50 protein-coding genes and 1 pseudogene (1 of these 51 running past the window's edge) are annotated in these 57,671 nt (G+C 43.0%); 23 read left to right on the top strand and 28 right to left on the bottom strand.

Features of this window, described 5'->3' with window-relative positions:
• Positions 1-221, bottom strand: the start of a protein-coding gene (locus BLU80_RS15460) for an alpha-amylase family glycosyl hydrolase (protein ID WP_091400254.1). 2,968 nt of this gene lie to the left of the window's left edge; 221 of the gene's 3,189 nt are visible here — the first part of the coding sequence; its start codon is at positions 219-221; its stop codon lies off the left edge, out of view.
• A gap of 445 nt (positions 222-666) precedes the next feature.
• A complete protein-coding gene (locus tag BLU80_RS15455) occupies positions 667-1,053 on the bottom strand; it encodes a hypothetical protein (RefSeq protein ID WP_091400269.1) in 387 nt (128 codons plus the stop codon).
• A 343-nt stretch (positions 1,054-1,396) separates the two neighbouring features.
• On the opposite strand from BLU80_RS15455, the gene BLU80_RS15450 reads away from it, so the two are divergent.
• The 5 genes from BLU80_RS15450 (at position 1,397) to BLU80_RS15430 (ending at position 11,198) form a co-directional block, all read left to right on the top strand.
• Positions 1,397-2,005, top strand: a complete 609-nt coding sequence (locus BLU80_RS15450; RefSeq protein WP_091400252.1) for an RNA polymerase sigma-70 factor — start codon at positions 1,397-1,399, stop codon at positions 2,003-2,005.
• An 88-nt stretch (positions 2,006-2,093) separates the two neighbouring features.
• On the top strand, positions 2,094-3,395 hold the full coding sequence (locus BLU80_RS15445) for a FecR family protein (RefSeq protein WP_091400249.1): 1,302 nt from the start codon (positions 2,094-2,096) through the stop codon (positions 3,393-3,395).
• A 142-nt stretch (positions 3,396-3,537) separates the two neighbouring features.
• Complete coding sequence (locus tag BLU80_RS15440; RefSeq protein WP_244518964.1) at positions 3,538-6,969, top strand: SusC/RagA family TonB-linked outer membrane protein; 3,432 nt, start codon at positions 3,538-3,540, stop codon at positions 6,967-6,969.
• Between the two features lie 42 nt (positions 6,970-7,011).
• Positions 7,012-8,571 (top strand): SusD/RagB family nutrient-binding outer membrane lipoprotein, encoded by a 1,560-nt coding sequence (locus tag BLU80_RS15435; protein ID WP_091400247.1) that lies wholly within the window; start codon positions 7,012-7,014, stop codon positions 8,569-8,571.
• A 113-nt stretch (positions 8,572-8,684) separates the two neighbouring features.
• Positions 8,685-11,198: a phosphocholine-specific phospholipase C gene (locus tag BLU80_RS15430; protein ID WP_091400245.1), complete on the top strand. Its 2,514-nt coding sequence runs from the start codon at positions 8,685-8,687 to the stop codon at positions 11,196-11,198.
• Between the two features lie 118 nt (positions 11,199-11,316).
• Here the strand turns inward: BLU80_RS15430 and miaE are convergent, their stop codons facing one another.
• A complete protein-coding gene (miaE, locus tag BLU80_RS15425; protein WP_091400243.1) occupies positions 11,317-11,898 on the bottom strand; it encodes a MiaE family protein in 582 nt (193 codons plus the stop codon).
• 322 nt (positions 11,899-12,220) lie between these two features.
• Between miaE and BLU80_RS15420 the strand changes: the two genes are divergently transcribed.
• The 4 genes from BLU80_RS15420 (at position 12,221) to purH (ending at position 15,779) form a co-directional block, all read left to right on the top strand.
• Positions 12,221-12,778, top strand: a complete 558-nt coding sequence (locus BLU80_RS15420) for a hypothetical protein (protein ID WP_091400241.1) — start codon at positions 12,221-12,223, stop codon at positions 12,776-12,778.
• 300 nt (positions 12,779-13,078) lie between these two features.
• Positions 13,079-13,459 (top strand): 30S ribosomal protein S12, encoded by a 381-nt coding sequence (rpsL, locus tag BLU80_RS15415; RefSeq protein WP_091400239.1) that lies wholly within the window; start codon positions 13,079-13,081, stop codon positions 13,457-13,459.
• Between the two features lie 28 nt (positions 13,460-13,487).
• Entirely contained in the window at positions 13,488-13,955 is a 468-nt protein-coding gene (gene rpsG, locus BLU80_RS15410) for a 30S ribosomal protein S7 (protein ID WP_091400237.1), read from the top strand.
• Positions 13,956-14,267: 312 nt separating this feature from the next.
• Positions 14,268-15,779, top strand: a complete 1,512-nt coding sequence (gene purH / locus BLU80_RS15405; protein ID WP_091400267.1) for a bifunctional phosphoribosylaminoimidazolecarboxamide formyltransferase/IMP cyclohydrolase — start codon at positions 14,268-14,270, stop codon at positions 15,777-15,779.
• Positions 15,780-15,922: 143 nt separating this feature from the next.
• On the opposite strand, the gene BLU80_RS15400 is transcribed toward purH, so the two are convergent.
• Positions 15,923-16,873, bottom strand: coding sequence for an NAD-dependent epimerase/dehydratase family protein (locus BLU80_RS15400; protein WP_091400234.1), 951 nt, complete (start codon positions 16,871-16,873; stop codon positions 15,923-15,925).
• Between the two features lie 89 nt (positions 16,874-16,962).
• On the opposite strand from BLU80_RS15400, the gene kdsA reads away from it, so the two are divergent.
• Entirely contained in the window at positions 16,963-17,790 is an 828-nt protein-coding gene (gene kdsA, locus BLU80_RS15395; protein WP_091400232.1) for a 3-deoxy-8-phosphooctulonate synthase, read from the top strand.
• 320 nt (positions 17,791-18,110) lie between these two features.
• The gene (locus tag BLU80_RS15390) at positions 18,111-18,299 is read left to right on the top strand and encodes a hypothetical protein (RefSeq protein WP_091400231.1); all 189 of its coding nucleotides are present in this window, start codon (positions 18,111-18,113) and stop codon (positions 18,297-18,299) included.
• Positions 18,300-18,421: 122 nt separating this feature from the next.
• Here BLU80_RS15390 and dnaK read toward each other — a convergent pair whose 3' ends face one another.
• The gene (gene dnaK, locus BLU80_RS15385; protein WP_262482935.1) at positions 18,422-20,392 is read right to left on the bottom strand and encodes a molecular chaperone DnaK; all 1,971 of its coding nucleotides are present in this window, start codon (positions 20,390-20,392) and stop codon (positions 18,422-18,424) included.
• 442 nt (positions 20,393-20,834) lie between these two features.
• Between dnaK and BLU80_RS15380 the strand changes: the two genes are divergently transcribed.
• Complete coding sequence (locus tag BLU80_RS15380) at positions 20,835-23,660, top strand: outer membrane beta-barrel protein (RefSeq protein ID WP_091400229.1); 2,826 nt, start codon at positions 20,835-20,837, stop codon at positions 23,658-23,660.
• 38 nt (positions 23,661-23,698) lie between these two features.
• A complete protein-coding gene (locus tag BLU80_RS15375) occupies positions 23,699-24,496 on the top strand; it encodes a GLPGLI family protein (RefSeq protein ID WP_091400227.1) in 798 nt (265 codons plus the stop codon).
• A 277-nt stretch (positions 24,497-24,773) separates the two neighbouring features.
• Here the strand turns inward: BLU80_RS15375 and BLU80_RS15370 are convergent, their stop codons facing one another.
• From BLU80_RS15370 to BLU80_RS15335, 8 genes are all read right to left on the bottom strand, one after another.
• A complete protein-coding gene (locus tag BLU80_RS15370) occupies positions 24,774-26,060 on the bottom strand; it encodes a glucose-1-phosphate adenylyltransferase (protein ID WP_091400225.1) in 1,287 nt (428 codons plus the stop codon).
• Between the two features lie 47 nt (positions 26,061-26,107).
• Positions 26,108-27,550, bottom strand: a complete 1,443-nt coding sequence (locus tag BLU80_RS15365; RefSeq protein WP_091400223.1) for a glycogen synthase — start codon at positions 27,548-27,550, stop codon at positions 26,108-26,110.
• 397 nt (positions 27,551-27,947) lie between these two features.
• Positions 27,948-29,087: a lipid-A-disaccharide synthase gene (lpxB, locus tag BLU80_RS15360; RefSeq protein ID WP_091400221.1), complete on the bottom strand. Its 1,140-nt coding sequence runs from the start codon at positions 29,085-29,087 to the stop codon at positions 27,948-27,950.
• A 50-nt stretch (positions 29,088-29,137) separates the two neighbouring features.
• On the bottom strand, positions 29,138-29,995 hold the full coding sequence (locus BLU80_RS15355) for an SAM hydrolase/SAM-dependent halogenase family protein (RefSeq protein WP_091400219.1): 858 nt from the start codon (positions 29,993-29,995) through the stop codon (positions 29,138-29,140).
• Between the two features lie 22 nt (positions 29,996-30,017).
• Complete coding sequence (locus BLU80_RS15350) at positions 30,018-30,824, bottom strand: SDR family oxidoreductase (protein ID WP_091400217.1); 807 nt, start codon at positions 30,822-30,824, stop codon at positions 30,018-30,020.
• A gap of 309 nt (positions 30,825-31,133) precedes the next feature.
• A complete protein-coding gene (locus BLU80_RS15345) occupies positions 31,134-31,910 on the bottom strand; it encodes an ABC transporter ATP-binding protein (RefSeq protein WP_091400215.1) in 777 nt (258 codons plus the stop codon).
• 165 nt (positions 31,911-32,075) lie between these two features.
• Entirely contained in the window at positions 32,076-33,284 is a 1,209-nt protein-coding gene (gene lysA, locus BLU80_RS15340; protein WP_091400213.1) for a diaminopimelate decarboxylase, read from the bottom strand.
• Between the two features lie 411 nt (positions 33,285-33,695).
• The gene (locus BLU80_RS15335; protein WP_091400211.1) at positions 33,696-34,286 is read right to left on the bottom strand and encodes a porin family protein; all 591 of its coding nucleotides are present in this window, start codon (positions 34,284-34,286) and stop codon (positions 33,696-33,698) included.
• A 309-nt stretch (positions 34,287-34,595) separates the two neighbouring features.
• On the opposite strand from BLU80_RS15335, the gene BLU80_RS15330 reads away from it, so the two are divergent.
• A complete protein-coding gene (locus tag BLU80_RS15330; RefSeq protein ID WP_091400265.1) occupies positions 34,596-35,105 on the top strand; it encodes a GNAT family N-acetyltransferase in 510 nt (169 codons plus the stop codon).
• Between the two features lie 151 nt (positions 35,106-35,256).
• Here the strand turns inward: BLU80_RS15330 and pepE are convergent, their stop codons facing one another.
• The 6 genes from pepE to dtd all read right to left on the bottom strand — a co-directional run bounded on the left by pepE (position 35,257) and on the right by dtd (position 40,414).
• The gene (pepE, locus tag BLU80_RS15325) at positions 35,257-36,021 is read right to left on the bottom strand and encodes a dipeptidase PepE (RefSeq protein ID WP_091400209.1); all 765 of its coding nucleotides are present in this window, start codon (positions 36,019-36,021) and stop codon (positions 35,257-35,259) included.
• Between the two features lie 163 nt (positions 36,022-36,184).
• The gene (locus BLU80_RS15320) at positions 36,185-36,721 is read right to left on the bottom strand and encodes a DUF4878 domain-containing protein (protein ID WP_091400207.1); all 537 of its coding nucleotides are present in this window, start codon (positions 36,719-36,721) and stop codon (positions 36,185-36,187) included.
• Positions 36,722-36,751: 30 nt separating this feature from the next.
• Positions 36,752-37,666 (bottom strand): PhoH family protein, encoded by a 915-nt coding sequence (locus BLU80_RS15315; RefSeq protein ID WP_244518962.1) that lies wholly within the window; start codon positions 37,664-37,666, stop codon positions 36,752-36,754.
• Positions 37,667-38,231: 565 nt separating this feature from the next.
• Positions 38,232-39,320 carry a YihY/virulence factor BrkB family protein gene (locus tag BLU80_RS15310; protein ID WP_091400202.1) on the bottom strand — a complete coding sequence of 363 codons (1,089 nt, stop codon included), beginning with the start codon at positions 39,318-39,320 and terminating at the stop codon, positions 38,232-38,234.
• Between the two features lie 56 nt (positions 39,321-39,376).
• A complete protein-coding gene (locus tag BLU80_RS15305; RefSeq protein WP_091400200.1) occupies positions 39,377-39,808 on the bottom strand; it encodes a nucleotide pyrophosphohydrolase in 432 nt (143 codons plus the stop codon).
• Positions 39,809-39,961: 153 nt separating this feature from the next.
• On the bottom strand, positions 39,962-40,414 hold the full coding sequence (dtd, locus tag BLU80_RS15300) for a D-aminoacyl-tRNA deacylase (protein ID WP_091400197.1): 453 nt from the start codon (positions 40,412-40,414) through the stop codon (positions 39,962-39,964).
• A 137-nt stretch (positions 40,415-40,551) separates the two neighbouring features.
• Here dtd and arfB point away from each other — a divergent pair.
• Both arfB and BLU80_RS15290 read left to right on the top strand, forming a co-directional pair.
• Positions 40,552-40,938: pseudogene (arfB, locus tag BLU80_RS15295) on the top strand (alternative ribosome rescue aminoacyl-tRNA hydrolase ArfB); the annotation flags it as partial.
• Between the two features lie 119 nt (positions 40,939-41,057).
• On the top strand, positions 41,058-42,593 hold the full coding sequence (locus tag BLU80_RS15290; RefSeq protein WP_091400193.1) for an oligosaccharide flippase family protein: 1,536 nt from the start codon (positions 41,058-41,060) through the stop codon (positions 42,591-42,593).
• Positions 42,594-42,640: 47 nt separating this feature from the next.
• Here BLU80_RS15290 and BLU80_RS15285 read toward each other — a convergent pair whose 3' ends face one another.
• The 5 genes from BLU80_RS15285 to BLU80_RS15265 are packed head-to-tail and all read right to left on the bottom strand — an operon-like array spanning position 42,641 to position 46,543.
• Entirely contained in the window at positions 42,641-43,273 is a 633-nt protein-coding gene (locus tag BLU80_RS15285; RefSeq protein WP_091400191.1) for a c-type cytochrome, read from the bottom strand.
• Between the two features lie 3 nt (positions 43,274-43,276).
• Positions 43,277-43,942: an SCO family protein gene (locus BLU80_RS15280; protein ID WP_091400189.1), complete on the bottom strand. Its 666-nt coding sequence runs from the start codon at positions 43,940-43,942 to the stop codon at positions 43,277-43,279.
• A 12-nt stretch (positions 43,943-43,954) separates the two neighbouring features.
• Entirely contained in the window at positions 43,955-45,799 is a 1,845-nt protein-coding gene (locus tag BLU80_RS15275) for a cbb3-type cytochrome c oxidase subunit I (protein ID WP_091400187.1), read from the bottom strand.
• A 54-nt stretch (positions 45,800-45,853) separates the two neighbouring features.
• Positions 45,854-46,291 carry a cytochrome c oxidase subunit II gene (locus BLU80_RS15270; RefSeq protein WP_091400185.1) on the bottom strand — a complete coding sequence of 146 codons (438 nt, stop codon included), beginning with the start codon at positions 46,289-46,291 and terminating at the stop codon, positions 45,854-45,856.
• 27 nt (positions 46,292-46,318) lie between these two features.
• Positions 46,319-46,543 carry a hypothetical protein gene (locus BLU80_RS15265; protein WP_091400183.1) on the bottom strand — a complete coding sequence of 75 codons (225 nt, stop codon included), beginning with the start codon at positions 46,541-46,543 and terminating at the stop codon, positions 46,319-46,321.
• 499 nt (positions 46,544-47,042) lie between these two features.
• Between BLU80_RS15265 and BLU80_RS15260 the strand changes: the two genes are divergently transcribed.
• On the top strand, positions 47,043-48,386 hold the full coding sequence (locus BLU80_RS15260; RefSeq protein WP_091400181.1) for a sugar porter family MFS transporter: 1,344 nt from the start codon (positions 47,043-47,045) through the stop codon (positions 48,384-48,386).
• 245 nt (positions 48,387-48,631) lie between these two features.
• Here the strand turns inward: BLU80_RS15260 and BLU80_RS15255 are convergent, their stop codons facing one another.
• From BLU80_RS15255 to BLU80_RS15240, 4 genes are all read right to left on the bottom strand, one after another.
• Positions 48,632-49,654, bottom strand: a complete 1,023-nt coding sequence (locus BLU80_RS15255) for an LLM class flavin-dependent oxidoreductase (RefSeq protein WP_091400179.1) — start codon at positions 49,652-49,654, stop codon at positions 48,632-48,634.
• 87 nt (positions 49,655-49,741) lie between these two features.
• Positions 49,742-50,197, bottom strand: a complete 456-nt coding sequence (locus BLU80_RS15250) for a DoxX family protein (protein WP_091400177.1) — start codon at positions 50,195-50,197, stop codon at positions 49,742-49,744.
• 273 nt (positions 50,198-50,470) lie between these two features.
• Positions 50,471-51,007, bottom strand: a complete 537-nt coding sequence (locus BLU80_RS15245; RefSeq protein ID WP_091400175.1) for a YceI family protein — start codon at positions 51,005-51,007, stop codon at positions 50,471-50,473.
• A gap of 97 nt (positions 51,008-51,104) precedes the next feature.
• Positions 51,105-51,557, bottom strand: a complete 453-nt coding sequence (locus tag BLU80_RS15240; protein WP_091400173.1) for a MarR family winged helix-turn-helix transcriptional regulator — start codon at positions 51,555-51,557, stop codon at positions 51,105-51,107.
• A gap of 283 nt (positions 51,558-51,840) precedes the next feature.
• On the opposite strand from BLU80_RS15240, the gene BLU80_RS15235 reads away from it, so the two are divergent.
• From BLU80_RS15235 to BLU80_RS15210, 6 genes are all read left to right on the top strand, one after another.
• Positions 51,841-52,272: a pyrimidine dimer DNA glycosylase/endonuclease V gene (locus BLU80_RS15235; protein WP_091400170.1), complete on the top strand. Its 432-nt coding sequence runs from the start codon at positions 51,841-51,843 to the stop codon at positions 52,270-52,272.
• Positions 52,273-52,428: 156 nt separating this feature from the next.
• Positions 52,429-53,733 (top strand): GntP family permease, encoded by a 1,305-nt coding sequence (locus BLU80_RS15230; RefSeq protein ID WP_091400169.1) that lies wholly within the window; start codon positions 52,429-52,431, stop codon positions 53,731-53,733.
• A 118-nt stretch (positions 53,734-53,851) separates the two neighbouring features.
• Positions 53,852-54,364: a RidA family protein gene (locus BLU80_RS15225; RefSeq protein WP_091400167.1), complete on the top strand. Its 513-nt coding sequence runs from the start codon at positions 53,852-53,854 to the stop codon at positions 54,362-54,364.
• 59 nt (positions 54,365-54,423) lie between these two features.
• The gene (locus BLU80_RS15220; RefSeq protein WP_170831263.1) at positions 54,424-55,626 is read left to right on the top strand and encodes a D-TA family PLP-dependent enzyme; all 1,203 of its coding nucleotides are present in this window, start codon (positions 54,424-54,426) and stop codon (positions 55,624-55,626) included.
• A 71-nt stretch (positions 55,627-55,697) separates the two neighbouring features.
• The gene (locus tag BLU80_RS15215) at positions 55,698-56,819 is read left to right on the top strand and encodes a dipeptidase (protein ID WP_091400163.1); all 1,122 of its coding nucleotides are present in this window, start codon (positions 55,698-55,700) and stop codon (positions 56,817-56,819) included.
• A 321-nt stretch (positions 56,820-57,140) separates the two neighbouring features.
• The coding region (locus BLU80_RS15210; RefSeq protein ID WP_170831262.1) for a sulfatase-like hydrolase/transferase at positions 57,141-57,671 on the top strand (531 nt) is incomplete at its 3' end.

Here is a 57,671-nt window from a genome sequence, read left to right as displayed (position 1 = left end):
CTTTTATTCGTGATTACCCCGATATGGACATAAAAAGGACCGGATGCTCCTTCCAGGCCCTGATTACCGAGGTTTGGATTTAGTTCAATACGTACTGTCCCTGTTGTATTTTCCTGAATAAACCTGGGGAAGGTTTGCAGAAGTTGTGTCTTGGCTGCGCAACAGGCAATTAAATAAAAGGCCATAAAACAGATGCAGCGGCGGATAAAAGACTTTCTCATTTTTTGTGTTTAACTAGATGGGTAATCTGTTTTTATTGTAATTGCCAAAATAGACAGGGAACGTTCTCGGAATTTGATTCTGATAAACGAGAACGTTCCCGAAAAAAACGGCTAAACAATGTTAATGAAAATTAAATTGATGACAAAGTTTTTGAAGATATTTTTTTTAAAAGCAATTCAATGCAAAGGAGCCAGGAAACCATATGAAATTGCAAATGAATGAATTAATATTCAATCACTAGTGGAGAAAAATAATTCGCCGTATAAGCTCAAATCGCTCTTCATTCCAATTAATCCGGAAAAAAGAGATTGCTTATACGGCGAATATTTAATCAGGCGTCTTTATTATTTAGGTTAGCTGGCTCATCAAATAAAGAATGAATTATTTATAGTTCTTTATTTTAAAGCTTTACGCCCGTTTGTCTTCATTTTAAATTTGCTTTTTTTATCTGGTACAATCTGCAGTCCATGTGCCATCATCATTAGATACCAGCATTTTTAATGAATGTGCTGAAATAGTGATACCAGTTACCCCACTACCCACACTCACATATGTATCATCATCTGATTTTTCAAATTTGACATTATTGATATCTGGAATGCCGCTGCCAAATTTGAAGCTGTAGGAAGAACCAACCTTGACGACGGTAAGTTTTCCATCTTCATCAGAGATGTTTTTGCCATCACTGCTGTAGGTGATGGTTCCGGTATACGTCCCGACAAAGAAATCTTTATCGGCAGGTGCGGTATCTTTACTACAGGAGAAGCTTACCACAGAAAAGGCTATAAAAACCATACATAATAACCCCAGAAATTTGAATTTGTTTTTCATATAAAGGTTGTTTTTGTTCAAGGGTAATAATTCAAGCATTATGCCAAAGGGGGAAAAATTTGTTAAATCGGATGAGCTATAACAATAACTAATGGATTGCAGGTTGATAACCAAAAGACAATATTGGATAAAAGTATATTCAATCGGCAGCCCTTAGTTTTGCATTCTTAATAAGAATGAGGTTGCTGGTAATTTAATAGAAAAAGTGATCAGGCAATTTTGGAAAAAATATTATAATGATATTCAATAATATAGCATTTAAGCAAACGGTTGCATTTTAAATGTCCTTAACAAAGTTCAATTGTTTTCCCTACTTTTACTTTAACATCTTTTCATATTTTTAATGGACCACCAGGAAGTTTATGTAAAGCAATTATGGAGTGACGCCGCTACAAAAAGTGACGCGAATGCCTTTGGTCAACTCTTTGAATTGTATTTTCCTAAACTGCTCATTTTTGCGCTGAAATATACCCGGGAGCGCTGTCAGGCTGAAGATGTTGTTCAACAGGTCTTTTTAAAATGCTGGGAAAAAAGAAATTCCCTGACCGCCGTTGACAATATAGAAGCTTATTTATACAAGTCCATCAAAAACGAGGTGACCGATTTACTTCGCAGACAGGTCCTGCACAGCAAATACCAGCAACAAACTGCAGCTCAGCAACAAAATCTGGAGCAGCCACGAGCCTTGCCTAACCATGAACTAAAACTGCGATTGGGCAGAGAAGAAATTTTATCTGCAGCCATAAACGATTTATCACCGCAGCAAAAAAGAGTTTATCAATTGAGTAAAGAGAGAGGCTGGTCCTATGCAAGGATTGCCCAAGAGATGGAAGTTTCTACCCATACTGTGAAATGGCATGCATCGGCTGCATTACAATCACTGAGTCATTTTCTGAAAAATCATGAAAATGACTTGTTTGTTCTGATCTTCGGTTTATTTCTGTTTTTCTGAAAATATATTAATTTTCACCTACCCGATTTATACTCCTGTTCGTCATAATTATATAGAGGTAAATATTCTCTGTTATTATTAAGGATATATGGAATCAGGAGTGACCAAATTATTTATTGAACTTGTCCAAAGACAGGGCAGGGGAGATACGCTTAGCCCGGCAGAATTAGCACTGCTGGAACTGGGACTTTCAGATCCTGATTGCCTGGATGCGCTGAATCGGCATATGGAAATGGAGCTTTACAGCGTTGAATCTGAGGATAAATCCGATCCGTCCATATCTTCCATTCAAAGTAAAGATGCGCTCGCTGCGCTTATGAAAAAAATAGAGCCCACATCCATTAGCTCAGCAAAAGATCCCCAAATGGATGTTCAAATAGATGCTCATCCCCATAAGCCTGAACAGATTATAGGGCGCAATGATCATAAAATCTTCTGGAGAAAATGGATGGCTGTGGCCGCAGTTTTACTTTTCGGGTGCGCAATCACAACAATCTGGTGGCAACTAAATAATAAACAGCCTGCTACCCAGCAATTAGCGACCAATAGTGAACAGTATGAACGTGTACAGCCCATTGTGCCCGGATCTTCAGGCGCAATTCTTACGTTAGGGAATGGTCGGAAAATCGCCTTGGGTAGCCACCATACCGGGCTGCTGCATATTGGAAGTCTGACCATTCAGCCGGGGAAAGATGCCGCTAAGCTCACCAATTTAGAAGTAGCCAAATCTGGGGAAGAAGTACTTTATAATACCCTTACCACGCCAAGAGGCAGACAGTACCAGATTGAATTGCCAGATGGAACAAAAGTCTGGTTAAATGCATCCAGCAGCCTGAAATTCCCGACAATTTTTAACCCGCAACACAGAACTGTTGAATTAAGCGGTGAAGCCTATTTTGAAGTAGTCCATAATTCCAGCCATCCTTTTCAGGTAAAGGTAAAAGATCAACTCATTGAAGATATAGGGACAAAGTTTAATGTGAAAGCCTATAGCGATGAACCAACTGTCAGAACAGCGTTGGTAGAAGGAATTATTGATGTAACTAATGGAATCAAAAAGCTTAGGATGAAGCCGGGACAGGGCTTAAAGGCCAGCGCAAATGCAATGTCCATTTATAATGCGGACCTAAATCAGGTGCTGGCCTGGAAGTCAGGATTTTTTGCTTTCCGGAAGGCAGGTGTGGATGAAATCATGCGCCAGCTCTCCAGGTGGTATGATGTGGATGTCGTATATAGCAGTTCCTTTCATAAGACCGAAGGCAATAATGCTTCCTTTACCGGAAGTATTGATCGCAATCTCGATTTGCAGGATGTGCTGGATGGGCTTCAATTCTCACAGGTACATTTTAAAATAGATAAGAATAAGAGAACCATTATAATCGAAAACTAAAAATTGAAAGCTATGGAAAAAACATGATTACTTCTATAGACTAAAAAGCCGACAGTGCTGCGAACACATGCCGGCCGTTAAGTCTAAAAATTAAATCTTCCGTGTGTAAACTGAAATTTTAACTTCAAACTTCAACAAAAGTATGGAAAAAAATACTGTCCGCCATCCGGCATTTCACAGGATGGTGGTACGTCCCCGCCAAATTTTTCTCGTCATGCGACTGACTATCATTATGTTATTATTTGCTCTGACGCAGGTTCAGGCAAAATCTTATGCGCAGGAAGTAACACTGGATGCATCCAGTATGAGCCTGAAAAGCGCATTACGTAAAATTGAATCTCAGACGGGATATAGTTTCTTTTATAAAGACGTTGATATTCAAGGGAAAACTATATCCGATCTGCATATTAACAAAGCGCCTTTAAAAGATGCGCTAAATAAAATATTACGGCAACAACAACTGGCTTTTGTCATCAAAAAGAAAACCATCTTTATAAGGACCATTACTGATAGTCCGGGAAAAGACCGGATGGAACCGGAGGCACAGATTATAGAGCAAACTACCATTAAGGGCCATGTGACAGACAGGGCAGGCGTCCCTTTGTCAGGTGTTGCTATTCAACTCAAAGGAACAACCAAGGGTGTTTTGACTAATGAGGCAGGAGACTTCTCCATTAATCTGCAAAATCCTGAAGAGGCAGTCCTTGTGGTGAGCTTTATCGGTTATATTACCCAGGAAGTAGCGGTAAAAGCAAACAGTGATTTGAAAATACAGTTAACGGAACAGCCTCATCAGATGAATGATATAGTGGTGACGGCCCTTGGGATAAAGAGCCAGGAAAAAGCGCTGGGGTATTCTGTCCAGAAGGTAGGCGGTGAACAGGTGGAAACCGTAAAGGGGGTGGACATTGGTACATCTTTAACGGGACATGTAGCTGGTCTGGTCGTGCGCAATTCTACTGAATTTAATCAGGCACCTAATATTCAGTTACGAGGAGAAAGCCCATTGCTGGTTATTGACGGAGTTCCTTATGGCAATGTTTCTTTAAGGGATATCCCGGCAGATGATATCCAGGAGATGAGTGTGTTAAAAGGATCCACCGCCGCGGCATTATATGGCGCCAGAGGTTCCAACGGGGCTATTATGATCAGTACCAAAAAAGGGACTAAAAATGGCGGTTTGTCTATCACTCTCAATAGCAATACGATGTTTAATCTGGGATATCTGGCCATTCCTGAGGTGCAGACTTCCTATGCCCATGGACAAAACGGTAAGATTTCCACCGATTATGTCTGGGGGCCTAAACTGGACATTGGAGATTCAGCCATTCAGTGGAATCCAAAGACCAAACAAGAGGAAATGATGCCGCTGATCTCCAGTGGTAAGCATAATCTACAGAATTTTATGCAGACAGGTATTATTACCAGCAACAATATCAGCGTAACTAAAAGTGGTGAAAATGGCTATTTCAGAGCTGGTTTAAACCATGTTTATAATAAAGGGCAGTTCCCCAATGAAAACCTGAACATCATTAATTATACTATGAGCGGTCAGATAAAAATGGGTGATAAGTTTGATCTGGAGGGACATATGGGCTATACCCGACAGACGGCGCCGCAGATCTGGGGTCATGGCTACAATGCGCAAGGGTATTTGTATCAGATTTTGATCTGGACAGGCCCTGATTATGATATTCGTGATTATAAAGACTACTGGGTAACGCCAAATGTGAAACAGAACTGGCTATATAATGCCTGGTATGATAACCCTTATTTAATTGCCAATGAAAAACTGGACGGCATTGAACAAAACAAACTCAATGCATCACTGGTTGCAAATTACCATTTTAGCAAGGATCTGAAACTGATGTTCCGCAACGGATATGATTATTACAGCAATGAAGAAACGGTGCGCAATCCAGCCGGTATCAATTCTACCCGAGGGGGATCGAGCGGAAGTACCTTTTCCTGGAGCTGGAATGGTAAAGGAATGTACGGCATGAATGAACTCTGGGGCTATAGCCTGAATAGTGATCTGATTTTAACTTATGATAAGAAAATCGGCGATTTTGGTTTAAATCTGTTAGCAGGAGGAAGTATTTATTATTATAAGGACAGAGAATTTGGTGCAAAAACAACCAACGGGTTACAAGTGCCAGGCTGGTATTCTTTGGCTAATGCCATTCCTTCTACCGCCGTTGGTGTAAACTCTATTTCCAATAATTACGGAACCTGGGCAAGGCAGGTGAATAGTCTGTATGCCAAGGCGTCCGCAAATTGGAAAAACGCGGCATTTATTGATGTGACTGGCCGTGAGGACTGGAGCTCAACACAACCTGCCTCAGAAAGATCCTATTTTTATCCTTCTGTTTCCACCAGTTTAATCCTGTCTGAATTTTTCCATTTGCCCAAAGTTGTCAATATGTGGAAATTAAGAGGTTCATGGGCGGTAGATAAGGATATGGCAGGGGTATATGCCACCAACCGACTTTATTCTATCGGGTCCTCCTGGGGGCTGACCAGTTCCAGTTATCCGAATTCCCTACTGCCTTCTGATCTGCTTCCTTCTTCTACCCGAACCTGGGAGTTCGGTACTGCTGCTTATTTACTGAACAGCAGATTACATTTTGATATCGCTTATTTTAGCAAGCTCTATTATGACAGGCAGACTTCCGTTGATATCTCAGAAGCCTCTGGCTTTGAAACTACACTGGTGAATACGGATGAAACAATAGCCCGTCGTGGACTGGAAATAACGATCGACGGTTCCATTATCAAAAGTAAAAATTTTGAATGGCATTCCACTTTAAACTATTCAAATCAACACCGTTATTATGTCCATTTGGACCCGGTTTATTCTTCCGATAACCTGTGGACCAAGAAAGGGGAGAGAGTAGATACTTATTTGATTTATGACTGGCTTCGGGATCCGCAGGGTAATATAATTCATGAATCCGGGTTCCCGGTCGAGAGTGATTATAAAACAAAAATCGGCTATGCTGATCCTGATTTTTCACTTGGCTGGATTAACGATTTTACCGTAGGGCGGTTCACATTCGGATTGAATATTGATGGCCGTATAGGTGGTGTGATGTATGATGATGTCTGGGATGATATGTTTGAGACAGGGGCCAGCCCCGAAACGGATACCAAGTGGCGTTATGACCAGGTAGTCAATGGGATGAATAACTACGTGGGCAATGGTATGAAAGTCGTATCCGGCGAGGCTACCTATGATAAATATGGCCGTATTACCAATGATACCAGAACTTACGCTAAAAATGACGTGGAAGTAGGCTATCAGGATTACGAGCAATCACTTTCCGGAGGGGGGAATCACGGCTATTTTGATGAGACCTTTATCAAGGTGAGAGAATTGTCAATCGGATATAATATTCCAACAAATAAATGGTTCGGTAAAAAATCGGGCATTAAGTCAGCTTCAGTATCACTGACTGCCCAAAATCTGTTTTTATTCACCGGGTTTAAATACTCAGATCCTGACAATGATGCTGAGGATCTGAACTCACCCTCACAGCGTATGGTAGGCATTAATATTCGTCTGGGATTTTAATCCGGTACGCTTTGATTTTTTAAACCGATAAAAACAAAAAGAATGAAAACAATATGTAAATCAATTTCAAAAACGATATATCTTTCATTGATTGCGGGTGTGGTATTTACCAGCTGTACCAAGAAATTTGATGAGATTAATACCAATCCCGATAAATCAACTAGCACTAGTGCCTCTGCCTTGGCTACCAGCATGATCACCTCTATTACTTCTTCTGATATCGGAGGTACCAAAACTTTTATGGGACCTTTTATGATGGGTAAGTCTATATTGTGGACGGAGCAACAGGAAGGTACACAGTATAATAAAATCAGCAGAACCGATTTTAGCCGCCTGGAAGTATTGAGAAATGTTCCTGTCATGTTGCAGTACGCTGCGGGATTAACCGATGGATCTCAACCTTCATATGAAGCGCTTGGTCATTTTCTGCGCGCATGGGAATTTTTCTATACGACGATGACCGTTGGTGATATTCCTTACGCAGACGCCATAAAAGGAGAATCAGACGGTGTAATCAAACCTAAATATGATTCTCAGAAAGAAGTGTTTGCCGGTATTTTAAATGAACTGGATAGCGCCAATACGCTTTTCGGGCAGGGGACGGATTTTGAAGGAGACTTTATTTACGACGGTGATGTGAGCAAATGGCAGAAACTAACCAATAGTTTTGAACTCTATGTTTTGATGCAGCTCTATAAACATACGGATGATAGTGATTTGAAAGTCAAAGAAAGATTTAAAACTATCGCCACCACCAGAAATCTGATGAGTTCTTATGAAGATAATTTTGCACTGACTTATCAGAATGCGGGTGGTCTGTGTTATCCCTGGTCCAATACTGCCGTACAAGTCAATTCTTTTGTAATCTATCCGGTCGTGGGTAGAAATCTGATTGATCCGTTAAAAGAAACAAAAGACCGGCGTCTGTTTTATTTTACAGAACCAGCTGCTGCTAAAATTGCAGCAGGGCTGACCGCAGACAATTATGATGCTTATATTGGCGTTGAAGCTTCCGATCCACTGAACAAAATAAAACTGGCCCATGATGAAAAGCTCTTCTGTGATGTCAATAAGCGCTATGTGGATTTATTCAATGCAGAGCCAGTGGGTGTCTTTAATTACTGGCAGTTGCAGTTTATACTGGCCGAAGCAGCGGTGAGAGGCTGGTTGCCGACCAGCGAGGCAGAATCTTATTATGAAAAAGGCATCCGGTCCAATATGGAATTTTTAGTAAGTCATACGGAAGACAGCTATACGCATGGTATGCCTATTACAGAAAGCTATATTTCGGGATTTTTGCCCTCGGTTCAGTTAAGCGGAGATACAGAACACAAGATTGAACAGATTATTACACAGCAGTATATTGCGGGATTTATGCAGGATGCCAACAATACTGCCTGGTTTGAGAATAGAAGAACCGGTTATCCGACATTTATTCTTAATTCTTCTACTAATCTGAATCAGCCCAACACCGGCTTTCCTAAAAGATGGCTATATCCTCAAAATGAACTGGATCATAATTCAGAGAATGTGGCGGCGGCTATAGAGAGCCAGTATGGCGGCAATGATAATGTCAACAGCCTGATGTGGATTTTAAAGTAATTAAAGGCATGACAGCTGTTAAATTTAATGCCTGATGGATAAAAATATGTATTTTGAGTGCCTTGCGCTTGCAAGGCACTGTTTTTTAAACTGTACAATTTTTTAATAAGTATATGGACACAAGAAGAGAATTTTTAAAAAAGGCAGGTATGCTAGGTGGCGGAGTCGGACTTTGGTCCGCGTTGCCGGCTTCCATCAAAAAAGCATTGGAAATTGACCCGCAGAAAGGCAGCACTTTTATGGATGCGGAACATGTTGTACTGCTTATGCAGGAGAACCGGTCTTTTGATCATCTGCTTGGTTCCCTGCAGGGCGTAAGAGGGTATAATGATCCGAGAGCCATCCGTTTGCCGGATGGTAATAAGGTTTGGCTGCAGACAGATGAAAAAGGCCGCACATTTACACCTTTCCGACTGGATATTAAAAAGACAAGATCAACCTGGACGGGTAATCTGCCACACACCTGGACTAACCAGACTGATGCCCGCAATAACGGTGGGTTCGACCGATGGCTGATTGCCAAAAGATCAGGCATTAAACAGTATAAAGAACTTCCCCTGACATTGGGACATTATACAAGAGAGGATATCCCTTTTTATTATGCCCTGGCAGATGCCTTTACGGTTTGTGATCAGCATTTCTGTTCTTCCCTGACCGGCACTACACCCAACCGCCTGTTTTTCTTCACCGGGAAATTAAGAGGCGGAAGAAATAACCAGGCCAATGTCAATAATGAAAACGTAGATTATGATCATGAGGTAGATTGGCAGACTTTCCCCGAAAGGCTGGAAGATGCCGGGGTTTCCTGGAAAGTCTATCAAAATGAAATCAGTCTGGATAATGGCCTCAACGGTACGGAAGAATTCTGGCTGGGTAATTTTACGGATAATCCGCTGGAATGGTTTAAACAGCATGGGATCCGGTATTCAGCGGGACATTATAATAAAGTAAAGCAGGATTTAAATGAGCTTCCCGCTGCAATAGAGAAAGCCCGTGCTGCGCTGGGCAGCTTAAGCGGGAATGAGCAAAAAAAAGCGGCTGGCAAATTAGCTGACATGGAAAGCAGGCTTAGTTATGCACGCAAAGCAATAGATACCTATAGCCCGGCGTCCTTTCAGAAACTCCCCCAAAAATTACAGAACCTCCATAACAAAGCATTTACGGTCAATAGCGGTGCGGATGACTATCGTAAGGTGGATACCATCCGTTATACGGATCATGAAACAGGCGCCAAAAAACAGATGAAAGCACCAAAGGGAGACGTATTTTATCAGTTCAGAAAAGATGTTCAGAGCGGGGAGTTGCCTGCTGTATCCTGGATTGTGGCTCCGCAGGCATTCTCCGATCATCCCAGTTCACCCTGGTACGGCGCCTGGTATGTCTCTGAGGCGATGGATATTTTAACCAGCAATCCGGAAATCTGGAAGAAAACGATTTTTATTCTGACCTATGATGAAAATGACGGATACTACGATCATGTACCTCCTTTTGTGGCCCCTAATCCTAAGGATAAAAGTTCCGGTCTGGCCTCTGAGGGCTTAGATATCCAAAATGAATATGTTACCATGGATCAGGATATTCAAAGAGTAGGAGCGGCTTATAAAGCGTATGCAAGGGAAAGTCCCGTAGGGCTGGGTTACCGGGTACCCTTGATTATTGCATCGCCCTGGTCAAGAGGGGGCTGGGTAAATTCACAAATCTGTGATCATACCTCGGTGTTACAACTGCTGGAATCATGGCTATCTCAAAAAAAAGGGAGCCCCGTCAGAGAGGAGAATATTGGCAGCTGGCGCAGAGCCATCTGTGGCAACCTGCATTCCGTGTTCAGACCTTTCAATGGCAGGGGGGCTGATCTGCCTTTTATTCAAAGAGATGATTTTCTGGGGACTATTATGGATGCCAAAGAAAAAGAATTGCCGGATGGGTTTCATTTAATGGGTCGGGAGGATATTACAAGTCTGAATCAAAATCCGGCAGAATCGCCATATCAACCCAAGCAGGAAGCCGGCATACGTAATAGCTGTGTGCTGCCTTATGAGCTGTATGCTGATTTGTCTGTTGATTCTAAAAATGGCAACCTTGAAATAAAAATGACAGCGGCCAACCGCATTTTTAAACAGCAGGCGGCAGGAGCGCCTTTTGCCATTTATAGTTTAGGAGCACCTACTGATTTTAAAGTTCGGAATTATTCTGTAAAGGTGGCAGATACACTCAAGGATCAATGGGCACTGGATGGCTGGCAGGGCGACTTATTTGAGCTGCAGTTACACGGTCCCAACGGCTTTTTGAGGGTCTGGAAAGGGAAAAAAGCGAGCGCCGGTCAGCTGGCAACAGTCAGCTTGCATTATTTAAAAGAAAAGACACTGGACCTCTGGGTGCATAATCCCGGAAAGTCAACCCTTACTCTAAAAGTACAGGATAATAGTTATGGAAATGTGCACAAAAGCCTGACAATATTACCCGGAGATACCGGCAGGATAAAATGGCCGACCCGAAAAAGCTTTGGCTGGTATGATTTCTCTATTTTGGATCAGGATCATGATCTCTCTATTCAATATGCAGGCAGGGTAGAGGATGGTACGCCTGGTAAAACTGACCCTTTAATGGGTAGCGTTAAAATCGGATAGCTATACAATATTTAAAAGCAGGGTCCATTGAATAGGATATTTGTACCCTGCTTTTTTTATTGAGTTGTTCTTTATAAGCAAATGGTAGTCAAATGAATGGATTGTATTTGTTTTCGCCTTATCCATGAATTTGCTCCTTGGTGCCATAGGACTGAATCAGTACGGATTCAAATTCCAGCCACTCCTGCCATCTTTTATCGACATCCACGTCTTTTGCATATTTACGGGCAAAATTTAAAAATAGGGTATAATGGCCGGCTTCAGATACCATCAGGTCATAATAAAATTTAGCCAGTGCAGGATCCTTAATATTGGTAGAGAGCAGTTTGAATCTTTCGCAGCTCCTGGCTTCAATCATGGCAGAAAATAACAGCCTTTCTATAAAAGCACTGTTGCGGCTGCCATCTTTTTTGCAGAATTTCATGAGCTGTCCGACATAATCATCTTTTCTTTCCCTACCCAGGGTATATCCCCTTTTCCATATCAGCTCGGTAACCATCTGAAAATGCTGCATTTCCTCCAGGGCTACTTCAGTCAGGGCCTTGACCAGGTCCGGATATTCTGAGTTATTGGCAATTAAGGAAATCGCATTGGTGGCTGCTTTTTGTTCGCACCAGGCGTGGTCTGAAAGAATTTCACAGAGATTGTCTTCCGCAATATTGGCCCATCTTGGGTCCGTCGTCAATTTAAGTCCTAACATGTTAAAAATAAATTATATGAGTGCTGCTGCGGCCCGCCTAGCTCCGATTAAGCGCACAATTGGATGGCCCTATTGATTATTCTATACCGCAAAGTAAATAATTTTACCGGATACTAACTGCCACTTTTAGACCGGGTTTATATAGTCTGGTAACCGAGTAGGGTATGGCATCTATTCCCTCTAAACCTATGATTTATTCATTAACCGAAAATTTGGCCTTATATTAATCCCGTATCGGTAGCTTTTAATCAAATGTTGTCTTAATTTGTAGTATTAGCAGATGTGGCCGAATTATCTATAAGATCCTTAAATTGCATTACCCATGGTTAAGTTAAGTACCAGCGCGTTTAAAACCGGCAATTTACAAATAGCCGGCTTAAGCTTTCGGCTTTTATTTTTTATAGCTGTAGTGGCAGGGGGGCTTTCCGCCTGCTCTGGTGGTAACGAAGGAAATAATACTGCCAGAACAGCTAAGGAGACCGCGGACAATCATAATGGTTCGCTGTCCGGCACGCATACGCCTGAACCGGGCCAGAAAGATTGTTATAATTTTATGGTCAATAATGACACGGTCATAATAACGATCAAGTGGCAGGATACCACGAGGTTTACCGGTTCAATGCTTTACCAGCTTCATGAAAAAGACAGAAATATCGGTAGCCTGGAAGGAAGCAGGGTAGGTGATTTGCTACTTGCTGATTATCAGTTTAGTAGTGAAGGTATGCAAAGCAAAAGGCAGGTGGCTTTTAAAAGAATCCAGGATTATCTGGTAGAAGGTTATGGTCCAGTCACCGCAGACTCGGCAGGCTTTATTTTCAGCGATCCCCGTCATTTAAATTTTGACCTGAACAGAAAAATTCAAGCGGTCCGTTGCCTGTAATGGTAAAGTGCCACCATCTAATATTCCTATTCCTTAAAGGCGCATTGGAGTAGGTCGGAATAAATATGTAAATATTTGATTATTAGTATTTTGATACAACTGGTTGCTTTATTTTACCGAATTTTTACTCCTAATACATATTATAAGGTCGCTTTTATGTACTTTTGCACCCAGACATAAAAATACAGATATACACAGGTGTGGATATTTACAACAGAATTTTATTTCGATAAAATTTTGAATTGTTTAAATAATATACCTACCTTTGCAATCCGTAAAAAAAAATATTAAGTATTTAGAATGCCTACAATACAACAATTAGTAAGAAAAGGCCGCGAGACGATCAAAGCCAAGAGTAAATCCAGAGCATTGGACGCCTGTCCTCAACGTCGTGGTGTTTGTACCCGTGTATATACTACTACACCTAAAAAACCGAACTCTGCACTGCGTAAAGTAGCTAAAGTTCGTTTGACCAATAAAATTGAGGTAATCGCCTATATTCCGGGTGAAGGTCATAATCTGCAGGAGCACTCCATCGTTCTGATTCGTGGTGGAAGGGTAAAAGACTTACCTGGTGTACGTTATCATATCGTACGTGGTAGCCTGGATACTGCCGGTGTAAAAGGCCGTAAACAGAGCCGTTCTAAATACGGTGCGAAAAAGGAAAAGGTTAAAAAATAATTGAATAACAGCAGATTTTAGATAAATAATGAGAAAAGCACAAGCCAAAAAGCTCCCATTAGCGCCAGACGCCCGTTTTAACGACAAAATGGTTACCCGTTTTGTAAACAATTTAATGTGGGACGGTAAAAAGAGTACGGCTATCAAAATATTTTACGATGCTGTAGACAAAGTTTCCAAATCAACCAACGAAGATGGTTATGAAATTTGGAAAAAAGCTTTGGCTAACGTTACGCCTTCAGTTGAAGTACGTAGCCGCAGAATCGGAGGTTCTACTTTCCAGATTCCTATTGAGGTTCGTCCTGACCGTAAAATCTCTCTGAGCATCAAATGGTTGATTCGTTATAGCCGCGAAAGAAATGGTAAAACCATGGCAGATAAACTGGCTAACGAAATCATCTCCGCCAGCAAAGGTGAAGGAGCTGCTTTCAAAAAGAAAGAAGATACACACCGTATGGCTGATGCGAACAAAGCATTCTCTCACTTCAGAATCTAATGAACGGACAGTATAAACTGTTAATTAGATATGATAACTGAAAGTAAACAGATAAAGCTTTACATTCATAGTGATACTAAGTTTTAGAGTTAAAAGAATAGATAAGACCCTCCCATGGAGGGTCTTATTATTTTCCGGTCAGTGAATCTTCAAAGGCGGCCCCGGCATACAAAAATCGTTAGTTTTGCACCGATGCTTTTATTGCTGTGGAAAATTGGCCCTTGGAATCCACCTGATAGAGTGTAAATTTGTGCCCTAATCGTTCTCATGGCAGTCAAATCCCAATTAAAAAACTGCCGCAAATCAAATCATATGCAAAAAAAAATTCAGTCTGCACTGATTTCCGTTTTCTACAAAGACGGACTGGCTCCGCTTGTAAAAGAGCTTCATGAACAAAACGTAACTATTTATTCCACAGGAGGAACACAGAAGTTTATTGAAGAGCAAGGCATTCCCTGTGTGCCGGTGGAAAATCTGACGACTTTTCCCTCCATTTTGGGTGGCCGGGTTAAAACTTTGCATCCCTGTGTATTTGGAGGTATATTGGGTAGAAGGGATAATGAACAGGATCTTCAGGAAATGAAAGAATACAAGATTCCGGAAATTGATCTGGTTATCGTAGATCTGTATCCTTTTGAAGAAACTTTAAAGCAAACCAGCGAAGAGAAATTAATCATTGAAAAAATAGATATCGGCGGTCCATCCATGATTCGTGCTGCCGGTAAAAATCATAAAGATCTGGTCGTCATTTCTGATAAGGATGATTATGCCGGTCTGGTGGAGTTATTAAAAACGCAAAACGGTGCTACTACTCTGGAGCAACGCAGGGCTTACGCAGCTAAAGCTTTTGAGGTGGCCATGAACTATGATATTGCTATTAATAACTATTTTAACGGAACGGTGCTGCAGCCACTGAAAAACAAACAGGTGATGCGTTATGGCGAAAACCCGCATCAGCAAGGCAGTTTCTATGGGGACCTGAATGAAGTGTTCGTTCAGTTAAACGGCAAAGCCCTTTCCTATAATAACCTGGTGGATGTAGACGGAGCGGTTCAGCTGGCACTGGAATTTAAAGAAGAAAAACAGGCTGTATTTGCCATCTTCAAGCATACCAACGTCTGTGGCATTGCCATCCGTCCAACCCTGAAGGAAGCCTGGGATGCTGCCTTGGCAGGAGATCCTGAAAGTGCTTTTGGTGGCGTAATTATTACCAATAAAACAGTAGACAAGGCAACAGCTGATGCCATCAGTGAAATCTTCTTTGAAGTGCTGATTGCACCTGCCTATGACCAGGATGCGCTGGAGGTCTTAAAAGCCAAAAAGAACAGGATTATTCTGGAAATCAAAGCAGACGCACCGCTGGCGAAAACATCTTTTAAATCCATATTAAACGGCACCCTTGTACAGGATATTGATAAGGGTAACTATGAAAAATGGGAAGAAGCAGGTGCAAGAGCCTGCACACAGGAAGAAAAAGAAAATCTTGAATTTGCCAACCTGGTTTGTAAACACCTGAAAAGTAATGCCATTGCCCTGATTAAAAATAAACAATTAGTGGGTAAAGGCTGTGGCCAGACCAGCAGGGTAGATGCACTGCGTCATAGCATTGAGAAAGCCAAGCAATTTAACTTTGACCTGCATGGTGCCGTACTGGCTTCCGATGCGTTTTTCCCTTTTGACGACTGCGTTAAACTGGCTCATGCGCAGGGTATTGAAGCCTTTATTCAGCCGGGTGGTTCCATCCGTGATAAAGACAGCATCGCCTATTGCAAAGAAAATAACCTGGCTATGGTGATTACCGGTCAGCGTCATTTTAAACACTAGCCTGACAGCATCAGCCATCAATCTGCTGATTGCCGTCCCAGGTGGTCTTAAACAATAAACCCCGGTTAACCTTCTTTTTTAAGAGGTGACCGGGGTTTATTGTTTTTACCATGCCTGCAGGAATTGTAAAAGGACTATGCTGTTTAGCCCTTCAGGTTTGTCAACATATCAGCCGTCATTTTGGCCAGATCGAATTCCGGTTGCCAGTTCCAGTCCTGTCTTGCCTCGCTGTCATCAATAGAAGCAGGCCAGGTATCGGCAATCGCCTGCCTGAAATCCGGCTGATACTGAATGGTAAAGTCCGGGATGTGTTTTTTGATTTCTGCTGCAATCTCTTCCGGAGAAAAACTTATCGCACTCAGATTATAAGAGCGGTGTGTTTTTATGTTTTCCAAAGGAGCATCCATTAGTTCCAAGGTCGCCCGGATGGCATCTTCCATATACATCATAGGCAGGTAAGTGTCCTCTTTTAAAAAACAGTTGTAACTGCCAGCCTTTAGTGCACTGTGAAAGATATCAATGGCATAATCCGTTGTGCCGCCACCGGGAGGCGTTTTATAGCTGATAATACCCGGATAGCGAAGACTGCGTACATCGACTCCATATTTCTCAAAATAATAATTACACCAGGATTCTCCCGCGTATTTACTGATACCATAAACAGTAGAGGGTTCTACAATAGTTGTCTGGGGGCAGTCTTTTTTAGGTGAACTGGGACCGAAAACGGCAATACTGCTGGGCCAGTAGACTCTTTTTAGTTTTTCTTCCCTGGCAATTTCCAGCACGTTTAAAAGAGCGGTCATATTAATATTCCAGGCCATTAAAGGCTGTTTTTCCCCCACAGCAGACAGTACAGCGGCCAGGTGATATATTTGGGTGATTCCATGCTCTTTTACAATTTCTTGCATGGCTTCTTTATTTAAAGCGTCCAGTGTGGTAAATGGACCTGTCCCTTCAATCAAAGGGCTTTGTTCTCTTAAATCAGATGCCAGTACCTGTTCATTGCCATATTTCTTTCTCAATGCCAGGGTAAGTTCGCCACCAATCTGTCCACCGGCTCCGATAACCAGTATCTTTTCGGTATCTATATCCATAATAAAAGGTAATTTATTTTCGAACCACAAAGAAAACAAAACTTTGACGTAAGTTCGCATATCAGAACAAAATAAAACAAACGTTTGATATGGCAAATGCATCATTTATGGAAAAACTGGTCCAGGGCCAGTCTTACAATCCGGATAATTTCTTCTTAATTGCTGGTCCATGCGTAGTAGAAGGCAAGGATTTACTCGATGAGGTCGCAACAAAAGTCTCTGAGGTCTGTAAAAGACTGGAGATTCCTTATATTTTTAAATCGAGCTACAGAAAAGCCAACCGTACCAGTGCCAGTTCTTTTACGGGTATTGGCGATCAGGAGGCACTTCAGTTATTGAAGGGCATCTCAGAAAAATATAATTTGCCTACCGTCTCTGATATTCACACCGCTCAGGAGGCGGCCATGGCAGCATCCTATGTGGATATGTTGCAGATCCCGGCCTTTCTTTGCCGTCAGACAGATCTTTTAATCGCGGCTGCCGAGACCGGCAAAGTGGTGAACGTTAAGAAGGGGCAGTTTTTAAGCGGCGCCTCCATGAAATTTGCCGTGGAGAAAATAAAGGGAGCCGGTAATGATCAGGTTTTATTAACGGAAAGAGGAACCACCTTTGGCTATCAGGACCTGGTGGTGGATTACCGGAATATCCCGGAAATGCAGGCATCCGGAGCGCCTGTGGTGATGGATTGTACCCATAGCCTGCAACAACCTAATCAGACCACCGGCGTCACCGGAGGAAATCCACAGATGATTGAAACGATAGCTAAGGCGGCGATCGCCGCAGGTGCGGATGGTCTGTTTATTGAAACGCATCCTAATCCGGCAGTAGCTAAAAGCGACGGTGCTAATATGCTGCAGCTCGATTTACTGGAACCCTTACTGGAAAAACTGGTAAGAATAAGAAAGGCCGTTATGTAAGTATACGAACCGCTTTCCATAAAATTCAAAATCGACACTGGTTGAATAAGTAGATGCAGCCTCCGGAGGAAAGTTAATCCCGAAGCTGCATTTTGTTTTTGATGACAAAAACAAGGACGCTATGATAACGTAGGTCATCAGCTTAGTTAGAGACGGCAGGTATGCTGCGGTATTTTGGGTTAAAGCGTCCTATTTACCAAAATAGTAAATTCCTGAATGCAGGTCGTTTTGTTTTCAAGGGAGTTGTCTAATTTGGAGTAAACAAAGTCCAACCGGAAAGTACTTCCTTCCCACATTTAAGACCCGGAAAATACATTTTATTGCTACCGGTCGGCAGGTCTGCCGTATCATCTCATAATTTATATGTTGGCAGCGCTTATGATAATTATGGAGGTCAGACTGATTATTATACACAGCAAAAATCCTACGCGGATTTTAATGAAGGTCCGGTAAAGGAAGTGGAGATAAAGCCCGGCAATCCACTTTTAGAAATCAAATGGAAAAAATAAAATTACATGTCTCTTAAAGCAAAAAACGCAGCCCGAATTTTCTTCAGACTGCGTTTTTATTATTTTTCTATCCTGAGCCAGGATAAATGTATTTGCCGAACCGCCTGTTGACCAGGCTGCTCTTATTTTACCTCTTCAAATTCAGCGTCGGTTACATCATCACCGCCGCCTTGTTGCTGACCCTGTCCGCCATCAGCCTGAGCACCTTCAGCACCGGCAGCTGCACCAGCTTCCTGCTGAGATTTGTAGATGTCTTCACTGGCTGCTGTCCAGGCAGTATTTAAAGTTTCCATTGCACTCTTGATAGCTGCAATGTCCTGGGTTTTATGTGCTTCTTTCAGACCGTTCAACGCAGATTCAATCGGCGCTTTTTTATCAGCTGGAACCTTGTCGCCAAATTCCTTTAATTGTTTTTCTGTCTGGAAGATCAGACTGTCTGCCTGATTGATGGTATCTACTTTTTCACGTTCAGCTTTATCGGCCGCTTCGTTGGCCTTTGCTTCGTTTTTCATTTTTTCGATCTCATCCTTACTCAGACCGCTACCGGCTTCGATACGGATTTTCTGTTCTTTGCCTGTACCTTTATCTTTGGCACTTACATGCAGGATACCGTTGGCGTCGATGTCAAAAGTCACTTCAATCTGCGGAACACCTCTTGGAGCGGGTGGAATACCATCCAGGTTAAATACCCCCAGGCTCTTATTGTCTTTAGCCATGGAGCGTTCACCTTGCAGAATATGAATCTGAACACCCGGCTGATTATCGCTGGCTGTAGAGAATGTTTCTGTCTTTTTAGAAGGAATCGTTGTATTGGCAGGAATCATCGGCGTCATCACGCTACCCATGGTTTCAATACCCAGGGTCAGCGGGGTAACATCCAGTAGTAATACATCTTTAACCTCACCGGTTAAAACAGCACCCTGGATAGCAGCGCCTACGGCTACCACTTCATCCGGATTCACTCCTTTATTAGGTTTTTTGCCAAAGAATTTTTCAACTATTTCCTGAACTTTAGGGATACGGGTAGAACCACCAACCAGGATAACTTCATCCACGTCAGCAGCCGTATAGCCGGCATCCTTCAAGGCAGCCTGACAAGGTTTCAGGCATCTTTCAAACAAAGAGTCACTTAACTGTTCAAATTTGGCACGGGTCAGTTTTTTAACCAGGTGTTTAGGCACACCGTCAACAGCCGTGATATAAGGCAGATTGATTTCAGTTTCAGAAGAAGAAGATAACTCTACTTTCGCTTTTTCAGCCGCTTCTTTTAAACGCTGTAAAGCCATAGGATCTTTTCTAAGGTCGATAGCTTCATCGTTTTTAAACTCATCGGCCAGCCAGTCCATGATTACTTTATCAAAGTCATCTCCACCCAGGTGCGTATCACCATTCGTAGATTTTACTTCAAATACACCGTCACCCAGATCCAGGATAGAGATATCAAATGTACCACCACCCAGGTCAAATACGGCGATTTTATGTTCTTTACCACCTTTGTCCAGGCCATAAGCCAAGGCAGCGGCAGTAGGTTCGTTTACAATACGGCGAACGTTCAGACCGGCGATTTCACCGGCTTCTTTAGTAGCCTGGCGCTGAGCGTCATTAAAGTAAGCTGGAACGGTGATTACCGCTTCACTGACTTCCTGACCCAGATAATCTTCGGCCGTTTTTTTCATTTTCTGCAAAATCATGGCAGAGATTTCCTGCGGTGTATATTGACGTCCTTCAATATCTACTCTTACCGTATTGTTATCTCCTTTTACCACCTGATAGCTGAAATGAGAAATTTCATTGGAGACTTCGTCAAACTTACGTCCCATAAAACGCTTCACACTCATGATGGTATTCTGCGGATTAGTGATAGCCTGACGTTTAGCAGGGTCTCCTACTTTTCTTTCTCCGTTTTTTAAAAATGCCACAACGGAAGGAGTCGTACGACGACCTTCCTCATTGGCAATCACAACAGGCTCGTTCCCTTCCATAACGGCAACGCAACTGTTGGTAGTTCCAAGGTCAATTCCTATTATTTTACCCATATTATGATGATTTTTATTTTTTATTTTTAAGTTCAGTATCCTTATTTCAAGCACCATGCCACCTGCCATATTATGCAAAAATGGCAGATATTGAACCTGTCAAAGAGAAATTATGACATTAATTTCTAATATGGCAGTCGCATTGTCATAAAAATAAAAAATTCTTCTCATCCGGATATATAACCGTTTATACTGATTTTGAGGCTTTATGAGTATAGTTAACATTTTATTTGGCTACTATAAACATATATTTGCAACTAAGGAACTAAATTAGCGACTAATAATTTAGTTTATTGTTGGTATATGCTTTTTTGCGGTAGCATAGCTGTTGTGATACTGTTTTAAAATTAATTCGGTTTATACAGACACTTTCGGGTAACCATACTCGTTTCTTGGTGATTATGTATTAAGTAGCCTGTGTATTACCGGATTGGTTTTACGATGGATTATCCGGTTGGTTTTATTGTTGGACTCCTTATCTAAACGCTAAATTAAGTACATGAGAAAAAGACTTCTGCTCTTTATGACGGGCTGCATACTTTTGGGTCTGCATAGTTTTGCCCAGTCGCCACGTAATCTTTCGGGAAAAGTGATAGACACCTCCTCGCATCAGGCACTGAAAAATGCGACTGTATTGCTGTTAAATGCCAAAGATTCCATTATGGATCAGTTTACCAGAACGGATCAGCAGGGCGCTTATCAATTAAAAAATGTAGATACCGGTAATTACGTGCTACTAGTGACTTATCCGGAATTTGCCGATTATGTAGAAAAATTACACATTACAAATGACAGTAAGACCACGCTTTCGGATATAACTTTAGTGGAGAAGGCACATTTGCTGGAAGATGTAATTGTACGTCAGAAGATTGCGGCGATCCGTTTTAAAGGAGATACAACAGAGTTTAATGCGGATAGTTTTCGAACCCAGCCCAACGCTAATGTGGAGGATTTATTAAAGAAACTGCCTGGTATTCAGGTGGATAAAGACGGAAAGATTACTGCTCAGGGCCAAACGGTAGAAAAGGTACTGGTGGACGGAGAAGAGTTTTTTGGCGATGATCCGACACTGGTGACCAAGAATCTGAGAGCAGACATGATTGATAAAGTCCAGTTATTTGATAAGACCAGTGAACAGGCCGCCCTGACTGGCATTGATGACGGACAAAAGCAGAAGACCATCAATTTAAAACTGAAGGAAGATAAAAAGAATGGTTATTTTGGTAAGTTATCGGCCGGAGTAGGTACGGATCAGTTTTATACCGGTCAGGGGATGTTCAATTACTTTAAAGGTAAAAAGAAATTAGCGGCCTATGGAACCTTTGCCAATACCGGTAAAATGGGACTGGGCTTCCAGGATCAGATGAAATACGGCCTGACGGGCAATAACATTGAGATGATGGATGGCGGCGGTATTATGATTTCCGGAAGTGGGGGAGATGATGCCCTTTCCAGCTGGAATGGTAATTATAATGGCCACGGGATTCCGGTCATTAATTCCGGTGGTGTGCATTATGACACCAAGTGGAATGACGATAAAGATTTTTTGAACCTCAACTATAAGGTCGGTGGCATGAGCGTCAAGGGAACGGACGCGACAGATCTGCAAAGTAATTTGCCGACCGGGGTACTGCTGACACATACCAATGATGATTTCAGAAAAAGTCTGTTTCGACAGAAACTGGATGCAGCTTATGATCTGAAAATAGATTCCATGGCCACTTTAAAACTGAATGCCGGTGGCAGTCTCTCTAATAACTCAACGGATGATTATTACAGTACCTCCTCTGACCGGGGAGTGGACAGAGATACCATGGTCAATCGCGGGAACCGTACCATCCATAATAATGGCAAAGACAAGGCCTTTAATTTTAACGCTTTTTATGCCCAGAAGTTTCACAAAAAAGGCCGTGCGCTGACCGTCAACCTGAATGAGTATAATAAAAACAGCGATGTGGACGGCTACCTGTATTCCAAATACGATTATTATACGGATAATGCACTGAGTGATTCTACTTTAACGGATCAGTTTAAAACCAGCACTTCCAAGACCAATACTTTGGATGTAAAGGCAACCTATACGGAGCCGCTCTCGACCAAGTCGTCTGTGGTGGTGAATTATGGGATCAATAAAGCAACTTCTAATTCTGACCTGAAAAGTTATAACAAAGGAGCCGAAGGTTATACGCAGCTGGATAAAACCTATAGCAATCATTACAAGTTCGATCAGTTCGCTCATGTGGCGGGAGCAGCCTACAGCTTAAAGGATAATAAGGTTCAGGTGAGCGCAGGAACTAATATCTCAGCCGTAGATTATACGCAGACCGATGAATATACAGGAGATGAACTTAACCGGGATTTTATTAACTGGAATCCATCCGCCAGTTTTATGTATAAATTCTCTACGACCAGAAATCTTCGGGTCGGTTATTATGGCAATACAACGCAGCCAACCATCAGTCAGTTACAGCCCGTTCAAAATAATACCGATATCCAGAATGTTTATATCGGGAACCCGGATTTAAAACCTTCCTTCAGAAGCTCTATCAATGGTAGTTATAGTGATTCCAAGGTCTTAAATCAACGATATTTAGGGCTCTATGGCAATTATTCAGTGGTTGCCAATCCCATTGTGTCGAATGTGACCACCGATCTGGATTCAGGTAAAAGCGTGTATCAGTACCAGAATCTGCATAAAAATACAAGTAACTATTACCTGGATCTGTATTATAGCCGCAAAATGAAAAAAATGTGGGACATGAGTATGGGTATAGATTTAGGGTTGAACGGTAATAAATATATCAATTATACCAATAATGAGTTGAATACGACTACCAGTAATAATTACAGTGTAGGTCTATATCTGGCCAAATACAAGGAAAAAGTGCTGGACTGTTCTTTCAGGGCAACCCTTAACTATAATTCCAATAATTCTACCTTGCAAAATCAGATCAATAATAATTACTGGTCCTATACCCTGCATCCGGATCTGGACTTTTTTCTGCCGGCCAAGTTTCAGGTGCATACCGACCTGACATATGATTATCAACAGGCAACGCAGAGTTTTGATGCCCGTAAACAGACGATTTGGAACGCCTGGTTAGGTAAAAAGTTTTTAAAAGGGGACAACCTGCTCTTAAAATTGGAAGCCTATGATATCCTGGATCAGAATAAAGGATTTTCCAGAAGTGCCTATAATAACAATATCTCCCAGACTTATTTTACCACTATTCACCGGTATTTTATGATATCCCTGACCTGGGATTTTAATAAGATGGGTGGTACAAAAAAAGGCGCCGGTAGTGAAACTACAGCCGTCAGGTAAATGTCCTTAATCACATTCAGATGTTTAAAGCTAAAAAGATGAAAACAATATTTTTATATATCAGCATGGCTCTCGCTTTGACGGTTTTTATAAAACCCGAGGCGCATAGCCAGAACGCCCTGTTTTTAAATCAGGGAAACATAACTTTTGAGAAGACCACCAATGTGCTGGCCATTATGAAAGATAATATGGGAGACGACAATGTGTGGGGGGCCAAGATGGTGGAAGCCTATGAAAAGAGTAACAATCCACACAGTGCTACCCAGCAGTTTAACCTGGCTTTTAATGGCAATAAAACATTATATACCCCCATTGAAACAGATGCGCCTAAGAATCCTATGATGGATTTTATGCTGTCTGCGGGCGGTAATAACCAGGTTTATACCAATTTGGACAGTTCTACATCTGTCGCCTTTAAAAATATTTATGATGAGAGTTTTCTGGTAACTGACACTCTAAGGAATATCCGCTGGAAAATTACCGATGAGACCAGGACCATTGCCGGTTTTCAATGCAGAAGAGCCAATGCCATCGTCATGGATTCCATCTATGTTGTTGCCTTTTATACGGACCTGATTCCTTCCAGCGGGGGACCGGAATCCTTTACCGGACTGCCGGGGATGATTTTGGGACTTGCTTTGCCGCATAAGCATATGACCTGGTTTGCCACCAAAGTATCGGTTAGCCCTCCGGTAAGCAGTGCCAGTCTGGTACCGCCTGCCGGTAAACGTAAAACACAAGTCATCACTCGAAAAGCCTTATATGAAAAGATGCAGGGCCGTTTGGGAGACTGGGGAAAAAATGGACAGCTTATTATACAAAACGGCATGTTATAGCTAGTCTGATCATAGGCCTTCCGGCCTGAGCAGAACCCCGCATTACATCCGGCAGTTATGATTTTACGATTAAAAACTGCTGATCACTGAATTTAGGGCCGTAACCAGCCTGACTTGCAAAAAAGAGGGGGACGCTGCATTCCCTCTCCCTTATATTTGAACCGCTCTAATGGCGCTTAAAAGTAAAGCCCTCGTTAACCTTAAAGGTGAATGAGGGCTTTTGTATCTAAAATGAAGAGGTCCGTTGTTGCTGTCTTTTCTGATCAGAGCAGATGCTTTATTTAAGGACAAAATTATCAGAGATATAACTTCCTTTTTTAATGACAACAATACCATCTTTTACCGTGAATAGCTCATGGTCCTGATCCGGTAAATCAGGGCCTCCGATAATGGTGACATTATTGCCGATATGAACGTTTTTGTCAACGATGGCATTTTCAATGTGACAGTTCTCGCCAATACCTGTTGGCGGCAGGCCGGACTCTTTTTGCGCATTGATCTGGGCCAGTGTATCATAATAGTCATTACCCATGATATAGCATTTTTTTAGTACGGTGCCAAACCCGACTCTTGAACGAATACCTACAATACACTGTTCAATGCTTTTGCATAAAATAATACTGCCTTCGGCAATAACCGAAGATTTTACGCAGCCGGAGTTCAGTTTTGCTGCCGGCAGCATACGGGGTCTGGTGTAGATCGCCATAGCGGCGTCATATAAATTAATAGAAGGAATGTCTTCTGTCAGATCCAGATTGGCTTCAAAGAAGGAATGGATATTTCCAATGTCAGTCCAATAACCTTCATATTGATAGCTTCTTACCCGGTAATTGCCGATGGCGGCGGGTATGATTTCTTTTCCAAAATCCTTGGCAGAGGGATGTACGTTCAGCAGTAAGCGTCCGATGATACTTTTATTGAAGATATAGATACCCATGGAGGCCATATAGTCCCTGCCCTGGGCATGCATCTGTTCACCGGTATCACTCACCCAGTTAGGCAACAGGTCAGCGGTAGGCTTTTCAATAAAAGAGGTAATGGTGCCGTCCGGTGCCGTTTTCATAATCCCGAACCCGCTGCTGTCCTTGGCGTTGACCGGGATGGTCGCGATAGAAATTTCTGCATGGTTTTCAATATGCTTTTCTATCATATCTTTAAAATCTATCTGGTAGAGCTGGTCACCGCTGAGTACCAGGATATATTCATATTCCTGATTTTGGAGGTGACGCAGGGACTGACGAACGGCGTCTGCTGTTCCCTGGAACCATTCGGAGCTCTCCGGAGTCTGTTCAGCCGCCAGGATATCAACGAATCCCTTACTAAAGGCACTAAAGTGATAGGTGTTTTTAATGTGCTTATTGAGAGAGGCCGAGTTGAACTGAGTCAGAACAAACATTTTATAGATATCGGAGTTCATACAGTTGCTAATGGGGATATCCACCAGGCGATATTTACCGGCAATGGGCACAGCGGGTTTAGAGCGCGTGGCTGTCAAAGGATACAACCGGGTGCCCGCACCGCCACCAAGAATCACAGCTACGACTTTATTTGAATCAAAGCTCATATTTGGTATGTTTTAGGGAGTTAAAAATTATAATTAAATTGATATTTTTATGTTTTTGGGACGGCTGGCTGACCGCGGCTGATTAAGGACTGATACAGGTCTATATACTGGGAAACGGTTTTTTCCCAGCTATGATCAATCGACATCATTTTTTTACGCAGTGCCTCCAACTTCTTGGGTTGCTGGTAAAGTTCCATGGCCCGGTTAAGCGTCATTAAAATGTCGCCTACACTGGCCTGGTTAAACCGAAGGCCGTTGCCATTATCACCGATATCAGTTATCGTGTCTTTTAGCCCGCCCACAGAGCGGACCATCGGCACGGTGCCGTATCTCAATGCATACATCTGGTTCAGCCCGCAGGGTTCCACCCGGCTGGGCATTAACAGGAAGTCTGCACCCGCATAGAGCTCATGGCTTAGTTTTTCACTATAACCTTTATAAAAATCATAGACGCCGGGGAAATAACCCTTTAAGCCGGTAAGGCCGGCTTCGATCTCCGGCTCACCGCTGCCCAGTACAATTACGTTGGCCTTACCGTTTTGTTCTCTGAGAAAGGCTGCCAGGCTGTCTGGCAGTAAGTCTGCTGCTTTTTCGCCGACCAGCCGGCCAATAAAGGTAAAGAGCGGCTTATCCGGGTTCAGTCCGAAGTTGGCAGCTACAGCTTTTTTTGCAGCGAATTTGCCTGCCGTGACGGTTTTGACATTAAAGTGGTTGTCAATCAAAACATCCGTTTCCGGGTTCCAGAGGTCTGCATCAATGCCATTTAATATTCCGCTGCATTTACCTTTTTCATATTCAAATAAGGCTTCCAGCCCGTTAGACTGATAGCGCAGCTCCGTCAGGTAACTGGGACTGACAGTTGTCACTGCCCAAGCATTTTTAATGGCACTGGCCAGCGGATTAATCGTCTTATTCCATTCCAGCAGCCCTGATTTCCATTCATCAAAGGCGGGCAGCCACTGGCTATGGCTCCAGTCCAGCCAACCCTGGTATTCTGCGTTATGAACGGTAAGTACCGTGGGTACGTTTTCAAGTTTTCTGAATCCGTAACCATATTTAAAGAAAAAAGGTAATAACCCCGTATGATAATCATGGCAATGCACAATGTCAGGAGGTGATTTCCAGCTTTGTAACCAGGTAGCGGCTGCCGTCTGAAAGGCAATAAATCGTTGGGGGTCGTCGGAATAACCATAGACCTTGGGCCTGTCCAGCAGCCCGTTGATGTCTAATAAATATAAATCAAAGCCAAGAGACTGCTGTTTTTCTCTGATTACCGTAAAATTAAACTGATAATCCCCCAGTCGGGCCTTGTCCTTATGTACAACGTCCCACTGATGTTTATCCAGAAAAGGGGTTTTATACATGGGCATTATGAGCATGGCCTCATGGCCCAGGTTTTTCTGGTACTTTGGTAAGGCACCTGCCACATCTCCTAATCCACCGACTTTGGCTACCGGATAGCACTCTGCCGTTACATGCAATATCTTCATACAAACGCTACTTACTTAATATTCCATCACTAGTCATCAAAAGTCCGCGGCAGCTGTTTTTTCAGCTGTGATAGTCATCAGCCAAGGGCAGGGATATCATCCTTGGAGACTTATTTCCCTTTATCTGTCAGGCTATTGATGTATATTTTGGATATTTTGATTTTAATATACTTCTCAGCCTAAATATACGGTATAATTGTGGATATTATAGCCAAAATATAAAGGACAATTATTAATTAATTTAAGGTCAAATCCAGCAGGGATGTTCAGAGAATGACACTGGGGTAAGGTGAGATGTACAGGTCAATTGAACCGGCCGCTAAAGAAAGCGGTTCTATGGTTTTTCTGGAGGTCATTACGGGGGTGCTAGCCTTCGTAGAAAACCAGGACAGCGTTATCAGGGTTTATGGCTGGTAAATTGCCTAATTGCCCGGGCGGCATTTAAAGAGGCGTCTCCACCGGCGGACAGAATATCTTCCAGGTCTTTATAGTCTTTTTGCAGCTGAACCGACGCTGCGGGGTCTTCCAGCAGGCTTTTGAGCGCTGTTTTGAGGTTTTGTTCATTTAAATCATCCTGAATCAGCTCCCGCACAATCAGTCGGTCCATAATCAGATTTACCAGGGAAATAAATTTAACCTTAATCAACCGGCGGGCAATCTGATAACTGATGGCACTTCCTTTATAGCAGACTACTTCCGGAACCTTGAAAAGGGCGGTTTCAAGCGTGGCCGTGCCTGAGGTTACCAGGGCGGCCTTAGCCCGCATCAGTAACGCATAAGTCTTGCCGGTAACAGCCATTACATTGGGGTAGGGGCTCAAAAAAGGTTCGTAATAGCCGGGATCCAGTGAAGGAGCCTGAGCGACCACAAACTGATAATCCGCAAAATGCTGCGCCATCTTTAGCATAATGGGGAGTTTCTTTGCGATTTCCTGCTTTCTGCTGCCCGGTAGAACAGCGATGATTTTCTTACCTTCCAGGGCTGACTCCAGGTTTTCGGGCAGTGAATGGCTGGCAGGGTTATTTTTAAAGGCCTTTATGGCCCCCACCAGCGGATGGCCTACATAATCTACCTCCCAGTTGAATTTATTTTTAAAATATGGTTTTTCAAAAGGCAGAATGACCAGCATCTTGTCAATGCTTTTTTTCATGGCAGGCACCCGGCTTTCCTTCCAGGCCCAGACCTGTGGGGAGATATAATAAATGACTTTAATGCCCTGAGTTTTGGCCCATTTAGCCATCCTTAAATTAAACCCGGGGTAATCGATTAAAATGAGCGCGTCGGGTTGATAGGATAGAATATCCGCCTTGCAATCATCCAGATTTTTAAAAATGGTTCTAAGATGCATGACCACTTCCACAAATCCCATAAAGGCCAGATCCCGGTAATGCTTCACCAGGGTTGCACCTGCGGCCTGCATTTTATCCCCGCCCCAGCAGCGAACCTCTAAGGCTTCGTCCAGCGAATGCATGGCACGGATCAGATTGCTGCCATGAAGGTCTCCGCTGGCTTCTCCTGCGATCATATAATATTTCAAGTAAATGGAATTTTGGGAGATGAGTAAATGGATGTATCTAAAAAAGCCTTTTAAGTGAAAAAGATCCGGATCGTCTGATAAAACCAGTTGCGCTTCTGACCGCCCTGTGTACTATTCAATAATTGCTGAACATGCTGGTTTTCCTCTTTAAAGCCCTGCAGACCGAACAGGCCGGCCATATTACCGCCCCGGATGGACAGCTCCAGCAGCCCGGCCGAGTTAAAGTTGGCCAAATATTCATCTTTGCTGGCACTGCTGTAATTCTCGGATATTCTAGTGATCTGGTTACTGGCATAATTACGGCCAAAGGTAATGGCGAAAGAGCGTCCTTTCCTGCAGGCCTCAAATTCTTCTTTGGAGATATTCACCACGACGTTTTCAAATTTATCGATAAAGATAATCTGGCCATCAATCCAGTCATCACCGAATGTGGGACGTATCGGATATCGCTCAATAAAATCCGTGCATTTTTCTGCTAATTGAATAGGATAGCGTCCTCTGGACAGCTGCGCCGCAGCCTTCGCATACTGGCTTAACAGCGTCATTGTCGTGCGTTCAGTGGGTCCGGACAGCTCGTATTTATAAACTTCCAAAGGCGTCTGATGGGTGATCATCGTTAAAATACCATTATCCGGACAGATAATATACTGTTTATTAAAACGGGCAATCAGAAAATGCCCGTCCTCATATTCAAAAAGACTGGTGACAATAATATGGATCGTCTCTTCCGGATAGAAGTGAAATGCATTATTACAGATATAGGCTACTTCTGCAAAATTAGAAGAGGACAGCTGGTGGGTGATATCTACAATAGAGCCTGTTGCGCCACTTGTCAGTAGCTGCCCTTTAAAAGCGCCGATAATAAAATCGCTGGTGCCGATATCTGTCGATAAGGTTATAATCGCCATCTTAATTCAGATCCTGTCAACTTTATTTGATCAGGCTGCCGTCTTTAAAATAAAATTTATGAATCAATTTGTCTGCCAAAGATGGGAATAGCCGGTTGAGCCAAACGGCTTCCTTACCCTGAGCGGTTAAAATAAGGGTTCGCTTCCTGTCTTCGATCGCTTTAAAGATATGAGCCGCACATTCAGAAGAGCTCATCATTTTCTCTTCCTTCATCAGGGATTCTGCTTCCGGCTTGGCGTCCTTATTCAAAGCGACTTTACGAATATTAGATGCCGTAAAGCCGGGACAGGCGGTTAGAACATGCACGCCACTGTCCGCCAGTTCAGTGCGTAGTGACTCCAGCCAGCCGTTTAAAGCAAATTTTGAGGCTGAATATCCCGATCTGCCAGGCAAGCCTCTGAAGCCTGCTATGGAAGAAATGCCCGCAATGGTTCCTTTGTTTTCTATAATAAAGGGCAGGGCGAATTTGGTACAGAATACTGCTCCCCAGAAATTGATATCCATGAGTCTGCGCAAAGTATCCAGTTCCGTTTCCTCAAACAGCGCCCGCATGGAAATTCCCGCATTATTAATCAGAATATCAATGGTACCATAGACTTTGATGACTTTTTGGATAAACTGATTACAGTCACTTTCCTTACTTACATCTGCGGTATGGGTCAATAAGGGCTTACTGGGATAGAGTGTTTGCAACTGATAGAGTTTATCAAAGTTGCGGCCGCAGGTAGCCACCTTAGCCCCGTCCTCCAAAAAGGCATGTACCAGCGCCTTGCCAATCCCTTCGGATCCGCCGGTAATGACTACTACTTTATTTTTAAATGATGCCATCGTATGAAGTGTTTGGAAACACAAAAATAGAGAACTGTTATAAGAGCACCCGTTTTGAAGGTAAATAATTTATGTCAGATGGAGAAATTATGGAAAAATAGGGGAAATTGGCGCTCAAAGAGGGATAAATCAGGGGCGTCCCAGGAATGCAGGTGGAGCGCTCCTAAAAAAAAGTGTGATGCCACACAGATATCAGGGCCACGATACCCAAAAAAATAGGATTACAGGTAGTCTGGCTTTCCAGGCTGCCTGTAATCCTATTTTTTATCTTTTTCCCGTATGCAGGAACAGGCAAACCAAAGGATTCTGCTATTGTCCTTTGCTTACTTCTTCCATCCGCATTTTTTTTGCATCCTGAAGGAATTCTGATGCGAAAATGAAGTTATTGAGTTTCTCATCTTTTGAATAGATGATTTCTTTGTTAGACCCTTCCCATTGCTTATGGCCTTCATACATATAAATAATATGGTCTCCGATTTCCATCACGCTATTCATATCATGGGTAATCACCACAGTGGTCATATTGAATTCTACAGTGATCTCCTTGATTAACTTATCAATCAGTAAAGAGGTCTGAGGATCCAGTCCGGAGTTTGGCTCATCGCAAAAAAGATATTTTGGGTTCAGGACGATGGCTCTGGCAATACCCACTCTTTTTTTCATCCCGCCACTGATCTCTGCAGGGTATTTTTTATGCGCCTCTTCCAGCTTGACCCTGGAAAGCACTTCGTCAACCCGTGCCCGTTTTTGTTCATAGTTCAAATCTGAAAACATATCCAGAGGAAACATAACGTTCTGTTCCACCGTCATGGAATCAAATAGGGCCGACCCCTGAAAAAGCATCCCAATCTGCTGGCGGAGTTCCTTGCGCTCTTTTTTATCCATGGAGACGATATCATTGCCTTCATATAAGATCTCGCCCTGTTCAGGGGTGAATAACCCGACAATACATTTAGTCAATACCGTTTTACCGCTGCCGCTTGACCCGATAATCAGATTGCATTTACCGGCATCCAAGGTCATGGATACTCCTTTGATAATCTGCTTGTCATCAAAGCTTTTTTGTACGTCTTTAAGTTCAATCATATCTAGTCATTGTACAAAGTGGGAACTTACAGCATTTTACGAAGGATTTGGTGCTCAACACTTTGATAAAGATAAAGTTAACCAGCGTGCCTCATATAACCATAAACCCTTTTAGAAATTACCGTTAAATTCTTGTGTTAAGAACGACCCTCTGAAATTCAGTCTTTAAATCACTTCCACCTGACCACGGAGCAAATCCTCAAACGTATCTCTTTTACGGATCAGATGGGTTTTGCCATCCAGAACCAGCACTTCAGCCGGACGCAGTCTGGAATTAAAGTTACTGCTCATCTCAAAACCATAGGCGCCTGCATTATAAAAACAGAGCAGATCGCCCTCATGGGTTTCTGCAATTTTTCTGTCCCATGCAAAGGTATCCGTCTCACAGATATTACCCACGACGGTGTAGATTCTTTCATCGCTATCCGGATGAGTAATATTTTCAACCCGGTGATAGGCTTCATAGAACATAGGGCGAATCAGGTGGTTGAAACCAGAATCGACCCCGATAAATACCGTGGCGGTGGTTTGTTTGATGACATTTGCTTTTACAACAAAATAACCGGATTCGCTGACCAGGAATTTACCCGGCTCAAACCAGATCTGATGTTTTTTGCCCAGCTCTTTGTCATATTTAGCAAAGGCTTCTCCCACTTTCTGGCCAAGCAGCTCTACGTCCGTAGACGCTTCACCATCCTTATAAGGTACTTTAAAACCACTGCCCAGGTCTAAAAATTCCACCTGCGGAAAATGACGGGCGATGTCCAGCATGACATCCAGGCCGTTTAAAAAGATATTGATGTCTTTGATTTCACTGCCTGTATGCAGGTGCAGCCCTTTGACATGCAGTCCGGTAGACTGAACGACCCGCTCAATATGACGCATCTGGTGAATAGAAATCCCGAATTTGCTATCCACGTGACCCGTAGAAATTTTATAATTGCCACCGGCCATTATATGCGGGTTCAGCCGTATACTGATGGGATAGGAGCCTCCGTACTTATTACCAAAACGTTCCAGAAAAGAAATATTGTCAATATTGATATTTACGCCCAGCTCCTTACCTTCTTCCAGTTCAGAGAAAGCAACGCTGTTTGGAGTAAACATAATCTGTTTAGGTTTAAACCCGGCTGCGAGGCCCAACTTTACTTCATTAATGCTGACACAATCCAGGTTGGTGCCCAGATTTTTCATGAACTTTAAGATATTAATATTGGTCAGTGCCTTACAGGCATAGAAAAAACGGGCATTGACACCTTTAAAGGCATTTTGCAGCCGGTTAAACTGACCGGCAATCTGATCGGCATTGTAAATATATACCGGAGTGCCATACTGCTGGGCAATGGCCCGCAGTTGTTCATGAGAAAGTTCCATTTGTAGCTTTGTTGTTTTTATTTGAGTATGTAACGATTTTTTGGATTCTTACAATAAACGAAGCACGAAATTAAGAAAGATACGCATCTAATCAGGCGGATTTGATAGAAATCTTTATATAAAACAGGCCGTTTCAGGCACTTGTTTTCGAAAAAGCACGCATTTTAAAGGCCGGTTATCGCTAACCGGAGTAATCCCTAATTAAAAACAGGGCTATGCTGTCAGGGGAAATCAGAGGTGATTCTTCTAATCTATTGATCTTTAACGGTTCAAATGGGGAGGGCCAGATAACGAATACTTGTTTGTTTCAGGGGATATGTCTCCGCACAAAAAAGCGGCGGAGCTGTCCGATTATCTGCTCCGCCGCTTTTTAAACAGCTGTTTTAAAGAAATTTAGTCGTCATGCATGTCTTAAAGGATGACATAACCGATACCGATCTGGATCTGTTGGTTGGTCCATTTAGACTGGTCAGTCACATCGCTTACCTTGGTATCCGCCAGGCCGATATTATAACGTCCATATACTTTAAAGCCGCCCAGATTCAGTTGCGCACCCAGATCAATGGCAAAATCTCCGCTTTTGAACGCGTCTTTGCCGTTTTGAACCAGGCTGTTGTCTTTATTCATTAAAATGCCGAACTGAGGTCCTGCCTGTAAGGTCAGAATCTTAGCGGGCTTAAAGTTCAACAGAACCGGAATGCTCAGATAGTTCAGGTGGCCTTTTGTAGCCCTGTTTAAAACATCTCCTGCATTAATATCCTGCTTCACTTCTGTTTTAGTCTGATTAAACAGCACTTCCGGCTGGATACCCCATTTTTCGCCAAGGCCGATTTCTGCAAACGCACCGGCATGGATGCCAAAATTAAAACCATCTTTAAAATCCTGGCCGTCAATTTTACCCAGGGTGGCACCGGCTTTCAGACCCAGATGTAAATCCTGTGCTCCGACCTGACCGGCCAACAGTAGTAAACCGGCAGCTAAAAATAATGTGATCTTCTTCATAAATTTTGTTTTTGAATGATTTACCTTTTAATTAAAAAAGGTAAAATAAATACGGTTAAACCCTTTTTACAATTAACCGGATAGTGTGACAAAAGTAAGATAAATCAGTTTAATTCAAGGTGAAAATAGCATCAAAAAGCCACCGGAAAACCATGCAGAAAAACGATTGCCTCAACGGGGAAAATAATCGTCTTTTTATTGCCGTAATTTTGGGAACTTTGAAGGGCGGAGTTTAATAAAATCAAATAGCTAAGGCATGAATGAGTCATAAAACTGACTTAGGCGATTGACCTGATAAAGAAAATGCAAATGGAACAAACATATTATATCCGGGAAACAGAGCCGCAGGATTTACCTGCTATATTGGAAATCATGAATGAGTCCATCTTAAACAGCACGGCTATTTATGATGAGGAGCCCAGGAACCTGGCATACTGTGCCCACTGGCTGGAAAATCAAAGAAAACAAGGGATGCCGGTTTTCAGTTGCCTCAGAGGTCAGGCGACGGTGGGCTATGGGACTTATGGTCAGTTCAGACCAAAATATGGTTACCGGTTTACCGTAGAGCATTCTGTGTACGTGGATGAATTTCACAGAGGAGCTGGGATAGGACAGATGCTGCTGTCCGCTCTGATTGAAAGGGCGCAAAATGACGGGTTACACCGTATGATTGCAGGCATAGACGCCGAAAATCACGGCAGTATCCGTTTTCATGAAAAAAACGGGTTTATACAGGTAGGACATCTGAAGGAAGTGGGTTTTAAGTTTGGCCGTTTTTTGGACCTGGTCTTTTTACAGCTGGATCTCTCCAACCATTAATGAAGCGTTTTTTAATCATCTTGCTACATAAAATAAGTACTCCAATAACAAAAATCTCAGCACGGCTGAGACTTTTGTTATTGGTTATAAGCAAGCAGACTCCCTGAAAAAAGCCTTAGAAGTACCGATAAAATCCTCCATCTATATTTTATTATTGGAGCAGCAGCCGACTACCGGGTGTGAGTTCATAAGGCTGTCCGTCCTTTTTAAAAATGGTGGCGGCTTTTGTGCCCTCCAGGGTAATGATAGCTCCATTTACCTGTATCCAGCTTCCTTCGGGTAATCCGACGACCGGCATTTTATTTTGGGTCAGAAATTCCTGAATTCTGGTCTCCCTGGTTTCACCCATATGATCTGCTGATAGTCGGCCGGAGATAAAATGAGGGTTGATATTAAAGGGCACCAGTCCCATGGTGTTAAAAGAAGGGGGATAAACGATGGGCATATCATTGGTCGTACCCATGGTCAGACCGCCAATATTAGCGCCGGCGCTGGTACCCAGATAAGGGACGCCTTGTAATACCCGCTCACGGATGGCAGTCATCAGCCCCAGTTCATGTAAGGTCTTTACCAGTAAAAATGTATTACCGCCTCCGGTAAATATGGCTTCGGCCCTGCTTACTGCCTGCAAAGGATCTGAGGTGGCGCCTAAGTTCTCCACCTCAATATTCAGGGTAGCAAAAAAACGTGCGGCGCTTTCTGTATAAGTCGCATGAGAAATGCCACCAGGTCTTGCATAGGGGACAAATAACAGTTTACTGATACCTGCAAAATGCAGGGTTAAAGTGTCCTTTAAATAGGCCAGATAGCTTTGTCCTGCCAGCGTGGAAGTGCTGCCGAGTATGATGCGAACATTGTTGTTGCGGCTGTGACTGGCCGTATTGATTGATTCAGGGTTTTGTTGATGATTATCCATAGGACAAAAATAGGGGATTTGGCAAAGCTTTCATGCGGGATTTGAGGTCATACAACCGCTGTCATCCGTCAATCCCAAAAAATTAAAAGTCCTGACTTTTACGCTTACGCGCTCAAGTCAGGACTTTCCCGTATATAAATGGTTCTATAATCAGTAAAGCATACTATTTGCTCAGAGAATCCAAAATCGGGCCTGCAGCAGAATCAACTGCTCCGGCATCAGGACCTGCTCCGGCACCCAGGCTGTCAGCACCCTGACCCTGCATGGCTGCACCATAGGATTCCATTACTCTTTTGATGGTTGCTTGCAGGTCAATTTTCCAGGCACCTTTCTCTTTTTTCAGCACATAGGTGTTGGTTGTTTCTTTTTGACCCATTACAGATTGTTTGAAAACGGTTTTGACGTCTACTGTTGCAGTGGAGTCGTTTTCCATTTTTTCGTTGGAAGCTGTAATTTCCGCACCGTTCAGAATTGCTTTAATGGAGTCAGGTGTAGGATTTGATTTTGTCATTTCTTCACCTTGATCAAGCATCGGTTGATCACTTGCGGTCACCAGGGTTTTACCTTTGGTAAAATCATTGTGCAGCATGGCTGTTTCAAATGATTTAGCCACATCTGAAGGAGAAGTGGATGATTTACAAGAGTAAACAGTCACTGCCAGCATCAGTAAGGCGGCCAGCCAGATAGAATTTTTCTTCATTTTTTCGATTTTCTTTTAAGTATGCAAAGATTATGCATTTTTTTCTTTTGTACCGTTTTTATGGCTGAAAAAATGCTGTTCTCCGCTTTCTACCTCGTCTGCCTTGTTATAAGCTTTAATGATTTGTTTAACAAGTCGGTGTCTGACTACGTCTTCCTCATTGAGCTCAATGTGCGCAATGCCATCTATCTTTTTTAGGATTGAAACCGCTTTCCAGAGCCCACTGCGCTGATTCTTAGGTAAATCTATCTGTGTCGGGTCACCTGTAATGATGGCTTTGGCGTTCGCGCCAATACGCGTGAGGAACATTTTAAGCTGCAAATCATTGGCATTCTGGGACTCATCCAGGATAATAAAAGCGTTATCCAGGGTACGGCCCCTCATATATGCAAGAGGTGCTATCTCTATTGTTCTGTTACTCATGTAGTAACCTAGTTTGTCTGCTGGAATCATGTCATCCAGGGCATCATATAAAGGCCGTAAGTATGGATCGATCTTTTCTTTCAGATCTCCGGGTAAGAATCCAAGGCTTTCACCGGCCTCTACTGCCGGACGGGTCAGAATGATTTTTTTGACGATTTTATTTTTTAATGCTCTGACGGCAATAGCCACTGCTGTGTAGGTTTTACCTGTACCGGCTGGTCCGATGGCAAAGACAATGTCATTGTTGTCAGCGGCCTGTACCATCATTTTCTGGTTAGCGGTTCTGGCTCTTATGGTTTTGCCGTTAGGACCAAAGACCAATACGTCATTGGGATGCTTTTCCAGAAAATGATCTACTTTGCCTTCATCGACGCTACCTAGGATTTCTTCAAAATAACTGTCACTCAGATCGCCGCTGCGCTCCATGTATTTAATCATCAGATTGATTTTCTCCTTCGCTTCTTCTACATATTCTGCGGCGCCACTGAGCTTAATCTGCGTACCACGGGATAGTATTTTCAAAAGGGGGAATCTTTTTTTAAGAAGATTTAGTTTGGCATTGTTTACCCCAAAGAACTCAATGGGGTTCAATGTGTCAAGGTGAATAATGGTGTCTGTCAAAATAAATAAATTAAAGGTTAAAAAGTTGCTGTATGGTCGTTCAGATCACTGAGTCAGGTTGCAGGCCGCAGCCGTTGCATTTTTGTACAGTTGATAAGAGCTGTGGATACAACAGTTACATAAACATGGCTTGAGGAAGATGGTAAAAGATGATATGGTTTTACCAGTATTTTCCCTGCCTTAATTAGAGCCAGATCCGCTGGTTATTGGTTGTTTTTCCTCCTTTACTTGCAAAGTACGAAACTCGTGCCAGGAAAACTGCCAAAAGTTATTAACAGATGTGGCAAAAAAAGTTGAATGGTCAGCCGCAAAACCGGAAGCTTCATTAACTCAAACAACTTCAGTAACTGCTGTCAGAATGGCAAAATGCCTAGACAGCGACTGATCAAAGGATTGAAGCAGGGCCCCATTTTGATTGATTCAAAACAGGTCTGTTAAGAGGATTTTTAGCGTTATAAACGGCCACCTACTCTGACGGAGCTGTGTTTGGTGAAGGCCCGCCAGCAGTCACCTCATTTTGATTTTTACGATCAGCCAGGGGAGCTGCTTTTTCTTTTAAATCGGGATGTTCTTTTACTGCTCCTTCAATTATTTGCTTTTCTGCCGAACTTTGCTGCTCGGGTTTTATATCTGTAGGAGCGACATTTAAAGGCTGATCTGCTTTTTGTTCTACCGTCTGAATCCAGACGGCATAGTCATTAGGATAGATCATGCGGCCTTTAATTCGGGCATTGGCCCGGGTATAGGCGGCGCCAAAATACAGAATGATGGCAGAATAATAAACCCAGGAAAGGATGATAATGACAGAGCCCGCTGCCCCGAAGGTGCTGCCGATGGAGCTATGTTGCAGATAATAACCGATTAAAAATTTACCGCCCATAAATAATAGTGCGGTGGTAAAGGCGCCATTCCAGACATCTCTCCATTTTACCTTGGCGTCCGGCAGGACTTTAAAGATAATGGCGAACAGACTGGTTATGGTTAAAAAAGTAAGCGCAATATTGATAAGATAGGAGGTGAATACTTCCGTCTGGGGAAAGATATCAGTAAACCGGGTCATAACGGCCGCAATAATGGCATTGACCAATAAGGATACCAATAGTATGAAACCCAGGCTTAGAACAATGGAGAAGCTTAAAAGGCGGTTCAAGACCAGTTTCAGCCAGCCTTTTCTGGGTTTGGCCTTCACGCGCCAGATAACATTAATAGAATCCTGTATTTCGGTGAATATTCCGGTAGCAGATACCACAAGGGCGATGATCCCCACAATCTGCATTATGGTTCCTGAATTTTGGGATAATACATTTTCAATCATCTGATGAACCTGGCTGGCAGCGTTGGCACCCAATAATTCATTAAGCTGGTTAAATATATAACCGGCTGGTTTTTTACGGACAAAAAAAGAGGACAGGGACAAAACAATTATAATCATAGGAGCCAGCCCGAAAATGGTGTAATAGGCCAGAGCAGCACTCATGCGCATAATATTGATTTCTGAAAAATCACTGATCGTCTGTTTGAGTACTTTAAAAATATGCTTGATTCTTTTAATCATATTGTTGTAGGTCCTGGGTCAAAAAAAAAGTCGATGCCGGCAATTTGGCCGGTTTATTAACGGCCGCTTTCTGTCTGGAGTGCCGGATTATTTTTATGACGATCTTTATCTCTTATAGTTTTCTTATCAAAATTCTGCTGCAAGGCGGTGGTGAGGTTTACGCCTGTCTGGTTGGCCAGGCAGAGCAGCACCCATAGGACATCGGCCATCTCATCACTAAGTGCCTGCTTGGTATTAAGATGCGTCTCCTTTTGTTTAAAGGATTGTTCGCCGTACTGGCGGACCATGAGTCGGGAGAGTTCTCCGACTTCCTCCATCAGGATGCCCAGGTTGGTGAGTTCGTTAAAATACCGGACACCTATCGTCTTAATCCACTCATCCACTTTTGTCTGGGCCTGTTCCAGTGTGAGGGAAGGCGCCGGCACAGCATTCTCGTGCGGAGCTTTTTCTATATCAGCTGTATGGGTATTGCCTTGCGAACTGTTCATGATTTATTCCTTTACTTTTTACATTTGAGATTCAGATAATCCTAAAGCTAGTTTTAACCAAAAATAGGCCAAAATGGCTTTTTTTGAACTCCTTTTGGCTAAAATCAATTCATTTTGACTCGTTTTGGGTGGATTTTGTAAATAAGCTCCTGGTTATTTTCTGTCTTTGGAGTCCATCCAAATGGTGACAGGCCCGTCATTGATCAGTGCCACCTGCATGTCTGCCCCAAAGCTACCGGTGGATATATTTTTACCCAGCGCTTTGGATAGTCGGGATATCATTGCTTCATAAAGAGGGGTGGCAATCTCGGGGCGGGCCGCCTTAATATAGGAAGGCCGGTTGCCCTTTTTGATACTGGCATGCAGGGTAAACTGGCTGACCAGTAAAATATCTCCGCCTGCATCCAGAATGCTTTTGTTCATTACTTCGTTTTCGTCGTTAAAAATACGCATCTGTACTATTTTGCCTACCAGCCATTCAATATCTTCACTGGTATCTGCTGATTCAATGCCTAGTAATAATAATAAACCGGGGCCAATTTGACTGTGCAGATGCTGATTAATGGTAACGCTTGCTTTTTGCACCCGCTGTAACAGGATACGCATGTTTTGTGTTTTTTTTAAATTCTTTTATAATTTTGCCCTTTGCATCAGCGTTGCCGGCCATTATGGACTGGTATTTGCCTAATGCACCATTAACTGTTAAGTGAACGAAAGTCATGGCAAACATAGATATATCTGGGGAAATAACCTTTAAAACAGCCAGAAGCGGAGGAAAAGGTGGTCAAAACGTTAATAAAGTGGAGACCATGGTGGAAGGACGATGGAATATCCATCATAGCGAGCTGCTGACTGAAAAGCAAAAAGCAGTACTGCTCTCGGCGCTTGGCTCCAGAGTCATTGCTGAGGGTATCTTACTGGTTAAGTCCCAGTCGGAGCGGACACAGCTGGGTAATAAACAAGCGGCAGTTTTTAAAATGAACCGGCTAGTTAATCAGGCATTGATTCCAAGGAAAGCCCGGATGGCCACCAAGCCATCTGTAGCCTCCCGGCAAAAGCGACTGGATAATAAAAAACATCAGGCATTAAAAAAGCAAAGCCGCACAGTGGGGCGTACGGGGCTCGATTAGGTCCCGGTCTCATTGGGTTAACCAAAGATTTTAAGGGACTTATGCTGTCAGTTAGGGGAACTTGACTACATTTGTTGCTATTACCATTGTAGAAAACAAAAGCAAAAAAGGAAGTAATTTTGAGTGGTATCAAACAATTAGCAGGACAGACCGTCTGGTATGGACTCAGTAATATCGGAGGTAGGTTCCTGACCTATATTACAACGCCAATTATTACTTATCTGGTAGGTTCCAGAGCCGGGCAGGCAGAAATGGGGACCTATACGGTGCTCTACGCCTATATTGCCTTGCTAAATATTATCTTTACCTATGGCTTTGAGACGGCTTATTTTAGGTTCTCTAATAAGGAGGGCATCTCCCAGCGGTCCTTATTCCAGACAGCCTTTACATCGCATATTATCTCTACGGTCTGTTTTGTTTTTTTAATTTCTTTATTCAGGGTGCCTATCGGGGACTTTATTGGCGTAGAAGGGCATTACTCCTATATTCTCTGGTGTTTAGCCATTATCGGCTTTGACACGCTCTGTGTAATCCCGCTGGCTAAGCTCAGAAAAGAGAGCCGGCCTAAAAAATATGCTTTTGTCAATCTGGCAGGTATCGCTGTTTACTTGTTTTTGACGATTTATTTTCTGGCTTATCTGCCAGAGACGGCAGCAAAATCCACCGGTTGGCTGCACGGCTGGTACGCCCAGCAGACTAAGACCGGGCTGCTTTTAAAAGCCAACCTGGCTCAGGCGATGGTGACCTTTATATTACTGTTTAAAGAGTGGCGTTCCATCCGTTTTGAATTTGAGAAAAGTCTATGGCGGCAACTCTGGCGCTACAGCTCACCCATGATTATCGGTGGTCTGGCCGGTATGGTCAATGAGGTTATTGATCGCCAGATGCTGGAAAAGCTTTATAACGGAACAGTAGAAGACTCTAAAATCCAGGTGGCCATTTATGGATATTGTTATAAACTCTCCGTGATTATTACGCTGTTTATCTCTGCCTTTAAGATGGCTGCCGAGCCTTTTTTCTTTAATAAAAGTCAGGATAAAGACGCCCTTAAAGTCTATGCCCGGGTCATGAAATGGTTTGTGATAACCCTGGCCATCGCCTATTTATTTACCGCCCTGTTTTTAGATGTCTGGAAATTTATTGTAGGACCCACTTATAGAAGTGGCGTAGGCGTTGTGCCGGTATTATTAGCCGCTAATCTTTGCCTGGGTATCTATTATAATCTGTCGATCTGGTATAAGTTAGCCGATAAAATGCGTATCGGGATGTATATTTCTTTATTTGGGGCGGCCATTACCTTTTTTGGCAACTACTATTTTATTCCAAAATTTGGCTATTATGCCTGCGCCTGGACGACCTTTGCCTGTTATTTTTTAATGATGATCGTCTGTTACAAAACAGGCCAGCGCATGTTCCCCATTCCGTATAACGTTAAAAAGCTAACGGCTTACCTAGTCAGCATGCTACTTCTATATTTTATTCATGTAGGCGTAGGGGCGCTCACGACAAGTCTTATAATCCGGGTACTTGCCGGAATGATTCTAATGTCGCTGTTTATCCTCTTGGTCTTTTTTGCAGAAAGAAAAGAACTGGAACGAATGCCTTATGTCGGTCCACTCGTCAACCGCATGATGGCCAAAGTTGCCAGGGCATAAAAAGGTTAAAGGTTAATATCATTCATCTTTTTACCTGATGCCCGGTGTTAATTTGTCGGGGAGGTGTTCTCCTTGTTTTCTGTATGCTGAGTGGCGTTATTTTTGAGATCCGTCACTTTGACTAAAATAACCATAGATACGACTAAAAATAAGACAGTGGTAAATATCATAATCCAACTGAGATGGTCATGGGAAGTGAGTGGGGTAAAATGACCTTGGAGGTCCAGGAAGATGACATTATGTATCCAGGAGTGCTGACTATTGGGATAGGGAAGCCGGTATAATTCCTTTGCAGGACCGGAATTTCCAGCGGTTGAACCGAGCGCTGCGCTCTGGTCATGAATATAGGCAATAATATGGCGGATGTCTTCTGCGGAAAGATCCGGATGGTCCGGCATTACGGTATGGTTGAACTGCTCAAACAAATGAACAGCAACAGCGTCTTTCGCCTGGACTAATTTTTGGGATCCATGTACAAAATCGATAATCCAGGCCTCTGACCTCCTGGTGTCGACGTCTTTGAGGTCCGGTCCTACGACCTGTTTACCAATAGCGTGACAGGCCGCACATCTGGTTGAAAAAATAGCCTTACCCTGTTGTACTGAATTTTGTCCAAGGATAACATTTAACAGACCTGTTGTAAGTAGCCATATTATCAATATTCGTAGTGCGTATTTCATATTTTAATTATTTTGTAATAAACGTTCAATGTCTTTTATCAGTGCCTGAGTAGCGCTGTTGCTGGTGCCGTCATAATAACCTCTGATATGACCTTTTTGATCAATGAGTACAAGCTGGTCACTGTGAATAAAATCGCCTGGTCCGCCATCGCCGTCCGTTGCCACTACCCCCAGCGCTTTTCTTGCATACCTGTACAGATTCACTTTTGTACCCGTCAGAAGTTGCCACTGCCCGGTGTTTATCCTGTTTTTTGCGGCATAAGCCTTTAGTCTGGCAGGCTGATCATGAACAGGATCTACGGTCGTGGAGGTGATGGTTAAGCCGGAGTCGTTTTTATAAGCGGCCTGAATCTTTTGCAGATTTCTGGTCATTTTGGGGCAGATGGTAGGACAGCTAGTGAAAAAGAAGTCAGCTACCCAGACCTTTCCCTTAACGAAACTGCTGTCCGTCTGGAGTCCTTGCTGATTGATAAATGCAAAGCCCGGGACCTGATAATAAGGCGCATCTGTTTGCTGTTTAAAACCTAAGGAGAAGTAGGGCAGGGCGGCTACCCGCGTTTGCCACCAGTAGCAGACTCCGAAAATACTCAGCGGAGTGAGTGCAATAAGTAGAAAAAACCAGCGGGACTTAAGTTTAGAGAGGGGGATCCCTGAAAATTGAGCTTGCATTGAAAATCTGTTTTAAAAGGTATCCTGCAGACGGGCTGACAATAAAGGCTCATCCAAAGAAGTGGGTGAACTGGCCCTAAGGACGACTAAATTAGTGACTCGTGATAATGACCGTTCTGCTTTGGCGTGGTCCTTTGCGTTGGTATGCTGATCAGATTTAGTTTGCTTCGCCTTTTGGGCAGGCTTAGGGTTCTCAGGTACCGGGCTGTCAATCTGGTACTGGCCTTTTACCGGAACACTGTATTTAAAGACACTGTTTAAGGCTGGGATATACGCAAATAAAATCAGCACTCCCATCACAGCCAGCCAGGGTTTCAGGTTTGTCAGGATCGCTACTGGCTTCTCTGGATGTAAGGGCTCGGACTCAGGAAGCTCCAAAACGGCTGGCTGGGTTTTTTTGCCAAATGCGGTGGCGAAAAACGAGATAAAATATAGCAGGGCCGCAACGGACATAATAATGCCGCCAATCAGAGTGGATGTGGTGGTGGGTACCCAATGCTGATTAAACAAGGGGCTGTCCGGGTTTGTATAGGTCATGCCCAGATTGGTTCTTCTGGGCTCGCCCATCAGTCCTCCGGCCATCAGGCCATGGGAGAAAAAGACCATCCCCAACATCCACATATAAGGGACAATCGTTGCTAGCAGCTTGAATTGAATGGGTTTGCCGGAGAGCTTGCCATAAAGCAGAAGACTCATCCCAATAATGGATAAAAATACGGGACCTGCCACAGTCATGTGAAAATGTCCGGGAATCCAGGCCGTGTTGTGTACCATGGCATTGAGTGAATAGGAGGCGTTTACGATACCTGACAGCCCACCAAAAATGAATAATATCATGCCGCAGATCAGATAGCCAAATAAAAAATTATCGCTTCTGAAATAAGGCAAATGCAGCATCCATCCCAGCCAACCCCTGGCGCCTTTTTTCCGGCCGGCGTGTTCCAGGGACGCTGCAATGGTAAATGCGGTCATAAAACTGGGCAACGCAACGCCGAAGGTCAGTATGGCCATAAACAGCTTGGTGCCGGGTGTAAAAACAGGTTCACTGAACTGGTGGTGAACACCCACGGGTACGGACAGGATCAAAAAAAGAAGGAAAGCCAGGCGGCCGGCATTTTCTGAATAGAGCTTGCCACCTGCAAGCTTTGGCAATATTGTATAATACATGATATATGCCGGGAGCAGCCAAAAATACACCAGCGCATGGCCGAACATCCAGAACAGCATCCTTGTGAGTGGCACATTGACCCTCTCTACCCAGCCTGCTGCCCATGGTGTCAGCAGGATAAGCGTAGAATAGGCGGCAGGGACAGTGCAGACAACCCAGATGGTGAAATTAACGAAGGTACCCAGAATGGCTAATGGCATTTTTGTATCTGGATTTTCTTTTTTCCATTTTATATAGGTTTTAATCCAGCCAAAGAATGCCACCCAGCTGCCTATAATTAAAAGTGCTGTTCCTATATAGAAAACAGGAGAGTCTTTCAAGGGGGCATAAAAGGTATATAATGCCTGCGCTTTACCGGTGAGCATGGCGTAAGCATCCATTACGGTTCCCAGGAGCATAAGCCACAGTGAGCTGCTGTAGGCCAGGCGCGGAGGCTCTTTTTTCAGGTAGTGGCTGATCGTGACATGGCCAAAAGCGACCGCAAAAAAAGTAGTCAGCACCAGTGCATTAATCACGCCATGCAGGGTTAGACCCTGATAGTAATTCAGTCCGGCAAAGGAATTCTGATGGATGATGCCTGCCCTGTAAATGACCTGCATCAGACCATGATAGATACCGATGGTCAGCAGCGTCAGCGGCAGGAAAAATTCGGTAAGGATAACCCTTTTAAAGGGTTTTGTTATATTCATAATGATGGATTTTCGATGTCTGGAAAAAAGTCAGGATTTTATGGACGGATGGCTTTACTGGACCAATATCTTGCCGAGCATGTTTTGGTGTCCGACTCCACAATATTCGTGACAGACTATCCGGTAGACGCCTGGTTTGTCAAAATGGAGCGTTGTTTTATTAATGGCTCCGGGAACAGCCATCAGGTTTACGGCCTTATCTACGATATTAAATCCATGGACCACGTCTTTACTGCTCAGATAGAGGTCTACGGTGCTGCCCGCAGGGACTTTTATTTCATCTGGCGTAAAAGACCACATCTGGGCTACCAGGTATAGCTCATAAGTTTTGTCATCCACCTGTTTTAACGAGGGATGTTCAAAGCTTTTGTTAAAGGGCACGCAACTCGGGACATCTATTTTTCTGCTAAAGGCATTATAAAGCAGGGCAAATAAAAAAATGCAGAGTGTGGATCCTGCCAATAAAATAATCCTGGCTTCATACTTATTCATTGGGAATTGGGCTTTAGGGTTAAATCTTTAATGTCTGGATAACTGAAGATCGTAAATGGAAAACCAGATCAGCGCACCCATGGCGATCAGCAAAATGAAAAATACAATTGCGCCGGTAGGTTTAAAATTTTGGTCATCATCCTTTTGGGTTTGGAGCGGATGGTAAGAAAGCTGTTCTCGATCCGGCCCAGGGAGCAGGGGCTCCAATTGTTTGCGATCAAGCTCGTCGGTTGTTAAATCAGGTAGTTGCATATCTGAATATTTAATTGTTTGGATAAATAGTTGGGGAAGGTCCAGCTATCAGGTGTCGGGTTCCTTTGCTTATTGTCAACGTTACGGCGCTGTAGGTCTGAAAAACTATTGCTGCTCATTTTAATTTGCTTTGCTGTGCAAAAATGGGCCGGTTACTGCTGCCTTGCAATGATTTAGATCAGTTCAGTACCTGATTTGTATTAACCTCCGGTTGAAGCAGGTAAGGTTGGAAAAAATATAAATTGATTACAAATCTAAACTGTAGAGGTCCTGATATTCAAGTGTAAACGAATAGTGAATGGAAGCTGCTCCAAGAAGACTTCCCCGAAATAATAATTAATTTGAGTAGGCAAATAGCGGAACTGAGCGCTTTAAGAGACATATCTAATGTGCAGTACCGGGCCTGTTATCTTCTTGTTTTATAAGCGTAAGCATGATAGCATCAGGTAGTGGACCCAGAGGTATGAATGGAACATTTAATAGCAGATAAGTACGACTCATGAAAAAATATACTATTTTAATTGCCGCAGTGGCGGCCATCGGAGGACTTTTATTTGGATTTGATACAGCCGTTATAGCGGGTACTTTGCCTGCACTACGAAGTTTCTTTAAACTCGATGATGCAGCCATCGGACTTGTGGTAGCGGCGGCTTCCATCGGATGTATTCCGGGTGCTTTATTTGCCGGTAATCTGGCCAACCGCTATGGAAGAAAATTGATGATGCTGGTAACGGCTGTATTATATGTGATAGCGGCAGTGGGTAGCGGAATAGCCGGCAGTTTTGAACAGTTAGTTGCCTACCGCTTTATAGGAGGCCTTGCCATTGGCATGGCTTCCACCCTGGCACCGATTTATATTTCTGAAGTAGCTCCGGCGGAATTCCGGGGCAGGCTTGGAATGAGTCAGCAGCTGGCTATTGTCCTTGGCATTTTACTGGCTTTTATTTCCAACTATGTCATTGATAGTGCCGGGTGGAGCTTTCTCAGTCCGGAAAATACCTGGCGTTATATGCTGGCGGCGGCAGTTATTCCTTCTGTGATCTTTTTTGTGCTATTGTTATTGGTGCCGGAAAGCCCAAGGTGGCTCATACAAAGGGAAAGACATGAGCATGCGCACCGCATATTTGGCAGAATCTATGAGCCGTCAAAGGCAAAAGATGAGTTGGAGTCTGTAAAGGCAGATCTGGCTTCCAGTGGGCACGGTTTGCGATTTATGGAGATATTCTCTGCCAAATACAGAAAGGTAGTCCTTATAGGGGTGGTATTTGCTGCGATTGCACAACTTACCGGAATTAATATTATTTTTTACTATGCTCCGCTGATCTTTGAAAAAACCCATGTAGGAGGAAGTGTATTATTTCAGACCGTATTAACCGGAGTGGTGAATCTGATTTTTACCATTGTAGCCTTTTGGTTAATTGACCGCCTGGGCCGTAAAAAACTCCTGCTTATCGGTTCTGCCGTTATGGGTATTTGTATGATGGTGGTCGGTGTTTTGTTTTATACGGATAAGCTGGACAGCTACCTGGTGCTGGCGGCTATTTTTGTCTATATCGCGGCCTTCGCCTGTACCTGGGGAGCGGTGCTTTGGGTCTATGTTGCAGAAATCTTTTCTAATAAAATAAGGGGCAGCGCTACTTCCTTTGCCATATTTGGAAACTGGACCGCAAATGCCATTGTTTCCTGGACTTTTCCCATCATGTTAAACGGATTAGGTGCACCCGTGACCTTCTTTACCTATGGGGTGATTAATTTTTTAATGATTGTTTTTGTGGCTAAATATGTCTTTGAAACCAAGGGTGTCGCACTGGAAAAGGTAGAAGCATTGTACGAGCGTCTTTAAGTATGCTTAATGATGAAGCGGTCAGGTAAAATGGCTGCTATGGGTCCATGTAGGGTGATAGGTAAAAGAGGCAAGGAGCCGATAGATTTAAAGCGTCAAGTTCATTATTTACATGAAATGTTCCTAAAAGTGAAATGAAATAGTACAAGCTCATTGTAAACATTATAAAAAAGCCACTGAATCTTTTCAGTGGCTTTTGCCTAAATTAATTTTCCAATATAAACACAGACCTTCTTTATATTGGCTTATCTCCAACCCAGTTCCGGCGCAACATATTTAAGAATAGCGTCCAGTACGTGCACGTTATACTCGACACCCAGGGTATTGGGAATCGTGAGCAGTAAGGTGTCTGCTTCCTGTATGGCTTCATCCTGGGATAGTTCCTTGATAAGTTTTTCAGGTTCCGCAGCATAGCTACGCCCAAATATGGCGCGTGTATTTTGATCAATATTACCGATCTGGTCCTGGCTTCTTTTTTCATGCCCAAAATAAGTTCTGTCCATATCATTTGTAATTGCAAAGATAGACCGGCTGACAGAAATTCTAGGTTTTCTGGCGTGTCCAGCTTTCTCCCAGGCATTTTTAAATAGCCTGATCTGTTCCGCCTGTTGCACATGAAAAGGTTTGCCGCTCTCGTCCTCTTTTAAGGTCGAACTCTGTAAATTCATTCCTTGTTCAGCTGCCCAGATGGCAGTAGCATTAGAGCCTGCTCCCCACCAAATCCGTTCTTTCAATCCTTCAGCGTAGGGCTCCAGCCTTAACAGGCCGGGCGGATTAGGGAACATCGGTCTTGGATTGGGTTTAGCAAATCCAACACCGTCCAGCTGCTGATAAAATTCTAGGCCGTGACGACGTCCCATATCAGCATCTGACTCACCGGCTTTGGGCTCGTAACCAAAATAACGCCATCCGTCTATTACCTGTTCCGGAGAACCTCTGCTGATGCCCAGTTGTAATCTTCCTTCGGAAATTAAATCAGCTGCACCAGCGTCTTCCACCATGTAAAGCGGATTTTCATAGCGCATGTCAATGACGCCGGTTCCTATCTCTATTTTGTTGGTTTTGGCGCCAATTGCAGCAAGTAAAGGGAAAGGTGAGGCTAATTGCTGGGCGTAATGATGCACCCTGAAATATGCTCCATCTACACCTATTTTTTCTGCCTCAACAGCCAGATCGATAGACTGCAAAAGGGTGTCACTGGCGGAGCGTACCCGGTACGCCGGATGTTTATCCCAGTGACCAAATGATAAAAAGCCTATTTTTTTCATAAATACCTCGGACTTTAAAATGAGAATTAAAGAGGAACGTTTTTTATTTTTAATAATCAGCCTTCCTGATAGGGGTGTATTGACTGGTTAGGATTTGCCTGGTTTATTAAACAGTAGTCCATCCAGACTTAATTTGCCACCCCCTCTTAGAAGTAAAATAATAAGAAGTGCAAATAATAAAATAAAATATTCAAGTCCTTCGCCTTTGCCGGCTTCCCCGTGCCAGTTCATAAAATACCCGCTGTGAATCGTAACCGTAAAGACTACGCCTAAAAAGTTGATGAGTACCGCGGCTGCGGAAATTCTTGTTAGAAATCCAAAGAGTAAAAATAACGGAGCAATGGATTCAAAAATAATAACAAGAAAAACAATAAATACCGGCAGACCGGCGCCTTTGGACAGACCGTCCATTGTGGCACTAAAACCGGCGCCGCCAAACCAGCCCAGTAATTTTTGGGCGCCATGGGGGAAAATAGTAAAAAAAACAGCCAGACGGGCAAATAAAGGTACCCAGTTCTGGGTATTGGTTTTTTCTATGCGCATAAACTATTATTAAAGCTTTTGAAATAAGAAATGCTGAACAGTAATGGCTGTTCACAGATCTGGTAGGTTAAAGGAGTCTACGGAACTCAGTGGTCAAAGCAACCGTATTTCTTCAAGAATGTAGCGGAAGAAATTAAATAAATTGTAGACCGGAAACAAACTAAGGCAGTGCAGAGCTGGCCTCACTTTTCTTTTGACACGTGACTACTCATTTAAGCCTGATACCGGTCTAACAGTTTTATATATAGATGATCTGGACTCAATCCACTAAATTTATTCTGCGGATTTTACTAATTGGATTTCTCCAAGGATTTTTACATCATCACTGATCATTACGCCACCGGCTTCCAAAGGTGCATTATAAGTTAAGCCCCATTCCTTACGACTGATTTTGCCATCCAGGCTGAAAGCTGCCTTTGTATTGCCCCATGGGTCAACGGCGGTTCCACCATATTCCAGTTTAATGGATACAGGTTTGGTAATACCTTTAATGGTTAACTCTCCGTCCAGTTCATAATCATCATCGCCTTTTTTGACAATTTTGGTGGAAGTGAAGTCCATTGTTGGATTGGCTTCTACGTCAAAAAAGTCTGCGGATTTTAAGTGATTGTCACGGTCTTTCTGACCTGTAGCGATAGAATCAAGCTGTACTTTGGCGGTTACTTTTGCATTGCTGAAATCATCACCATCTGTTTCTGCCTGAATCGTAAAGTCTTGAAAGCCGCCCGTTACTTTACTGATCATCAGATGTTTTACTTTAAACTGAAGTTCGCTGTGCGTTGGATCAGAGATCCATTTTTGAGTTGCCATAATTTTTAGATTTAATTGTTTTTTTATTTTAATAAGGATTGTCTTTTGAAATTACGATTTTGTATGAAAAATCCGTGTTGCCAAAATATTAATTTTGTCAGCCTCTTAACTGGTCCAGCAGGTCACTCAAATTTTCAGCCTGATCCTTAGAAAGATTATTTTGAATCATATCCGTAAAGATCTGTAGCGGCCCCTGTAGCTGTTCCAGTATTTTAAGACCTTTGTCTGTCATACTGATATCCATTTGTCGTCGGTTGGAAGGACAAAGGTTGCGTTTAACAAGCCCCTTTTTTTCCAACTTATCCAACAGACGAGTTAAGTCTCCGGCCTTATCTATAAGCACTTCTTTAATATCCTTGGGTGCAATTGGATGGGGCATATGACCTTTGATGATGCGCAGTACATTATAGTGCTGTGGCAACAGATCAAATTGCTTAAAAACTTTCATCTGCTCATCCCGGATCCAGTTGCCCGTGAAAATCAAATTCACCACCACTTTATGGTAACTGCTGGAGAAGCTGGACTGTTTGATGACGTTTTCTATTTTCATAGTGCAAAGATAATGCAACAATATTTGTTGCAACAAATAAATTATTAAAAAGAAATCTTAAAATGTACATTTAGCCTGGAAACTCTCTCTGTAAAAGTTTGTTGTTGTTTTATAACTAGTTGTATTTCAGTAATTAATTTGAAAATATAGTTTTTTGAACAGACGGGTCCTGAAAAATTAAGTAAGTTATAAAAATGCTGCTTTGCCTCACTTTTTCTCTATGTCAAATTGTTTATCTTGTGGGAGCGGAGGTTTTTCATAAGTATACTTTTAATTTATTTCTATGCGTTTATGGTCACTTCATCCGGGATATTTAGATACCAAAGGGTTGTTAGCCCTATGGCGTGAAGGCTTACTTGCAAAGCATGTGCTGGAGGGTTGGACCAATGGTTATAGAAATCATCCGGCACTCAAAAGGTTTAAGCAGGCTGATGACCCTGTCAGTGCCATCAATAGCTACCTGGCTGAAGTCTATGAGGAGTCCTTAAAGAGAGGTTATCAGTTTGATCAAAGCAAGATCGGATTAGTCAAAGGCCGGTGTATGCTAGAAGTCACCCGTGGGCAGCTAGCTTATGAACGGAGACACCTGGAACGTAAATTACTCCTTAGGGACCTGGCGGCATACGACAGACTCAGCACTGCAAAAAGACTGGCACATTTTAAGATGTTTAAGGTCATAGCCGGTGGTATTGCGGACTGGGAAATTCCTTTTTAATCTATCAGAACTTATCCTTTTATTATTCTGCTTTTCCTTTTTTTAGTATCTTCCCATTTTAAGACTTATCCAGTCTTTTTATTTCTTTTGGTTGTGGCTGATTCGTTCATAAGAATTGCAGGGTTGAAGTTACTAGATATTAAAAGCACTAAACCGATGACCTTTGTTTTAATCCTACTTTGTATTGCATTATTGATTATCCTGATTACCTGGGTAAAACTGAATGCTTTTTTATCTTTTCTGCTGGTCTCTGTGCTGGCTGGCTTTTTATTCGGATTGCCGGCTGAACAGATTATCCCTTCCATAGAAAAGGGTATTGGTTCCATGATGGGGTCACTTATAATTATTATTACCCTGGGCGCAATGTTTGGAAAGATTATAGCAGAAAGTGGTGCCGTGGAGCAGATTGCCAGTCAGTTGATTAAAAGGTTCGGAACACGCTATGTTCATTGGGCGCTTATGATAACGGGTTTTGTGATGGGGATTTCCTTATTTTACGGTGTCGGATTTGTCTTGGTGGTGCCGTTGATTTTCTCGGTTACTTACCAATATAAATTACCTGCTGTTGCAACTGGTCTGCCTATGCTGGCGGCCCTTTCCGTGACCCATGGATTTTTACCGCCCCATCCGGCGCCCACTGCCCTGGTGCAGCAATTGCACGCTAACATTACAACTACTTTATTATATGGGTTAATATTAGCCATACCGGCGTTACTGCTTGCCGGTCCGTTTTTTTGCAGGTATTTACGTAAGATACCTTCCAGCCCATTGGAGAGTTTTATTCCAAAGCCAGTAGGTACAGCTAAGATGCCTGGATTGTTTAATAGCTTTGTAACTGCCCTTTTGCCTGTTTTATTATTAATGGGTGGGGCATTTTTAAAATACAGACTGGGACGCAGTTCATGGCTGGATTTTTTCAGCAATGCGTCCTTTGTGATGATATTGTCCATTATTGTAGCTACGATATCGGTGGGTGTGGTTCAAGGTATTCGCATGAGCCAAATATCTGATATGTACGGCGCTGCCATTAAAGATATTGCCTTAATCCTGCTGGTTATTGCAGGTGCAGGTGCTTTAAACCAGGTTTTGAATGATAGTGGCGTAAGTGCTGCCATCGCCGGCAGTATTCATCACTGGCCCGTACATCCATTGGTATTGGGCTGGTTAATGGCTGCCATCATTCGATTGGCCGTTGGTTCAGCCACGATAGCCGGTCTGACAGCAGCTGGATTTATGGCACCCCTTACTTTGAATAGTGGCATTGATCCCAATCTTATGGTCTTGTCCATTGGAGCCGGAAGCTTGTTTTTCTCTCATGTAAATGATTCCGGGTTCTGGCTTTTTAAAGAATATTTTAATCTGAGTCTGAAGGATACTTTTAAATCCTGGTCCTTAATGGAAACGATTGTTTCCGTAACGGGACTTATTGGCGTATTTGTCCTGCACCTCATCCTTCATTAGCGTAATCTTATTGTTAATACAGCCACCCCCTTTTAGGTCAGCCAGTTTAAATACTTTAAATTTGATGAACAATAAGTGTATGGCCAGGCCATTTTATTAAATTTCCAAAAAAATCATCATGTCAACAGCAGCAAACAATACAGAAATACCAACTTTTAATGTATCAGGATCTCCAGAAGAGAATTTTTCTGCGACAGGACTTCTGCTTCCTCCGGCCCCCGAACCTAAAGGCGTGTATAAGCCTTGCTTGTTGGTAGGGGATTTTCTATACCTGTCCGGGCATGGTACCGTGAAAGAGGATGGAAGTCTGATTATTGGAAGGGTGGGAGAGAATATTGATATTGAAGATGGTGTGCTTGCCGCAAGGCAGGTCGGGCTGGCAATGCTCGCCACCATTAAAAGTGCAGTCGGAAGCTTAAACCGGGTAAAAAGAGTGATTAAAGTCTTAGGTATGGTAAATGCGACACCCGGCTTTACAAGGCACCCTTATGTTATCAACGGGTGTAGTGAACTCTTTAAAACGGTATGGGGCGCAGATAACGGCGTTGGTGTTCGAAGTGCGGTAGGAATGGGGTCTTTACCGGATAATATTCCTGTAGAAATCGAAGCCGTTTTTGAATTGTACCCTTAATCCTAATAAAGAACAGAGAATTTTCAGAAAATTAAATCTTCTGTTTAAATGATATGTCCATGATAAGCACAAATGAGTCGGGCAATGGAAATAATTCAGGCAGGGATAGTTACCCTGAGAATTCCGTTAACGGAGGTGAAAATAATCCGAAACGTCCCTGGTATCTGATAGAAGACACCAGGGCGCTGGAAAGCCCCGCACTGGTTATTTATTATGATCGTTTGATTGATAATATTCGGCGGATTAAAAAAATGGTGGGAGATGACAGCCGGATTCGTCCCCATGTTAAAACCAGTAAAATGCCTGCTGTCTGCAGAATTTTACAGCAACATTATATAACCCGTTTTAAATGTGCTACTATTGCCGAGGCAGAGATGCTGGCCCAGCTGAATGCAGAGGATGTGCTATTAGCCTATCCTTTAATAGGGCCGGATTTAGAAAGGTGGTTGCAATTACTTAAGCGCTATAATAAGACGCATTTTAGCTGCCTGGTATCTAATCTGGAAAATGCACGGCATTTAAATAGCAGAGCAAAATCTGCAGCTGTGCAACTGGGCGTCTATGTAGATATAGATGCAGGTATGCACCGCACAGGTATTGCGCCGGATAAGGCTGCATTCTTTATTGAAGAACTTAAAAAATTATCCCATGTACAGCTGATCGGCCTGCATGTCTATGATGGTCATCTAAAAATAGACGACCCGGTTGAAAGGCAGGCTGCGAGCGATGAGCTATTCGTACCCGTTAAAGAATTACTGGATCGCTGCAACCGTTTAAGGGCAACCCCTTTAAAACTTATTATCGGCGGCTCGCCTTCCTTTTCCACGCATATTAAAAGACAGGGCGCTGAATTGAGCCCTGGCACTTTTGTATTCTGGGACCAGGGGTATGCAATGCATTTTAAAGACTTACCTTTTGAACCAGCTGCCGTAATTATTACCCGGGTGATTGATCATCTGGATAATGGTACCTGTACGGTGGATATGGGAACTAAAGCCATTGCTTCAGAAATGCCTTTTCCCAGAGCCCGTTTTTTAAATGCTCCGGATTTACAGGAAGTTTTCCAAAGTGAGGAACATTTAAATCTGCGTTTAAAAGAAGGGAGTACAGCCCAATTGCCTCCGGTAGGCAGTTTGTTATATGCGGTACCTTTCCATATTTGTCCTACAGTGGCACTATATGATCATGCCTGGGTGATTAAAAAGGCAAAAGTTGCTGATCAATGGCAGGTCCAGGCCAGAAAAAGAAAAATCAATTTTTAACCTGTCGTTTTTTATTGCCGATTACCTTTCTTTTTTATTTTTCCCATCATAATTAAAAACAAGCTTTCTATATGTTTATAATAGATGCACATCTGGACCTGGCAATGAATGCCCTGGAATGGAACAGGGATTTAACCAAATCTGTTGAATTTATCAGAGAACGTGAAAGTGGATTAACGGATAAGCCGGACCGTGCAAAAGGAACGGTGAGCTTTCCTGCGCTGCGTAAAGGAGGCATAGGTCTGGTGGTTGCAACCCAGATTGCCCGCTATGTAGATTATTCAGGTTCACTGCCCGGCTGGCATAGTCCGGAGCAGGCCTGGGCACAAACGCAGGGGCAACTGGCATGGTATAAAGAGATGGAGCGCACTGGTGTGTTAAAATCGGTAAGAAATAAACAGGATTTACAACAGGTAGTCTCGCTTTGGCAAACAGCACTGGATAAAGATGATAGGAAAAGCAGCCTGAATACTGTCGTAAAATACGAAAAGGAACTGGTAGATGCATTACCCATCGGATATATCAGGAGCCTGGAAGGAGCAGATTCAATTGTAATTTTGGATCATTTGCATCAAAGTTATGAAGATGGGTTGAGGGCACTGGGCCCCGCACACTATGGCCCGGGAAGGTATGCTTTCGGTACGGATAGCTCGGCCCCTCTAAGTCATGCAGGTAAAGAACTCTTAAAGGAAATGCAGCAGCTTGACCTGATTTTAGACGTGACTCATTTATGCGACGAGGCGTTTTGGGACGCTCTGAAGTGCTATCAGGGGCCAATCTGGGCAAGTCATAACAATTGCAGGGCTATTGTCAATCATAACCGGCAGTTCTCCGATGAAATGATTAAAGCGTTGATTGACAGAGGAGCCGTAATCGGCGGGGCGCTGGACGCCTGGATGATGGTGCCGGACTGGAAAAGGGGAGTGACTGATCCTCAATCGGCGGGATGTGACTTAAATTCTTTAATACGGCACATGGATCATATCTGTCAGATTGCAGGCAATGCGGATCATATAGGCATAGGGTCTGATTTGGATGGCGCATTTGGTAAAGAACAGACACCATATGATCTGGATGATATCTCTGATTTACAGAAACTGCCAGGTCTTTTTAAAAAGGTTGGATATAGCGACCCGGATATTCAAAAAATTATGCATGGCAATTGGTTGGGATTTTTGCAAAATAATTTATAGCATCTTTTCTGGCACGTGTTATATGTGGATACTAACTGATGCGGATTTCTTTATTTAAAAATTAATTGACCTATTTGTATAAAAATAATTAAATCATTGATAATGAATTGATATTTATTGATTTTATTTAAGGAAGCCTAATCTGTTTTAAATAAAAAGTCATACATATTATTATGCCCTTCGGTCAATTGTACTATCTTTACCAGACGTTTTATTAGACAATGACCTTGATTTGCCGCACAGGCCGCAATAGCGATTATGGGAGGCAACGCACATTGGCTGCAAACAAGCTGTTATTTAGATCAACAATATTTTAATGGTATGAAAAGAGTTTTTCTTTCATTTCTGGTACTGATTTCTGGTTGGGCAGTAAGCGTAAAGGCGCAGTCAGCGGACCAGCGTCCCAATATCCTGATTATCGTCTCTGATGACCATGCTTATCAATCCATTGGCACCTACGGATCTCCCTATGGAGCCACTCCGCACATTGATAAACTGGCTTCAGAGGGAGCCACCTATTATAATGCGTTTGTTACCAATTCGCTTTGTGGTCCCAGCAGAGCTTGTCTACTGACGAGTAAATACAGCAATTTAAATGGCTTTGAAGATAATTTTTCCAAATTTGATCCTGCTCAGCCAACCTTTGCCAGTTATCTGACAGATGCCGGATATCAGACGGCCTGGATTGGTAAATGGCATCTGGGTAGTTTGCCACAACATTTTTCCTATTTTAATATTGTACCCGAACAAGGTTATTATTATAATCCGGACTTTATTGATATGAATAATGATACGACGCGTAAAAATGGATATATTACCAACGTCATTACCGATTTAAGTGAGAACTGGTTA

Source organism: Arachidicoccus rhizosphaerae (assembly GCF_900107765.1).
Taxonomy (GTDB): Bacteria; Bacteroidota; Bacteroidia; order Chitinophagales; family Chitinophagaceae; genus Arachidicoccus; species Arachidicoccus rhizosphaerae.
The sequence above is the reverse complement of the archived record's forward strand: the minus strand, read 5'-3'. Positions and strand labels throughout refer to the sequence as shown.

Bases quoted from the DNA above. Each gene is read 5' to 3' on its own strand.
- BLU80_RS15455 (WP_091400269.1), bottom strand. From the start codon at position 1,053: ATGAAAAACAAATTCAAATTTCTGGGGTTATTATGTATGGTTTTTATA.
- BLU80_RS15450 (WP_091400252.1), top strand. From the start codon at position 1,397: ATGGACCACCAGGAAGTTTATGTAAAGCAATTATGGAGTGACGCCGCT.
- BLU80_RS15445 (WP_091400249.1), top strand. From the start codon at position 2,094: ATGGAATCAGGAGTGACCAAATTATTTATTGAACTTGTCCAAAGACAG.
- BLU80_RS15440 (WP_244518964.1), top strand. From the start codon at position 3,538: ATGGAAAAAAATACTGTCCGCCATCCGGCATTTCACAGGATGGTGGTA.
- BLU80_RS15435 (WP_091400247.1), top strand. From the start codon at position 7,012: ATGAAAACAATATGTAAATCAATTTCAAAAACGATATATCTTTCATTG.
- BLU80_RS15430 (WP_091400245.1), top strand. From the start codon at position 8,685: ATGGACACAAGAAGAGAATTTTTAAAAAAGGCAGGTATGCTAGGTGGC.
- miaE (WP_091400243.1), bottom strand. From the start codon at position 11,898: ATGTTAGGACTTAAATTGACGACGGACCCAAGATGGGCCAATATTGCG.
- BLU80_RS15420 (WP_091400241.1), top strand. From the start codon at position 12,221: ATGGTTAAGTTAAGTACCAGCGCGTTTAAAACCGGCAATTTACAAATA.
- rpsL (WP_091400239.1), top strand. From the start codon at position 13,079: ATGCCTACAATACAACAATTAGTAAGAAAAGGCCGCGAGACGATCAAA.
- rpsG (WP_091400237.1), top strand. From the start codon at position 13,488: ATGAGAAAAGCACAAGCCAAAAAGCTCCCATTAGCGCCAGACGCCCGT.
- purH (WP_091400267.1), top strand. From the start codon at position 14,268: ATGCAAAAAAAAATTCAGTCTGCACTGATTTCCGTTTTCTACAAAGAC.
- BLU80_RS15400 (WP_091400234.1), bottom strand. From the start codon at position 16,873: ATGGATATAGATACCGAAAAGATACTGGTTATCGGAGCCGGTGGACAG.
- kdsA (WP_091400232.1), top strand. From the start codon at position 16,963: ATGGCAAATGCATCATTTATGGAAAAACTGGTCCAGGGCCAGTCTTAC.
- dnaK (WP_262482935.1), bottom strand. From the start codon at position 20,392: ATGGTGCTTGAAATAAGGATACTGAACTTAAAAATAAAAAATAAAAAT.
- BLU80_RS15380 (WP_091400229.1), top strand. From the start codon at position 20,835: ATGAGAAAAAGACTTCTGCTCTTTATGACGGGCTGCATACTTTTGGGT.
- BLU80_RS15375 (WP_091400227.1), top strand. From the start codon at position 23,699: ATGAAAACAATATTTTTATATATCAGCATGGCTCTCGCTTTGACGGTT.
- BLU80_RS15370 (WP_091400225.1), bottom strand. From the start codon at position 26,060: ATGAGCTTTGATTCAAATAAAGTCGTAGCTGTGATTCTTGGTGGCGGT.
- BLU80_RS15365 (WP_091400223.1), bottom strand. From the start codon at position 27,550: ATGAAGATATTGCATGTAACGGCAGAGTGCTATCCGGTAGCCAAAGTC.
- BLU80_RS15355 (WP_091400219.1), bottom strand. From the start codon at position 29,995: ATGGCGATTATAACCTTATCGACAGATATCGGCACCAGCGATTTTATT.
- BLU80_RS15350 (WP_091400217.1), bottom strand. From the start codon at position 30,824: ATGGCATCATTTAAAAATAAAGTAGTAGTCATTACCGGCGGATCCGAA.
- BLU80_RS15345 (WP_091400215.1), bottom strand. From the start codon at position 31,910: ATGATTGAACTTAAAGACGTACAAAAAAGCTTTGATGACAAGCAGATT.
- lysA (WP_091400213.1), bottom strand. From the start codon at position 33,284: ATGGAACTTTCTCATGAACAACTGCGGGCCATTGCCCAGCAGTATGGC.
- BLU80_RS15335 (WP_091400211.1), bottom strand. From the start codon at position 34,286: ATGAAGAAGATCACATTATTTTTAGCTGCCGGTTTACTACTGTTGGCC.
- BLU80_RS15330 (WP_091400265.1), top strand. From the start codon at position 34,596: ATGGAACAAACATATTATATCCGGGAAACAGAGCCGCAGGATTTACCT.
- pepE (WP_091400209.1), bottom strand. From the start codon at position 36,021: ATGGATAATCATCAACAAAACCCTGAATCAATCAATACGGCCAGTCAC.
- BLU80_RS15320 (WP_091400207.1), bottom strand. From the start codon at position 36,721: ATGAAGAAAAATTCTATCTGGCTGGCCGCCTTACTGATGCTGGCAGTG.
- BLU80_RS15310 (WP_091400202.1), bottom strand. From the start codon at position 39,320: ATGATTAAAAGAATCAAGCATATTTTTAAAGTACTCAAACAGACGATC.
- BLU80_RS15305 (WP_091400200.1), bottom strand. From the start codon at position 39,808: ATGAACAGTTCGCAAGGCAATACCCATACAGCTGATATAGAAAAAGCT.
- dtd (WP_091400197.1), bottom strand. From the start codon at position 40,414: ATGCGTATCCTGTTACAGCGGGTGCAAAAAGCAAGCGTTACCATTAAT.
- BLU80_RS15285 (WP_091400191.1), bottom strand. From the start codon at position 43,273: ATGAAATACGCACTACGAATATTGATAATATGGCTACTTACAACAGGT.
- BLU80_RS15280 (WP_091400189.1), bottom strand. From the start codon at position 43,942: ATGCAAGCTCAATTTTCAGGGATCCCCCTCTCTAAACTTAAGTCCCGC.
- BLU80_RS15275 (WP_091400187.1), bottom strand. From the start codon at position 45,799: ATGAATATAACAAAACCCTTTAAAAGGGTTATCCTTACCGAATTTTTC.
- BLU80_RS15270 (WP_091400185.1), bottom strand. From the start codon at position 46,291: ATGAATAAGTATGAAGCCAGGATTATTTTATTGGCAGGATCCACACTC.
- BLU80_RS15265 (WP_091400183.1), bottom strand. From the start codon at position 46,543: ATGCAACTACCTGATTTAACAACCGACGAGCTTGATCGCAAACAATTG.
- BLU80_RS15260 (WP_091400181.1), top strand. From the start codon at position 47,043: ATGAAAAAATATACTATTTTAATTGCCGCAGTGGCGGCCATCGGAGGA.
- BLU80_RS15255 (WP_091400179.1), bottom strand. From the start codon at position 49,654: ATGAAAAAAATAGGCTTTTTATCATTTGGTCACTGGGATAAACATCCG.
- BLU80_RS15250 (WP_091400177.1), bottom strand. From the start codon at position 50,197: ATGCGCATAGAAAAAACCAATACCCAGAACTGGGTACCTTTATTTGCC.
- BLU80_RS15245 (WP_091400175.1), bottom strand. From the start codon at position 51,007: ATGGCAACTCAAAAATGGATCTCTGATCCAACGCACAGCGAACTTCAG.
- BLU80_RS15240 (WP_091400173.1), bottom strand. From the start codon at position 51,557: ATGAAAATAGAAAACGTCATCAAACAGTCCAGCTTCTCCAGCAGTTAC.
- BLU80_RS15235 (WP_091400170.1), top strand. From the start codon at position 51,841: ATGCGTTTATGGTCACTTCATCCGGGATATTTAGATACCAAAGGGTTG.
- BLU80_RS15230 (WP_091400169.1), top strand. From the start codon at position 52,429: ATGACCTTTGTTTTAATCCTACTTTGTATTGCATTATTGATTATCCTG.
- BLU80_RS15225 (WP_091400167.1), top strand. From the start codon at position 53,852: ATGTCAACAGCAGCAAACAATACAGAAATACCAACTTTTAATGTATCA.
- BLU80_RS15220 (WP_170831263.1), top strand. From the start codon at position 54,424: ATGATAAGCACAAATGAGTCGGGCAATGGAAATAATTCAGGCAGGGAT.
- BLU80_RS15215 (WP_091400163.1), top strand. From the start codon at position 55,698: ATGTTTATAATAGATGCACATCTGGACCTGGCAATGAATGCCCTGGAA.